A 57145-nucleotide genomic window follows, 5' to 3' on the forward strand; every position below is an offset into this window, starting at 1 on the left:
GGACAGATGAAGCCGATGCTCACCGACTTCGGCATCGCCCGTCTCGCGGACTCCCCGGGCCTGACCCGCACCCACGAGTTCGTCGGCACCCCGGCCTACGTGGCCCCCGAGTCCGCCGAAGGCCGCCCGCAGACCTCCGCCGTCGACATCTACGGCGCCGGCATCCTGCTCTACGAGCTGCTCACCGGCCGGCCGCCGTTCGCGGGCGGCACGGCGCTCGAAGTGCTCCACCGCCACCTCAGCGAGGACCCGCAGCGCCCCGCGAGCGTGCCCGAGCCGCTGTGGACCGTCATCGAGCGCTGCCTGCGCAAGGAGCCGAACGAGCGGCCCAGCGCCGAGAACCTGGCCCGCGGACTGCGCGTGGTCGCCGCCGGCATCGGCGTGCACTCCACGGCCGCCGAGGTGGAGGCCGCGCTCGGCGTCGGCGCGCTGCTCGCGCCCGACCCCTCGCCGGCTCCGGTCCCGGAGACACCGGGGATCGTGGGGGCCGCGGACGCCACCCAGGTGCTGCCCGGGGGCGCCGGTTCGCCCATGGGCGCCTACGACCCGAACGCCATGACCAGCGTCATGCCGCCGGTCGGCGCGGCCGGAGCGGCCGGCGGGGCCGACCCGACCTCGGTGATGCCGCCCGTACAGCAGCCGGACCAGCCGCACCCGTGGCAGACGCAGATGCGGGCCGCCCGCGACCGCAACGAGCAGACGCAGGTCCAGTACCTCGACCCGAGCGACGACCCGCTGCGCCGCCGCCCGCAGCGGCAGGCGCCCCCGCCGCCGCAGCACCGGCCCCAGCAGCCTCCGCCGCAGCAGTACCAGCAGCAGCCGCAGTACCGACAGCCCCAGCCGCAGCAGCAGTACGCGCCTCCGCCGCCTCCGCAGCACTACCAGCCGCAGCAGCACCAGCCTCAGCCGTACCAGCAGCCGCAGCCCCCGCAGCAGCCCCAGTACCGGCAGCCGCAGCAGCAGCCGCCGCAGCAGCAGCCTCCGCAGGGTCCGCCGCCCCGGCAGCAGGCCCCGCGCGAGCCGCGCCGCCGCAGCGCCAACCCGGTACGGATCCCCGGCCTCGGCTGCCTCAAGGGCTGCCTGGTCATGATCCTGCTGCTGTTCGTGGGCGGATGGCTGATCTGGGAGCTGACCCCGCTCCAGGAGTGGGTCGGCACCGGCAAGGGATGGTGGGACCAGGTGTGGAGCTGGGGCACCGGCATCGCCGACTGGATCGGCGCCGTCGGGGACGCCACGGGCTCCACCCAACCCTGAATCGGACCCCCGTAGCGCCGAGTTCGTGGATTTGTCGACTTCTGGGACGTGATTTCGCCCGCAGAAGTGAAGGTCGCCGCGAATCCGGGCCCCTGCTGGCCTCCAACGCCCACCCGGCCGCGTAGCTTTGGCACGTACGCCAGCCGCTGAGGGAGCAGTCGTGGCACGGAAGATCGGCAGCCGGTACACCGCGCACCAGATCCTGGGGCGCGGCAGCGCGGGCACGGTGTGGCTGGGCGAGGGGCCTGACGGGCCCGTCGCCGTCAAACTGCTGCGCGAGGACCTCGCGTCCGACCAGGAGCTGGTCGGACGGTTCGTCCAGGAGCGCAGCGCGCTGCTCGGCCTGGAGCATCCCCACGTCGTCTCCGTCCGCGACCTCGTCGTCGACGGCAACGACCTCGCCCTCGTCATGGACCTCGTCCGCGGTACGGACCTGCGCACGCGCCTCGACCGCGAGCGCAGGCTCGCCCCCGAGGCGGCCGTGGCCATCGTCGCGGACGTCGCGGACGCGCTGGCGGCCGCGCACGCGGCCGGGGTCGTCCACCGCGACGTCAAGCCCGAGAACGTCCTGCTGGACATGCAGGGCCCGCTCGGCCCGGGCGGTTCCCACCCGGCGCTGCTGACCGACTTCGGCGTGGCCAAGCTGATCGACACCCCGCGGCGGGCCTCCGCGAGCCGGGCCTCGGCCCCGACCACGCGGATCATCGGCACCCCGGACTACCTGGCTCCGGAGATCGTCGAGGGGCTGCCCCCGCGGGCGGCGGTGGACATATACGCCCTGGCGACGGTCCTCTACGAGCTGCTGGCCGGATTCACCCCCTTCGGCGGGGGGCATCCGGGCGCGGTGCTGCGCCGGCACGTGACCGAGACGGTCGTCCCGCTCCCGGGGATCCCCGACGAGCTGTGGCAACTGATCGTGCAGTGCCTGGCCAAGGCGCCGGCGTCGCGGCTGCGCGCCTCGGAGCTGTCCGTCCGGCTGCGGGACCTGCTGCCGCTGCTGGCCGGGATGCCGCCGCTGGACGTGGACGAGCCGGACGACGCGGATCCGGATCCGGAGCCCTCGGAGGAACCGGCCTCAGCCGCCGCCGATCCGGTGCGCCGCCGGGGCGTGGTCCCCCTCGTCCCGGGGTCCTCGACGGACTCCAACCGCGACACCCACACCTCGATGCGGGTGCCGGGGCCGGACGAGCTGGCGGGCGGGGCGCTGGGCACGGCCCGGGTCCCGCGGCCGGCCGGCGGGCACCGGCCGGGCGCTGCGCGGCACCGGGCGGAGGCCGCCCGCAAGCGGCGCCTCGCCCTGTCGGCCGCGGCCGTCGCGCTGGCCGCGGCGGCCGGCCTGGGCGCGTGGCTCGCCGCCTCGGGCGAAGACCCCGCGCCGTCGCAGCAGGACAGCAAACAGTCGGGCCCCCGCACCCCGTAGCAGCGACGCCGCTGCCGGGGGCTCCGCCAGGCGGGTCCGGGCGGAGTCCGGGGACGGGGCTACGCCACCAGTTCGGGGTGCCAGCGCCGCGCGACGGCGGGGTGGGCGCGGACCCAGCCCTTCAGCTCGTTGCGGCCGTACTCGGCGTGCAGCGGGTTCGACGCGTCGTGGGCGACCCCCGGCGCCGACCGGAGGTAGTCGCCCGGAACCGTCTCCACCACCGCGTCCAGCCGCGGGTTGTAGAAGAACGGCACCGAGTACCGCTCCACCGCCCCCGGCGGGCTCACCACCCGGTGGTCCGTCGCCGTCAGGTAGCCCTCCGTCGCGATCTCCAGCAGCTCGCCCAGGTTGACGACGAAGGCTCCCGGGAGCGGCGGGATGTCGACGTAGCCCCCGTCCCGTACGACCTGGAGGCCGCCCACCGAGTCCTGCAGGAGCAGCGTGAGGAAGCCGTAGTCCTTGTGCGCCCCCACGCCCTGGTCCGTGCCCGTCGGGGCGGACCCCGGGTAGCGGATCAGCTTCGTGTGCAGGTGGGGGCGGTCCGCGAAGGCCGAGTCGAAGAAGTCCGCCGGGGCGCCGATCGAGGTCAGGATCTCCCGGAGCAGGCGGTGGGCCACCGCGGCCAGCCGGGACTGCCAGTCCAGGACCACGTCGCGCAGCTGCGGCAGCGCCGCCGGCCACTGGTTCGGGCCCTCCAGCCAGAGGTACGCCGGGTCGTCCGGACCCACCGCCGGCGCCGGACGCTCCGCGCCGACGTCCAGCTGGTCCCGCCAGTCGGAGGCCCCGCCGGTCAGCTCGTGGCCTATCCGGGTGTAGCCGCGGAAGTGCGGGGAGTTCAGATTGCTCACGGCCAGCCGGTCGGCTTCCGGAAGGGCGAAGAAGGCCCTGGTCAGCTCCAGCATGCGGGCGCTCTCGGCAGCGGTGATGCCATGCCCGGTGAGGTGCAGGAACCCGGTGTCCCTGGCTGCGGCGTGCAGCTTCTTCAGGAAGTCGGCCCGCTGGGCCGGGTCGTCCGCCTGGGAGAGGTCCAGGACGGGGAGGGAGGAGTGCGCGGACGGCATGACGGCTCCGTTTCGGATGTCACGGGGTCCTGTTCCCCAGAGGTGGCGGGGGCCGCGGGTGGGGAGGATCGCCGGCAGGGATGGCGCCGGGACCGCTTTGGGCCGCGTTACAGGACCAAGTCGGATCGGGGTGGATCAGGCTTGGGGATGGTCCGGCGGCAGACAGCTCGACGTCGTGACGCGCATGTGGTCGACATGCCGGCGCTTGACGAGGCGCGTGACGAAGAGAACGGTCATACCGTGAGCGTACGCCCGTACGACAAGTCATCAGTACGGGTGATCCGGCCTGCCCGGACGGCCTCGTCCGCGGACCGGCTACGCTGGACCCGTGGCAGTCGTCGATGTTTCCGAAGAGCTGAAGTCCCTCTCCTCGACCATGGGGTCGATCGAGGCCGTCCTGGACCTCGACAAGCTGAGGGCAGATATCGCCGTGCTCGAGGAGCAGGCCGCCGCGCCGTCCCTGTGGGACGACCCGGACGCCGCTCAGAAGATCACGAGCAAGCTTTCGCACCTCCAGGCCGAGGTCCGCAAGACCGAGAGCCTGCGCGGCCGCATCGACGACCTCGCGGTCCTCTTCGAGCTCGCCCAGGAGATGGAGGACGCGGACACCCTGGCCGAGGCGGAGACCGAGCTGGTCGCCGTCCGCAAGGCGCTGGACGAGATGGAGGTCCGGACCCTGCTCTCCGGCGAGTACGCCGAGCGCGAGGCCCTGGTCAACATCCGCGCCGAGGCCGGCGGCGTCGACGCCTCCGACTTCGCCGAGCGCCTCCAGCGCATGTACCTGCGCTGGGCGGAGCGCCACGGCTACTCGACGGAGATCTACGAGACCTCGTACGCGGAAGAGGCCGGCATCAAGTCGACCACCTTCGTCGTCAAGGCCCCGTACGCCTACGGCACCCTCTCCGTCGAGCAGGGCACCCACCGCCTCGTGCGGATCTCGCCCTTCGACAACCAGGGCCGCCGTCAGACCTCCTTCGCGGGTGTCGAGGTGCTCCCGGTCGTCGAGACCAGCGACCACGTCGAGATCGACGAGGCCGAGCTGCGCGTCGACGTGTACCGCGCCTCCGGCCCCGGCGGCCAGGGCGTCAACACCACCGACTCCGCGGTGCGCATCACGCACCTGCCGACCGGCATCGTGGTCTCCTGCCAGAACGAGCGCTCGCAGATCCAGAACAAGGCCAGCGCCATGAACGTCCTCCAGGCCAAGCTGCTCGAGCGGCGTCGCCAGGAGGAGAAGGACAAGATGGACGCCCTCAAGGACGGCGGCAGCTCCTGGGGCAACCAGATGCGCTCCTACGTCCTGCACCCGTACCAGATGGTCAAGGACCTGCGGACGGAGTTCGAGGTCGGCAACCCGCAGGCGGTGCTCGACGGCGAGATCGACGGCTTCCTCGAGGCCGGCATCCGCTGGCGCAAGCAGCAGGAGCAGACCGCGTAACCCCCCCCAGCACGTGTGAAGGGCCCGGACACCTCGTGTCCGGGCCCTTCTCGCCATGATCGGTGCGTCTACGCGGTCTGCTGGGCCACCAGTACCAGCGCCGCCACCAGGATCACCATGAGGGCGATGAGTGCCACGGGATTCAGGCCGGAGAAGGGGCCCTCCTGCTGGAGGCGCTCCCGGTTCGCCCGGCACACAGGGCAGCGGCCCTGGCTGACGGGTGCCGCGCAGTTCGCGCACACGAGCCGGTCATATGTCATGCGCTCCTCCTCTCGTCCCCTCGGCCGTACTTCATTAGACACAACGCGTCGGGGAACGAGACCGTTCCCCCTACCACTGTGCCAGCTTCGCCGACATTCGGCGCGGCCCGTCCGGGCAATCGCGGTCCCGACCCGCCCCGGACCCCCCGTATCCCCCCGGACCAGGGGATAAAAGGGGCAACTCCGGATGCCGGGTCCACACCCCGCGCCCGTTCGCGTATGGTCACGCACACCTACTCCCGGCGACCGTGGTGCACCCGTGATCCGATTCGACAGCGTCTCCAAGTCCTACCCGAAGCAGAACCGTCCCGCACTCAGAGATGTCTCCCTGGACATCGCGAAGGGCGAGTTCGTCTTCCTCGTCGGCTCCTCCGGCTCCGGCAAGTCCACCTTCCTGCGGCTCATCCTGCGCGAGGAGCGGGCGAGCCACGGCCAGGTCCACGTCCTGGGCAAGGACCTCGCCAAGCTCTCCAACTGGAAGGTCCCGCAGATGCGGCGCCAGCTGGGGACCGTCTTCCAGGACTTCCGCCTGCTGCCCAACAAGACCGTGGCCGAGAACGTCGCCTTCGCGCAGGAGGTCATCGGCAAGCCGCGCGGCGAGATCCGCAAGGCCGTCCCGCAGGTCCTGGAACTCGTCGGCCTCGGCGGCAAGGAGGACCGGATGCCCGGCGAGCTCTCCGGCGGTGAACAGCAGCGCGTGGCCATCGCCCGCGCCTTCGTCAACCGCCCCGCCCTGCTCATCGCGGACGAGCCCACCGGCAACCTCGACCCGCAGACCTCCGTCGGGATCATGAAGCTGCTGGACCGGATCAACCGGACCGGCACCACCGTGATCATGGCGACCCACGACCAGCAGATCGTCGACCAGATGCGCAAGCGCGTCATCGAACTCGAACAGGGCCGACTCGTGCGCGACCAGTCGCGCGGCGTCTACGGCTACCAGCACTGAAAGGCCCTTGAGACGTCATGCGCGCCCAGTTCGTCATGTCGGAGATCGGCGTCGGCCTCCGTCGCAATCTCACCATGACCTTCGCGGTCATCATCTCCGTGGCCCTCTCGCTGGCCCTGTTCGGCGGCTCCCTGCTCATGCGCGAGCAGGTGAGCAAGATGAAGGGCTACTGGTACGACAAAGCCAACGTCTCGATCTACCTCTGCAACAAGCAGGACGCCCAGGAGGCCACCGAGGCGGCCGCCAAGCCCGACGGTTCGGGGGCTGCCGCCGCGGGCGTCGCCACCTGCCGCAAGGGCGCGGTGACCGAGGAGCAGAAGAAGCAGATCGAGACCGAGCTCAAGCAGATGTCCCTGGTGAAGTCCGTCGCCTACGAGTCGGCGGACGAGGCGTACAAGCACTACCAGGAGCGGTTCGGCAACACCGCGCTCGCCTCTTCCATCACCCCGGACCAGATGCAGGAGTCCTTCCGGGTCAAGCTGAAGAACCCGGAGAAGTACAAGGTCGTCACCTCCGCCTTCGCCGGCCGCGACGGCATCCACACCGTCGACGACCAGCGCCAGGCCATCGACGACCTCTTCCGGATCCTCAACTACCTCAACATCGCCGCGCTCGCCATCATGCTGATCATGCTGATCGTGGCGCTGCTGCTGATCGTCAACACCGTGCGCGTCTCCGCGTTCAGCCGGAGGCGGGAGACCGGGATCATGCGGCTGGTGGGTGCCTCCAGCTTCTACATCCAGGTCCCCTTCATCATGGAGGCGGCCGTCGCCGGCCTCATCGGCGCCGTCTTCGCCTGCGTGATGCTCGTCTCGGGCCAGTACTTCGTCATCGACCACGGCGTCGGCCTGCGGGACAAGATCCAGCTCATCGACTTCATGGGCTGGACCTCGGTCCTCGGCAAGCTGCCGTACGTGCTCTTCATCGGCCTCCTGATGCCCTCGGTGGCCGCCTTCCTCGCATTGCGCAAGTACCTGAAGGTGTGACAAGCGCCCCGCGAGCGGTCCGGTCAACCATCCGTACCGGCGCGGGGCTTGTCCTAGACTCGGCGCCATGCTGGGCTTGCCGAGTATTCCCGCCTTCTGTCTCCGGCCCCGCGACATGCGTCGCGGGGCCGTTTTGACGTTGGTTTTCCTCGCGGCCGTCGGAACCGCCGCGAGCACCGGCTGCTGGGACCGCGACGACGCCACCGCCGCCGCCCTCGGCGTCCGTGCGGGGGCCGTCGCGCCCGATCCGCCCAGGGCCACGGGGACCGCCGACCGCGAGGCCGTGGCCCGCGCCGCCGCCGAGGCCGTCGCCGACGGGAAGTCCGGCAAGAAGGCCGCCCAGGAGGTGGTCAGCCGCAGCGGCGACCGCTGGGGCACCGTCTACGACCAGGGCGAGTACGCCGCCTTCGCCGAGGGCCTCGACGGCCGCTGGACCGGGGTCGGGCTCTGGGCCCGCCGCGGCCCCGAGGGCCGCATCGAGGTCGACAAGGTCCAGCCCGCCGGCCCCGCCGCCCGGGCCGGCGTACGCGCCGGGGACCGGCTGCTGAGCGTAGACGGGCACGCCGTCTCCGGCCTCGCCGTCGCCGACGTGATCGCCCTGCTGCGCGGCGCGGCGGGCACCCCCGTCGTACTGAGCCTGAGCCGCGACGGCGCCGACCTCACCGAAACCGTCCGCCGTGAGCAGCTGCGCACCGAGCCGGTGACCGTACGGCAGCTCCGCGACGGGATCACCGTCATCAAGGTGGCCTCCTTCACCCGCGGCTCGGGCGAGCGGGTCAAGGCCGCCGTCCGCGCGGCCCCGCCCGGCGCCGGGGTCATGCTCGACCTGCGCGGCAATCCGGGCGGGCTGGTCGCCGAGGCGGTGGCGGCCGCCTCCGCGTTCCTGGACGGCGGGCTGGTGGCGACGTACGACGTACGGGGCGACCAGCGCGCCCTGTACGCGGACCCGGGCGGGGACACCGCCCGGCCGCTGGTGGCCCTGGTGGACGGCGGCACGATGAGCGCGGCCGAGCTGGTGACGGGCGCCCTCCAGGACCGGGGCCGGGCCGTGGCGGTGGGCAGCCGGACCTTCGGCAAGGGCTCGGTGCAGATGCCGACGGAGCTCCCGGACGGCTCGGTGGCCGAGCTGACGGTGGGCACGTACCGCACGCCGGGCGGCCGCAGCCTGGACGGCAGCGGCATCACCCCGGACGTGGCGGCGGGCGCGGGAGCCGAGGAGCGGGCCGCGCAGGTATTGGGTGGCCTCGGGGTGGGTCCGTAGTGCGAAAATGACCGGACTATGGCTAAGGAAACAGGGCGCAAGCTGATCGCCCAGAACAAGAAGGCGCGCCACGACTACGCGATCATCGACACCTACGAGTGCGGTCTCGTGCTCACGGGCACCGAGGTCAAGTCCCTGCGCCAGGGCCGTGCCTCGCTCGTGGACGGCTTCGTGTCGGTGGAGGGCGGCGAGGCCTGGCTCTACAACGTGCACGTGCCGGAGTACAGCCAGGGCACCTGGACGAACCACAGCGCCCGGCGCAAGCGCAAGCTCCTCATGCACCGCGAGGAGATCGACAAGCTGGAGCGCAAGGCGGACGAGTCGGGTCACACGATCGTGCCCCTGTCGCTGTACTTCAAGGACGGCCGCGCGAAGGTCGAGATCGCGCTGGCGAAGGGCAAGAAGGAGTACGACAAGCGGCAGACGCTGCGGGAGAAGCAGGACACCCGCGAGACGAACCGGGCGATCTCGGCGGTCCGCCGCAAGCAGCGGGGTACGGTTTAATCTCCTGGCACGCAGTGGTCCACTTCGCGTACCATGGCGTCAGCACCCCCCGCTTGCGGGGGAAGCTGTTTGTTAAAAAAACATGGGGATGATCGGTTTCGACAGCGGATGTCGATGCAGGGGAAGCGAGCCGAGGAAGCGGCAATGATCTCGCTAACCATATGTCGCAAACAATAATCGCCAACTCCAAGAGCGATAACTCCCGCTTCACCCTCGCTGCCTAATAACAGTGAGCTGAAGCCTCTGTGAGGAGCGTCAGCCCGGAAGTGGTCCCGGTCCGGATCCTGGCGTCAATTAGGGATCTAAACCTCTAGCCCCGGTCACGGGGGTTGGAGGGAAATCAAACAGTGACTGAGCCCGTCGGAGACTTGTCCGTGTGATCTCCGGGGCTGAGAAAAGCGCAGCGGACTGCGCTCGGAGAAGCCCTGCTTCTGCACCGTTGGACGCGGGTTCGATTCCCGCCATCTCCACTCATCCCATGTGGGCAAAGGCCCCGCAGCCTCTCGGCTGCGGGGCCTTTGTCATGCCGCATCAGTAGTGGTAGCGGGCCTTGAGGATCTTCACTTCCTTCTCGTCCGCCCGGTAGACGAGCCGGTGTTCGTCATCGATCCGGCGGGACCAATAACCCGACAGCTCGCCCTTCAGAGGCTCGGGCTTGCCGATTCCGCCGAACGGGTCGCGCTGGATCTCGCCGATCAGGCGGGTGATCCTGCGGGCCATCTTCCGGTCCGAGGAAAGCCAGAAGAGGAAGTCCTCCCAGCCGTCGGCATCGAAGTGGACGCTCCTCACTCCTCGCCCCCGGCCAGGTCCCTCAGCTCATCCATGGTCTTGGCGATCGTGGGCGTGCTCTCGCGGTCCCGGGCCACTGCAGCCATCAGTCGCTGGGCGTTGGCGGGCGAGCGGAGCAGGTAGACGGTCTCCTGCCAGGAGTCGTAGTCGTCTGCGGACATGAGAACGGCGTCACCGCTCTTGGAGGTGATGCGCACCGGGGCATGGTCGGTGTTGACGCGCTCGATCAGGGGGAACAGGGTCGCCCTGGCTTCGCTGGCGCTTATGGACATGGTTCGCCCCTCTCAGACCTCTGGCTGGTACGAGTTTATGGTACGGGACTGGTCCCGGAAACTCGTACGACTCGCACTGACGATGGCCACGGCGGCGAGGGCGGCTGTGGCGGGCAGCAGGTAGGCCGTCGGCGGGCCGAGGCGGTCGATCGTCAGGCCCGCCGTGGCGGAACCGGCCGCGATGCCCGTGAGGATGGCGGTGACCGCCAGGGTCATGCCCTCGTTGAGGCGGCCCGCGGGGGTCAGGGCGTGGACCCGGGACATCGCGGTGACCATCGTCGGGGCCGTGGCCATGCCGGCCAGGAGCAGGGCCCCGGCGAGTGCGGGCACCGAGCCGGTGGCCGCCGCGGCCCAGGGCAGGGCCATGAGGGCGGCCAGCGCGCACACGCAGGTCCGCAGGGTGCGGGGGCGCAGGGTGCCGTAGAGCAGGCCCGCCGCGCAGGAGCCCGCCGCCTGGAGGGCCAGGACCAGGCCGGAGGCGGCGCCCAGCCCGGCGGCGTCGAGGAAGGCGATCGAGGTGACCTCCATCGAGCCGAAGACCAGGCCCAGGCAGCCGAAGAGGGCCAGGAGCGGGCCGAGGGCGCGCAGCGGCGAGCCCTGGCGGGGCGCCGCCCCCGTCGCCGGGGGCTGCGTGGAGCGCTGGGCGGTGAAGACCAGCATCCCGGTGAGGAACAGGGCCGCGCCGGCGAGGGTCCCGGCCTCGGGGAAGACGGCCGTGCACAGGAAGGCGGCCAGTACCGGGCCGAGCAGGTAGCAGAGTTCGTCGGCGGCCTGCTCGAAGGACATCGCCGTGTGGTGCGAGGCCGGGGAGTCCCGCAGCAGGTGCGTCCAGCGGGCCCGGGACATGCCCCCGATGTTGGGGGTGGTGGCCGTGGCCGCGTAGGAGGCGAAGAGGGTCCAGGCCGGGGCCTCGGTCCGGACGCAGACGATCAGGGCGAGGGAGCCGAGGACCGCGATCAGAGTGGCGGGAACGGCGATCCGGGCCTGCCCGTGCCGGTCGACCAGCCGGGCCGTCCAGGGCGCGACCAGCGCCGTGGCGGCCATGCCGGTCGCCGTGACCGCCCCGGCGAGGGCGTACGAACCGCGCTGGCCGGCGATCATCATGACCGCGCTGATCCCGAACATGCCCATGGGCAGCCGGGCGAGCAGGTTCCCGGCGGTGAAGGCGCGGGTGCCGGGGAGGGCGAACAGGCGGCGGTACGGGCCGGCGGCGCGGCCCCGGCCCCGGGCGGGGGCAGGGGCAGGCGCAGGGCCAGGGGTGGCCGGGGCGGCGAGGACGAGCGTGGTGCCGGTGACGGTCATGAGGGGCATGACAACCACCCTCGGCCGGGACCGGGTTCGGCGTCCAACACCTGTTCGGGGCCCATTCACCGCTTTCTGTTGTTAGTCTCCGTGGGTGAATCCCCGTGATCTGGACCCCCGGCTCCTGCGCGGGTTCGTCGCCGCCGCCGAGGAGCTGCACTTCACCCGTGCCGCCGCCCGCCTCTACACGGCCCAGCAGGCCCTCAGCCGCGATATCCGGCGGCTCGAACAGGCCCTGGGGACCGGGCTGTTCGTACGGACCACCCGCACGGTCGAGCTGACCGCCGACGGGGTGCGGCTGCTGCCGCTCGCCCGGCGGGTGCTGGCCGCGCACGAGGAGCTGGCCGCCGCCTTCACCGCCCCGCGCGCGCTCCTCGTCGACCTGAACACCGACGGCCCCAGCACGGGCCGCCGGGTACTGGAACGCGCCCGCGAACTCGCCCCGGACTGCGAGCTGATGGCCCGTTTCGAGAGCGGGCTCACACACTCCGCCGCCGAGATCGCGGCCGGCCGGCTCGACGTCGCCTTCGGGTACGCCGACGGGCTGGACCCGGCGCTGCGGGCACGGCTCGCGCAGGCGCCCGTACGGTACGAGCCGCTCGCCGTGCTGCTGCCCGAGGGGCACCCGCTGGCCGCGGAGGCCGCCGTACGCCTGGACGCGCTGGCCGGCGAGACCGTGTACGCCGGAGCCGGGAACCCGCGGACCCTGGAGTGGACGGGGCTCGCGCGCGAGCTGTTCGCCGGGCGCGGGATCGAGATGGCGCCGCCCGCCCCCGTGGCCATGGGGAAGGAGGAGTTCCGCCGGGTGATGACCAAGACCGGCAATCCGGTCCTGGTGACCGTGGACTTCCTCGACATGCCCGGCTGCGTGAAGCGCCCGCTCACCGACCCCGTGCCGCTGTCCCCGCTGTCGATGGTGTGGCGGCGGGGTTTCGGTCATCCCGGACTGGACGCCCTGCACGCCGCGGCCGGCGCACTGGCCGCCGAGCGGGGATGGCTCGAACCGCCGCCCGGAAGCTGGGTCCCCGCCCGGCTCACACACGGCCCCGGTGCCGGGTGAGAGCAAGGTTTCCCGGCGGTCATCCGGCGGGGACCGGGGCCGAAACGCGCCGTTCCTACGATCGCCACCACGGACGCGACAGCTGTGGAGGCGTGTGATGACCGGTACGACCGCACCGCGCAAGGGGGGCCGCTGGATCGAGCGGTGGGACCCCGAGGACGAGACGTTCTGGCAGGAGACGGGGGAGCGGACCGCCCGCCGCAACCTGATCTACTCCGTGCTCTCCGAGCACATCGGGTTCTCCATCTGGTCGCTGTGGTCCGTGATGGTCCTCTTCATGGGACCGCAGTACGGGATCGACCCCGCCGGGAAGTTCTTCCTCATCGCGACCGCGACGGCGGTGGGCGCCCTCGTGCGGATCCCCTACACCTTCGCCGTCGCCCGCTTCGGCGGCCGGAACTGGACGATCGTCAGCGCCCTGCTGCTGCTCGCGCCGACCGTGGCCGCACTGGTGGTCATGGAGCCCGGGACCTCGTACGGCACCTTCCTGGCCGTGGCCGCCCTGACCGGCGTCGGCGGCGGGAACTTCGCCTCGTCGATGACGAACATCAACGCCTTCTTCCCACTGCGCAAGAAGGGCTGGGCGCTCGGGCTGAACGCGGGCGGCGGCAACATCGGCGTCCCCGTGGTGCAGCTCGCCGCGCTGCTGGTCATCGGCACCGCCGGGGCCGGGCACCCGCGGCTGCTGCTCGCCGCGTACATACCGCTGATCGTGATCGCCGCGGTGCTCGCGGCACTGCGGATGGACAACCTGGCCCCCGTGCGCAACGACACCGGCGCGGTGCGCGAGGCGGTCGGCGAGCCGCACACCTGGATCATGGCCTTCCTCTACATCGGCACCTTCGGGTCCTTCATCGGCTACAGCTTCGCCTTCGGGCTGGTGCTCCAGACGCAGTTCGGCCGGACCCCGCTCCAGGCGGCCTCGCTGACCTTCATCGGGCCGCTGCTCGGTTCGCTGATCAGGCCGGTGGGCGGGGCGCTGGCGGACCGGTTCGGCGGGGCGCGGATCACGCTCGCCACCTTCGTGGCGATGGGCGCCGCGACCGCGGTCGTCATCCTCGCCTCGGTACGGGAGTCGCTGCCCGTGTTCCTGGTCGGATTCGTGGCGCTGTTCGCGCTGAGCGGGCTCGGCAACGGCTCCACGTACAAGATGATCCCCGGGATCTTCCAGGCGAAGGCGCTGGCCCGCGGCATGGGCGGCGAGGACGCCGCCTCGTACGGGCGGCGGCTGTCCGGCGCCTCCATGGGGCTGATCGGCGCGGTCGGCGCACTCGGCGGACTCGGCATCAACCTCGTCTTCCGCGAGGCCTTCAAGACCTCCGGGTCGGGAACCGCCGCCTTCGTCACCTTCCTCGGCTTCTACGCGGTGTGCTGCGCCGTCACGTGGGCGGTATACCTTCGCCGGCCGGCCGCGGCCGCGGTGATCCAGACGGCCGGGGCCTCAGCGAAACCGCAGCTCACGTCGGTGTAACCGCGGCGAAATACGGGTGAACCGAGTCCGACACGCCACCTTGGCAGGCTCGGTCCACCCGTACGGCCCCCATGCGTCACAAGGCAGGTCACGATGGACGACACCAAGACCGGCCCGCTTGCGGGCTTCACCATCGGAGTCACCGCGGCGCGGCGGGCCGACGAGCTGATCGCCCTGCTGCGCCGGCGCGGGGCCTCCGTGCTGCACGCGCCCGCGCTGCGGATCGTTCCGCTGGCCGACGACAGCGAGCTGCTCGCCGCCACCAAGGAGCTGATCGGCTGCGCGCCGGACGCGGTGGTGGCCACCACCGCGATCGGGTTCCGCGGCTGGATCGAGGCCGCCGACGGGTGGGGGATCGGCGAGGAGCTGCTGGAGCGGCTGCGGACCACCGAACTGCTGGCGCGCGGACCGAAGGTGAAGGGCGCCATCCGGGCCGCCGGGCTAGTGGAGACCTGGTCCCCGGAGTCGGAATCGCTCGCCGAGGTACTGGAACGGCTGCTGGCGGCCGGGGTGGCCGGGCGGCGGATCGCCCTCCAGCTGCACGGGGAGCCGCTGCCGGGCTTCGTCGAGGCGCTGCGGGCCGGCGGGGCCGAGGTGGTGGTGGTCCCGGTGTACCGGTGGATGGCGCCCGAGGACCTCGCGCCGCTGGACCGGCTGCTGGACGCGGTGGTGGGCGGCGCGGTGGACGCGATGACCTTCACCTCGGCGCCGGCGGCGGCCTCGCTGCTGTCCCGGGCGGAGGAGCGCGGAGTACGGGAATCCGTGCTGGAGGCGCTGCGGGGCGGGGTGCTGTCCGCGTGCGTGGGGCCGGTGACCGCGGTGCCGCTGCAGGCGCAGGGGGTGGACACCGTGCAGCCGGAGCGGTTCCGGCTGGGCCCGCTGGTGCAGCTGCTCTGCCAGGAGCTGCCGGGCCGGGCGCGGGTGCTGCCGGTGGCCGGGCACCGTTTGGAGATCCGCGGGCACGCGGTCCTGGTCGACGCGGAGCTGCGGCCGGTGCCGCCGGCCGGGATGGCCCTGCTGCGGGCGCTCTCCAGGCGGCCGGGGTGGGTGGTGGCCCGGGCGGAGCTGCTGCGGGTGCTGCCGGGGGCGGGGCGCGACGAACACGCCGTGGAGACGGCGATGGCCCGCCTCAGGGTGGCGCTGGGGGCGCCGAAGCTGATCCAGACCGTGGTCAAGCGGGGGTACCGGCTGTCGCTGGACGCGGGCGGCGAGGCCAAGTACGGGGAGGTGCCCGCCCCGTGACGGGTGGGGAACTCCTCGGCTAGCGTGCGGCAATGATCATTGACGGGGTGGAGATGAGGGGCCTCGAGCCCGGCGACGCCGCCGGGCTGGCCGGGGCCTACGCGCGCAACCGGGCGTACATGGCGCCCTTCGAACCGGACCGGCCGGAGGACTTCTACACCGAGCAGGGGCAGCGGGCCCGCATCGAGGGCATGCTCGCGGACCGGGACGCCGGGCGGATGGTCCCGTACGTGCTGGTCGAGGCCGTGGGCGGCACGCCCGTCGGCGCGATCAACCTCGGCTCCATCGCGCTCGGCCCGCTGTGCAGCGGTGGCGTGGGCTACTGGGTGGACCAGGACTGGAACGGCAAGGGTCTGGCCACGGCCGCCCTGGAGGAGGTGTGCCGGGTCGCCCGCGACGAGGTGGGCCTCCACCGGGTGGAGGCCGGGACCCTGCTCGACAATCCGGCCTCGCAGCGGGTGCTGGCGAAGGCGGGCTTCGAGGCGTACGGGGTCGCGCCGCGCTACCTCCACATCAACGGGGCCTGGCGCGACCACCGGCTCTTCCAGCGCCTGCTGCACGACGACCCACCCGGCCGCTAGGTCCTGTCCGCCCGGACAGGGCCTAGCCGCCCGGCGGCCCCCGCACCCGCTCGGGGGGTTCCGCTGGGCGGCGGGGGGCGGCACTCTGGTGGGGCGCCCCACGACGCGAGGCGGTGACGGGCATGCGGTTCGACTCCGGCCGGGTCTGCCTGGACCTGGTGGCCACTTTCGCCCCTCAGGAGGGGATCCCGGACGGTGACGAGCTGCGGCTGTGGCTCGCCGGGGCCGGGCTGGTGCCCGACCGGACGCCGCTCGCCCGGGTCGGCCCGGACTGGGCCGAGGCCTTCCGGTCACTGCGGGCCGACGTGGAGACCCTCGTACGGGCGGAACTGGACGGCGGCGAACCGGACGAGCGGGCCCTGGCCCGGGTCAACGCGCTGGCCGCCGGGCCACCCCCGGGCCTGTGTGCCGTTCGGGACCAGGAAGGCCACCTCGTACGGGAGTTGTGCGGCGGCGTGGAGTGCGGGGCCCTGCTCGCCGCCGTGGCCCGGGACGCCGTCGAGCTGCTGACCGACCCCGGCGACCGGGCCCTGCTGCGGGCCTGCGAGGGTGACGGCTGCGCCCGGGTCTACCTGGACACCTCCCGGGGCCACCGGCGCCGCTGGTGCTCCAGCGAGCTGTGCGGCAACCGGGAGCGCGTCGCCCGGCACCGCCGCCGGGTCCTGGCCGGGGGGTCCGTGTAGGCGGTTCCGTGCAGCGGTTCCGGAACGGGCGTGCGGACAGGGTGCCGATTCGCGTACGGTTGACGGTCGCCCATGCACGTCAGAAGGGGGCCTTGGTGGCCGCGCAGAATGCCGCTGTCGACAGCACGGCGGATTCCGTCCGAGATCGGGAGATCGCGGTCGAGCAGACGCATCTCGACCGGGTGTACACACGCCTCGAGGAGAAGATCCACGAGGCCGAGTTCCTGATGAACGACGCCGCCAAGCGCGGTCAGGTGGGCACCCCCGGTGCCCTCGCCGAGCGCGACGCGCAGGTCTTCAGGGCGGGTATCCACCTGAACCGGCTCAACAACGAGTTCGAGGACTTCCTCTTCGGCCGCATCGACCTGGTGCTCGGCAAGGACGGGGAGCGCGGCGCGGACGGCGCCTACACCTCCGTTTCGCCCGCCGAGGACGCGATCCGGGAGGACCTCACCGCCGACATCGCCGAGACGCTGCACATCGGCCGCATCGGAGTCCTGGACTCCGACTACGCGCCGCTGGTCATCGACTGGCGGGCCCCGGCGGCCGCGCCGTTCTACCGCTCCACGCCCAAGGAGCCCGGCCGCGTCGTGCGCCGCCGCGTCATCCGTTCCAAGGGCCGCAAGGTGCTGGGCGTCGAGGACGACCTGATGCGCCCCGAGGTCACCGCGTTCCTGGACGGGCAGGAGCTGCCCGCCATCGGCGACGGCGCCCTGATGGCCGCGCTCGGGCGGGCCCGTACGCACTCCATGCGGGACATCGTCTCCTCCATCCAGGCCGAGCAGGACCTCGTCATCCGGGCCCCCGCCGCCTCCGTCGCCGAGGTCGCGGGCGGGCCCGGCACCGGCAAGACCGCCGTCGCCCTGCACCGCGCCGCCTACCTGCTCTACCAGGACCGGCGCCGCTACTCCGGCGGCATCCTGATCGTCTCCCCGACCCCGCTGCTCGTCGCGTACACCGAGGGCGTGCTGCCCTCGCTCGGCGAGGAGGGCCAGGTCGCCATCCGGGCGCTGGGCTCGCTGGTCGACGGCGCCGAGGCGACCACGTACGACGACCCGGCCGTGGCCCGGATCAAGGGCTCCTCGCGGATGCTGAAGGTGCTGCGCAAGGCCGTACGGGGCGCCCTGGAGCTCGGCAACGCCCCCGACCGGCTGCGGGTCGTGGCCTTCGGGCGCCGCCAGGAGCTGGAGGCCGACGAGCTCAACCGGATCCGGCAGAACATCCTCGGCGCCACCACCCCCGTCAACATGCTGCGCCCGCGCGCCCGCAAGCTGCTGCTCGACGCGCTGTACGCGAAGTCCGGCGGCGCCGGCCGGCACAGCGACCCGGAGCTGGCCGCCGAGCTGCGCTCCGCCTTCGACGAGGACATCTCCACCGAGGACGACTTCATCGGCTTCCTGAACGCCTGGTGGCCCGAGCTGACCCCGCGCACGGTGCTCGCCGCCATGGCCGACGAGCGCAAGCTCGGCCGCTGGTCGCGCCGGGACCTCAACCCGCGCGAGACCCGCCAGCTGGCGCGCTCCCTGCGCCGGCTGGGCCCGGACGGCAAGGGCCCCCTGTCGGTGCACGACGTGGCGCTGCTGGACGAGCTCCTCCAGCTGGTCGGCGCGCCCGCGCGCCCCAAGCGCAGGCGGGAGATGGACCCGCTGGACCAGCTCAGCGGGCTGGAGGAGCTGATGCCGACCCGCGAGGAGACCCAGTGGGAGCGGGCCGAGCGGCTCGCGGCGGAACGCACCGAGTACGCGCACGTCATCGTGGACGAGGCCCAGGACCTGACGCCGATGCAGTGGCGGATGGTGGGCCGGAGGGGCCGGACGGGCACGTGGACGGTGGTCGGCGACCCGGCGCAGTCCTCGTGGACCGACCCGGACGAGGCGGCCGCGGCCCGCGACGAGGCCCTCGGGTCCCGGCCGCGCCGGCGCTTCACGCTGACGGTGAACTACCGCAACCCGGCGGAGGTCGCCGAGGTCGCCTCCCGGGTGCTGCGCCTGGCGATGCCCGGCATGGAGCCGCCGTCGGCGGTGCGCTCCACGGGCCTGGAGCCCCGTTTCACGGCCGCGAAGGGCGATCTGGGCACGGCGGTGCGGGAGGAGACCCGCAGGCTGCTGGAGCAGGTGGACGGCACGGTGGGCGTGGTCGTGGCCATGGACCGGCGCGCGGAGGCCGCGGGCTGGCTCGCCGACCTCGGCGAGCGGGCGGTGGCGCTGGGCAGCCTGGAGGCCAAGGGCCTGGAGTACGACGCCACGGTGGTCGTCTCCCCGGCGGAGATCGCGGACGAGTCCCCGGCGGGCCTGCGGGTGCTGTACGTGGCGCTGACGCGCGCGACGCAGCAGCTCACGGTGGTCTCGGCGGGGCGGGACAAGCCGGACGCGTCCGGGGTGCCGGAACTGCTGCTTCCGTAAGGTCTCCCGGCCGTACGGCCGTATGGTCCGCGGCCAGGAGCGTGGTGAGCGGAACCGGCTGCCGGGAGGGGGACCGCATTCGGCGATCCTTTGTTAGCCTGGTGAAGGCACCGACTCGATCCAAGCCCCCGGGCCCAACCTTCGTCGCTTAGAGCGACCACTTGCCGCGAGGCGAGCATGGCGGGTCGGTGTCTTATACGTATGCATCACCAGGTCCGCGCCCTCCACTCAGTGGGGGGCGCGGACCTGTTTTGTATGGACCCACCATTCCGCGGACCCCCGATATCTCGTATGGTGGAAGTGTTCTTCCGAAATTTGTAGCTGGTTACCTTGTACCGGCGGGTAGGTGGGACGATCGGACAACAGGTCCTGCCACGCCAGCGGTGTGCCGGGCCCTGTGTGTACAGCGAACCAGGGACAGAAGAGGAACACGGCCATGGCAACGGCGCCCAGCGTCTCGTATTCGATGACGGTCCGCCTGGAAGTGCCCGCGAGCGGAACCGCGGTCTCCCAGCTCACCACCGCCGTGGAGTCCTCCGGCGGCTCGGTCACCGGCCTCGACGTGACCGCCTCCGGCCACGAGAAGCTCCGGATCGACGTCACCATCGCCGCGACCTCCACCGCGCACGCGGACGAGATCGTCGAGAAGCTGCGGGGGATCGAGGGCGTCAGCCTCGGCAAGGTCTCCGACCGCACCTTCCTCATGCACCTCGGCGGCAAGATCGAGATGGCGTCCAAGCACCCCATCCGCAACCGTGACGACCTCTCGATGATCTACACCCCGGGCGTGGCCCGCGTGTGCATGGCGATCGCCGAGAACCCCGAGGACGCGCGCCGCCTCACCATCAAGCGCAACTCCGTCGCAGTCGTGACGGACGGCTCGGCCGTGCTGGGCCTGGGCAACATCGGCCCGATGGCCGCGCTGCCCGTCATGGAGGGCAAGGCGGCCCTCTTCAAGCGGTTCGCCGGCATCGACGCCTGGCCGATCTGCCTCGACACCCAGGACAGCGACGAGATCGTCGCCATCGTCAAGGCGATCGCCCCCGGCTTCGCGGGCATCAACCTGGAGGACATCTCCGCGCCGCGCTGCTTCGAGATCGAGGCCCGGCTGCGCGAGGCCCTGGACATCCCCGTCTTCCACGACGACCAGCACGGCACGGCGATCGTCGTGCTCGCCGCGCTCACCAACGCACTGCGCGTCGTGGGCAAGGCAGTTGGCGACGTCAAGGTGGTCATGTCGGGCGCCGGCGCGGCCGGCACCGCCATCCTCAAGCTGCTCCTCGCGGCGGGCGTCAAGAACGCCGTCAGCGCCGACATCCACGGTGTCGTGCACGCGGACCGCCCCGACCTCGTCGACGCGGCCCCCGACTCCCCGCTGCGCTGGATCGCCGACAACACCAACCCCGAGGGCTACACGGGCACCCTGAAGGAGGCCGTGGTCGGCGCCGACGTGTTCATCGGCGTCTCGGCCCCGAACGTGCTCTCCGGCGAGGACGTCGCCGCGATGGCGGAAGGCGCGATCGTGTTCGCGCTCGCGAACCCGGACCCCGAGGTGGACCCGGCCGTCGCGCGTCAGACCGCCGCCGTCGTCGCCACCGGCCGCTCCGACTTCCCGAACCAGATCAACAACGTGCTGGTCTTCCCGGGTGTCTTCCGCGGTCTGCTGGACGCCCAGTCCCGGACGGTGAACACCGACATGATGCTGGCCGCGGCGACCGCCCTGGCCGACGTCGTCGGCGAGGACGAGCTGAACGCGAACTACATCATCCCGTCCGTGTTCAACGACAAGGTCGCCGGCGCCGTCGCCGGAGCCGTCCGCAAGGCCGCCACCACGGCCTGAGGGGTTCGAGGCGCGTGAGGGCCGTCTGTGACGGCCCTCACGGGCGCCTGATCCCGGCGCGTCGCGAGATGCGGGCCGTGCGGGCCGCCTCTAGGGTTGCGGGGATGCCCGCGAGGTCCGCGGTCCGCAGCAGCGTGCGGGCGAGGGCGTGGACGGAGCGTCACCGAGGGGTGACTGTGGCGCTTTTCGTGTGACCCCGGCGGGTGCCGGATTGGCTTTCCCGCCGCTGGTGGGGGCAGGATGCGTAACCGGGCGAGAGGGTCTGACGTTCAGACCCGGGTCCGGGGACTGTCCGAGGGCCCTGGCAGCATCGGCTTCGATCTCACGCCTCTAAGGCAAGTTGAACACGGGAGTACAACATGAACCGCAGTGAGCTGGTGGCCGCTCTGTCCGAGCGCGCCGAGGTGACCCGCAAGGACGCCGACGCCGTTCTGGCCGCGCTCGCCGAGACCGTTGGCGAGATTGTCGCCAAGGGCGACGAGAAGGTCACCATCCCCGGCTTCCTGACCTTCGAGCGCACCCACCGTGCCGCTCGCACCGCGCGCAACCCGCAGACCGGCGACCCCATCCAGATCCCGGCCGGCTACAGCGTGAAGGTCTCCGCGGGCTCCAAGCTCAAGGAAGCCGCCAAGGGCAAGTAGTCCTGCCCCGGCGCCGAAGGCCGCACGGGCCTTTGGAACGGCAGCAGTACGGCGAAGGGCGGCCACCCCGGCGGGGTGGCCGCCCTTCGGCCGTGCCGGGCCCGGCGGTTGCCGCCGAACCCAAGGAGCATGCGTCGAGCCCCAGGAGCCTGCTGCGGCCCACGGGCCCTGCTGAGCCCCACGGCCTGTTGAGGGCCCCAAGGCACCAAGGGGCCCTCTGAGGCCACGAGAAAGCCCCCCTGAGGCCCTTGCGGGCCCTCAGGGGGGCTTTCTGACGGTCCGACGGCCTGACGGGCCGGTACCGCTGCGCCGGCGAACGGCTCAGACGAGGTCGCCGCCCGGCAGCTCGACCTTCGCGCCGAGCTCCACGAGCTTCTCCATGAAGTTCTCGTAGCCGCGGTTGATCAGGTCGATGCCGTGGACCCGCGAGGTGCCCTCGGCCGCCAGCGCCGCGATCAGGTACGAGAATCCGCCGCGCAGGTCGGGGATGACCAGGTCGGCGCCCTGCAGCTTGGTGGGGCCGGAGACGACCGCCGAGTGCAGGAAGTTGCGCTGGCCGAAGCGGCAGGCCGAGCCGCCCAGGCACTCGCGGTACAGCTGGATGTGAGCACCCATCTGGTTGAGCGCCGAGGTGAAGCCGAGCCGGGACTCGTAGACCGTCTCGTGGACGATCGAGAGGCCCGAGGCCTGCGTCAGGGCGACCACGAGAGGCTGCTGCCAGTCGGTCTGGAAGCCGGGGTGGACGTCCGTCTCCAGCGCGATGGCGTTGAGCGGGCCGCCGGGGTGCCAGAAGCGGATGCCGTCGTCGTCGATCTCGAAGGCGCCGCCGACCCGGCGGAAGGTGTTCAGGAAGGTCATCATCGAACGCTGCTGCGCGCCGCGCACGTAGATGTTTCCGCCGGTCGCCAGGGCCGCGGACGCCCAGGAGGCGGCCTCCAGGCGGTCCGGGAGCGCCTTGTGGTTGTAGCCGCCGAGGCGGTCCACACCCGTGATCCGGATGGTCCGGTCGGTGTCGACGGAGATGATCGCGCCCATCTTCTGCAGCACGCAGATGAGGTCCTCGATCTCCGGCTCCACGGCGGCGTTGCTGAGCTCGGTGACGCCCTCGGCCAGCACGGCCGTCAGGAGCACCTGCTCGGTCGAGCCGACCGACGGGTAGGGGAGGCGGATCTTGCAGCCGCGCAGGCGCTGGGGGGCCTCCAGGTACTGACCGCCCTCGCGCTTCTCGATGGTCGCGCCGAACTGGCGGAGCACGTCGAAGTGGAAGTCGATCGGCCGGCCGCCGATGTCGCAGCCGCCCAGACCCGGGATGAAGGCGTGGCCGAGGCGGTGCAGCAGGGGGCCGCAGAACAGGATCGGGATGCGCGACGAGCCCGCGTGGGCGTCGATGTCGGCGACGTTCGCGCTCTCGACGTGGGTCGGGTCGAGCACCAGCTCGCCCGGCTCCTCGCCGGGACGGACCGTCACCCCGTGCAGCTGGAGCAGCCCGCGCACGACCCGGACGTCACGGATGTCGGGAACGTTGCGCAGCCGGCTGGGTTCGCTGCCGAGCAGAGCGGCGACCATGGCCTTGGGCACGAGGTTCTTCGCACCGCGGACACGGATCTCGCCCTCAAGCGGGGTGCCGCCGTGGACAAGCAGTACATCGTCACTGACTGTGCCGGTCATGAATCTCGCGTTCCGGAGTGGGGTGGGCAGGGGGCCAGGGAAAAGAGTAAGGGTCCCGACCCCTTTGTTTGTATGGCTGACGCGGCCCTGGAACTGTCATGAATTCGGTACAACACCCTCCGTACCCACCACATGGCGGAGTGTTGCGTTCCGCTCGCGCCGTCCGCGCGCCCTCCCTCCTGCTGCCGTGCGCCCTGAGCTGCGGGCGATCCGATCTCGCCGCCGGGTCCCCGCAACGGGCGATTGTGCGGGATCATGGCGGCATGACCGAGGTGTCCTCCCTCACAGGGCGGCTGCTCGTGGCCACCCCCGCCCTCGCGGACCCGAATTTCGACCGCGCGGTGGTGCTGCTGCTCGACCACGACGAGCAGGGCTCCCTCGGCGTGGTCCTGAACCGGCCGACCCCGGTGGGCGTCGGCGACATCCTGCTGCCCTGGGCGCCCCTGGCCGGCGACCCGGGAGTGGTCTTCCAGGGCGGTCCCGTCGCACTGGACTCGGCCCTGGGGGTGGCGGTCATCCCGGGCGAGGAGGGCCCGCTCGGCTGGCGCCGGGTGCACGGGGCGATCGGGCTGGTCGACCTCGAGGCGCCGCCGGAACTGCTGGCCGCGGCGCTGGGCTCGCTGCGGATCTTCGCCGGTTACTCGGGCTGGGGCCCGGGCCAGCTGGAGGACGAGGTGGGCGACGGCGCCTGGTACGTCGTGGATTCCGAGCCCGGTGACGTGTCGTTTCCGGACCCCGAGCGGCTGTGGCGGGCGGTCCTGCGCCGCCAGCGCAGCGACCTCGCGATGGTGGCCACCTATCCGGACGACCCGTCGCTCAACTGACCACCGCCGCGTTCAGTACCCTGGTTTTTATGAGCACTCTTGAGCCCGAGCGCGGGACTGGTACGGGGACCCTCGTAGAGCCGACGCCACAGGTGTCCCACGGCGACGGCGACCACGAGCGCTTCGCCCACTACGTCCAGAAGGACAAGATCATGGCGAGCGCGCTCGACGGGACCCCCGTCGTCGCGCTCTGCGGCAAGGTGTGGGTGCCGGGCCGGGACCCGAAGAAGTACCCGGTCTGTCCCATGTGCAAGGAGATCTACGAGTCCATGGGCCCCGGCGGGGACAAGGACAAGGGCGGCAAGGACAAGTAGTCCGGCCTTTCCGCCGCAGGACCAAGGCCCCCGGGGTGCGCATCGGCGTACCCCGGGGGCCTTCGGCGTACTAGGGTCAGCGCGACGAGCACTCTGCGGAACGGGCGTTGCGCAGGGCGCAACAGGCTGCTGCGAAGGGCTGACGCATGGACCTGATCCCCGCACCCCGGGTCGCCGATTTCCATGAGGGCGGGCTCCGCTTCGAGTTCGGGCCCGAGCCGGTGCTCGCCGCCGGGCCGGGCTGCGAGGGCGCCGCGCGCCGGCTGCGCCGCGAACTCGGCGACGCCACCGGCTGGAGCCTGCCGGCCGCGGGGCCGGGCGCGGAGCCGGCCGCGGCCGCCGAGATACGGCTCAGGATCGACCCGGAGGCCGGGGAGGGGCAGGGGGCGGCGCCCGAGTCGTACGGGATCACCGTCGACGCGGCGGGCGTCGAGCTGACCGGCGCGAGCGAGGCCGGGCTGTTCTGGGGCGTCCAGACGCTGCGTCAGCTGCTGGGGCCCGACGTGTACCGCAAGGCCCCGCTGCCCGGCCGCACCTGGAGCGTGCCGTACGTACGGATCGCGGACGCTCCCCGGTTCGGGTGGCGCGGGCTGATGCTCGACGTGGCCCGGCACTTCATGCCCAAGGACGGGGTGCTCCGGTACATCGACCTGCTGGCCGCGCACAAGCTCAACGTGCTGCACCTGCACTTGACGGACGATCAGGGCTGGCGGGTCGAGATCAAGCGCTACCCGAGGCTGACCGAGGTCGGCGCGTGGCGGGCGCGCAGCCGGTGGGGCCACCGGGCCTCGCCGCTGTGGAACGAGACCCCGCACGGCGGTTACTACACGCAGGACGACATCCGGGAGATCGTCGCGTACGCCGCCGAGCGGCACGTCCGGGTGGTCCCGGAGATCGACGTACCGGGCCACTCGCAGGCCGCGATCGCCGCGTACCCGGAACTGGGCAACGCGGACGTGGTCGACACCTCGGCGCTGGAGGTGTGGGACGACTGGGGCGTCAACGAGAACGTGCTCGCGCCGACCGAGGCCGTCCTGCGGTTCTACGAGGGGGTCTTCGAGGAACTCCTTGAGCTGTTCCCCGCCGAGGTCTCGCCCTTCGTCCACGTGGGCGGGGACGAGTGCCCCAAGGCGCAGTGGAAGGCCTCCGCCGCCGCGCAGGAGCGGATCCGCGAGCTGGGGGTGGACGGGGAGGACGGGCTGCAGTCCTGGTTCATCCGGCACTTCGACACCTGGCTCGCCGAACGCGGGCGGCGGCTGATCGGGTGGGACGAGATCCTGGAGGGCGGCCTCGCGCCCGGGGCGGCCGTCTCCTCGTGGCGGGGGTACAGGGGCGGGATCGCCGCCGCCGAGGCGGGGCACGACGTGGTGATGTGCCCCGAGCAGCACGTCTACCTGGACTACCGGCAGGCGGGCGGAGCCGAGGAGCCGATGCCCATCGCGTACGTCCGCACACTGGAGGACGTGTACCGGTTTGAGCCGGTTCCGCCGAAGTTGTCGCCCGAGGCGGCCGCCCATGTGCTCGGCGCGCAGGCCAACGTGTGGACCGAGGTGATGGAGGACCAGGGCCGCGTCGACTACCAGGTGTTCCCGCGGCTGGCGGCGTTCGCCGAGGTGGTGTGGTCCTGGCAGCCCGCTCCGGAGGAGCGCGACTTCGCCCGGTTCGAGACGCGGATGGCGGCGCACTACGCGCGGCTGGACGCGCTCGGGGTCGGTTACCGGCCACCGGGCGGGCCGCTGCCGTGGCAGCGGCGCCCGGGGGTGCTCGGGCGGCCGAAGGAAGGAACGCCCCCGAACGTGTGACAACCAGAACCGGAACTCTGGCTGGATTTCTGGTGATACGGGGAAAAACGGGCGATCGGCCTGAGGTGTGCGGGTCCGGGCGGCGGCGGGGCAGGGAGCGTCCGGGGCGGGCTGCGGGCGAGGGGGCGCCCGGCCTACCCTCGCGCCGGGCGTCCGGGAAGATGTGCCAGAGTTGCCACCTCCCGGAGGTGAGCACGTACCGTACGGCGGAACAGGCGTGAGCGCCGGGACCGGGACATCGGGAAGGGGCAGCTGGGTTGACCACGCACGCACCGCAGGCGGCGCAGTCCGTGACGCTGCCGACCTCGCTCGACGAGGCCGTGGCGGCACTCACCGCCATGCCCGCCGCCGTGCCCGTCGCGGGCGGCACCGACCTCATGGCCGCCGTCAACGCCGGGCTGCTGCGGCCCGCCGCGCTGGTGGGCCTGGGGCGGATCAACGAGATCCGCGGCTGGCAGTACCAGGACGGCCACGCGCTGCTCGGAGCGGGCCTCACCCACGCGCGGATGGGACGGCCGGATTTCGCCGCTCTGATCCCCGCGCTGGCGGCCGCCGCGCGCGCCGCCGGGCCCCCGCAGATCCGCAACGCCGGCACCCTCGGCGGCAACATCGCCACCGCCGCGCCCACGGGCGACGCACTGCCCGTGCTGGCCGCGCTGGAGGCCGTACTCGTCATCGTCGGCCCGGCCGGATCGCGCGAGATCCCCGTGTCGCACCTGCTGGCCGGCCGCGAGATGCTGCGGCCCGGCGAGCTGATCGGCTTCGTCCGGGTGCCGCTGCTGCACGCGCCGCAGGTGTTCCTCAAGGCCACGGGGCGTACCGGACCGGGGCGCGCGGTGGCGTCCGTGGGGCTGGTGCTGGATCCCGCGCGCCGGGGCGTGCGCTGCGCGATCGGGGCGGTCGCCCCGATGCCGCTGCGCCCGCTGGAGGCCGAGCAGTGGGTGGCCTCTCTGATCGACTGGGACGGGGAGCGGAGTCTGGCTCCCGAGGCACTGGAGGCCTTCGGCGAGTACGTCGCGGCCGCCTGCGTGCCCGACCAGGGGGAACCGGTGGCCCCCGGTGTACTGCATCTGCGGCGGACGGTGGCCGTGCTGGCGCGCAGGGCCCTGGGGAGGGCGCTGACCTCATGAGCGGGAACGAGAACGAGAACGTGACCCAGGGGAACGGTACGGCGAGCTGGGGCTGGGAGCCGGTGCCGCAGGGCGCCGAGTACGACTCCGACGCGACGGCCTTCGTGAAGCTGCCGCAGGACATGCTGGACGCGCTGGGGACCGGCGAGCCCCTCGCCGCGCCCGGGCACGGGTACGTGCCGCCGCCGATGATCGTGCCGCTCGGCTCGGCCAGCACGGATCCGGCGGCCACGGGTACGTGGACGATCCCGGTGCAGTGGCCGGAGGCGGGGGCATCGGCTCCGGCCGCGGCCCAGGCTCCGGCTCCGGTCGGCGGGCCGATTCCGGCCTCGATCCCGATTCCGGCATCGGTGGCCGCGGCGTTCGCCGAGGTGGAGCCGGAGGCTCAGACGGAGCCGGAGCCGGACCGGGATCCGGGGGCGACGGCGGAGTGGCGGTTCCCCGACGAGGCCTCGTCGACCGGGCAGTGGGCCGCCGACTGGAGCCAGGCCCCGGCGACGCTGCCGGGCGGCGCCGCGGCGCCGTGGGCCAACCACCCGGACTACGCGGCGCAGGCGCAGCAGCCGGAGCCGGAGCCGGGAATGCTGCCGGGCACGGACGACGCCGTGGCTTCCGCGGCGGCCGCCGAGCGGCTGCTCGGCGGGCCCGGGGTCGGCCCCTCCGCGGCGCGGGCCGCGCGTGCTGGGCGGCCCGGGCGTGGGCACCCCGCTCCCGGAGGCGGGCGAGCCGGTGCACCCGGCCCCGCACGACATCGAGGCCGCGCACGGTCCGGCGGCGATGCCGGTCGAGGAGGAGCGGCCGCACCCGGTGGCTTCCGGCGGCCTGGATCTGTTCGGCGGAACGAGGCTCGAGGCGGCTGCCGAGCCTGAGGCGGAGCCGGAGCCGGAGCCGGAGCCCGAGCCGGAGCCGGAGCCCGAGGCGGCGGAGCCCGAGGCTGTGGCCGAGACGGGGCCCTTCGCGGGGCCGTCCGAGGGGCCGTTCGCGGAGCCCGGGGGTACGGACGGGCACGGCTTTGCCGGGGCCGGGCCGGCACCCGCCGTGATCCCGGCCGGGTCCACGCCGATCGGGGACACCGCCGACATCGCTGTGGCACCCCCGGCCGAGGACACCGCCGGAGGTTTCCCGGCCGAGGTGCCGACGTACGAAGAAGACGAGGCGGCAGCCGAGGCCGTCGCCCGTGTCACCCATCACGAGCACCCGCAGGCCTCCTACGTCCTGCGCGTCAACGGCGCCGACCGTCCCGTCACCGGGGCCTGGATCGGCGAGTCCCTGCTCTACGTGCTGCGCGAGCGCCTCGGCCTCGCCGGCGCCAAGGACGGCTGCTCCCAGGGCGAATGCGGCGCCTGCGCCGTGCAGGTCGACGGCCGGCTCGTCGCCTCCTGCCTGGTGCCCGCCGCGACGGCCGCGGGGAGCGAGGTCCGTACCGTCGAGGGTCTCGCGACGGGCGGGGAACTCTCGGACGTGCAGCAAGCGTTGTGCAGGTCGGGTGCGGTGCAGTGCGGATTCTGCGTACCCGGTATGGCCATGACCATCCACGACCTGCTGGAGGGCAATCACGCCCCCAGCGAGCTGGAGACCCGTCAGGCCCTGTGCGGCAACCTCTGCCGCTGCTCCGGCTACGCGGGGGTCATCGACGCCGTGCGCGAGGTCGTGGCCGAGCGCGAGGCGACGGCGGCCGAGGGAGCCCACGCTCCGGTGACGCAGGAGCCCCGCATTCCGCACCAGGCAGCGCCCGGCGAGGGCGGCATCCACCACGGAGGCACGGCGTGAGCGGGCAGGACGCGGCGACTGCGACGACAACGGTGAACACCACGGTGACCGCCCTGGCGGCGGACGCCGAGGCAGCGGCCGCCGAGCAGCGGGCACCGAGCGGAATCGGAGCGTCCGTCCCGGCCGCCGACACCCGCGCCAAGAGCGAGGGCACCTTCCCCTACGCCGCCGACCTGTGGGCCGAGGGCCTCCTGTGGGCCGCCGTGCTGCGCTCCCCGCACGCCCACGCCCGGATCCTCTCCATCGACACCTCGGCCGCCGCCGAGATGCCCGGCGTACGCGCCGTCGTCACCCACGCCGACGTCCCCGGCGCCACCACGCACGGCCGCCGCATCGCCGACCGGCCGGTCTTCGCGCACGACGTCGTCCGCCACCACGGCGAGCCCATCGCCGCCGTCGCCGCCGACCACCCGGACACCGCCCGGCTCGCCGCCGCCGCGATCGCCGTCGAGTACGAGCTGCTCGACCCGGTCACCGACCCCGAGCAGTCCTTCGGCGCCCCCGCACTGCACCCCGACGGCAACCTGATCCGGCACATCCCGCTCCGCTACGGCGACCCGGAGGCCACCGGCGAGGTCGTCGTCGAGGGCCTGTACCGGATCGGCCGCCAGGACCCCGCGCCCATCGGCGCCGAGGCCGGGCTGGCCGTGCCGCGGCCCGACGGCGGCGTGGAGCTGTACACCGCCTCCACCGACCCGCACACCGACCGCGACCTGGCGGCCGCCTGCTTCGGCCTGGAACCGGACCGCGTGCGGGTCGTCGTCACCGGCGTGCCGGGCGCGACGGCGGACCGCGAGGACGCCGCCTTCCAGCTGCCGCTGGGCCTGCTGGCCCTGCGCACGGGCTGCCCGGTCAAGCTGGCCGCCACCCGCGAGGAGTCCTTCCTCGGCCACACCCACCGCCACCCGACCCTGCTGCGCTACCGCCACCACGCGGACGCGGAGGGCCGCCTGGTCAAGGTCGAGGCCCAGATCCTGATGGACGCTGGCGCGTACGCCGACGCGTCCTCGGAGTCCCTGGCGGCGGCGGTGGCCTTCGCCTGCGGCCCGTACGTCGTCCCGCACGCCTTCGTGGAGGGCTGGGCGGTACGCACCAACAACCCGCCGTCGGGCCACGTCCGGGGCGAGGGCGCGATGCAGGTGTGCGCGGCGTACGAGGGGCAGATGGACAAGCTCGCGGCCGCCCTGGGCATCGACGGCGCCGAACTGCGCCTGCGCAACGCGCTGGCGACGGGCGACCTCCTCCCGACGGGCCAGACGGTGACCTGCCCGGCGCCGGTGGCGGAACTGGTCCGTGCGGTACGGGACTTCGAGCTGCCCGCCCTCCCGAAGGACACCCCGGAGGACGAGTGGCTGCTGCCGGGCGGCCCCGAGGGCGCGGGCGAGCCGGGCGCGGTGCGGCGCGGGGTCGGGTACGGCGTCGGCATGGTGCACATGCTGGGCGCGGAGGGCGCCGACGAGGTGTCGACGGCCACCGTGAAGGTGGTCAACGGCGTGGCGACGGTCATCTGCGCGGCGGTCGACACCGGCCAGGGCTTCGCCACGCTGGCCCGCCAGATCGTCCAGGAGGTGCTGGGCGTCGACGAGGTGACGACGGCTCCGGTCGACACCGACCAGCCGCCGGCCGGCCCGTCGGCGCACGGCCGCCACACGTGGGTGTCGGGCGGCGCGGTGGAGCGCGCGGCCAAGATGGTGCGCACCCAGCTCCTCCAGCCGATGGCCCACAAGCTGGGCATGTCCACGGAGCTGCTGCAGATCACGGATGGCCGGATCACGTCGTACGACGGCGCCTTCTCGATGACGGTCGCCGAGGCCATAGAAGGCAAGGAACTCTGGGCGACGGCCCAGTGCCGCCCCCACCCGACGGAACCCCTGGACGCGGACGGCCAGGGCGACGCCTTCGTGGGCCTCGCCTTCTGCGCGATCCGCGCGGTGGTGGACGTGGACATCGAGCTGGGCTCGGTACGGGTCGTGGAGCTCGCGGTGGCCCAGGACGTGGGCCGCGTCCTCAACCCCCGCCAGCTGGAAGCCCGTATCGAGGCGGGCGTCACCCAGGGCGTGGGCGCGGCCCTGACGGAGAACCTCCGCACGGTCTCCGGCCTGGTCCGCCACCCCGACCTGACGGGCTACGCCCTGCCGACGTCGCTGGACGCCCCGACCGTCCGCATCGTCAAACTGGTCGAGGAACGGGACGTGGTGGCCCCCTTCGGCGCGAAGGCGGCGAGCGCGATCCCGGTGGTGACGGCACCCGCGGCGGTAGCCTCGGCGGTCCGATCGGCCACGGGCCGCCCGGTGAACAGGCTCCCGATCCGGCCATCGGCGGCGGTCGCAGCGCCCAACTCGTGACCGTGTGACCCGCATTGCACCTGCAACCCGGGAGTTGGGGCTGTCGGTGCTGGTCGCTACAGTGATCGGTGAGATTGCGTACGCGCGCGTGCGAACGGGGACGGGGAGTCGGGGAGGCCATCGTGGCACAGGACAACGGAGGTCTGTTCGGACCAGGCCTTACGGCGGGTCTGGCGGATTCGATCCGGGCGCAGGCGGCGGCGCAGTCGAGGGCCGCGGCGCTGAAGATCGAGCATGACACGCTGAAGGAATACAGGGGCATGGTCGATGCCCTGCTCGAAGAGCTGAGCGGATCGGACGCGGACCACAAGAAGCTGGCCCACGGCACCCTGCGCGAGGGCTCGCTGGGCAAGGGATTCCCCGAGGCCGACGCCCTCTACAAGTCGTACACGACGGTCATCACGGAGCTGGAGAAGCTCTCGAAGGGGTTGGCGGATCAGATCGAGGGCCTGGGCATCGCGATCCTGACGGCGGGCAAGGGCTACGTGGACGTGGACGAGGAGACGAAGCGTCGTATGGCCGCCATCGCCAAGGAGGCGAAGGAACGCTACGTTCCGGACCGGGACCCGTATGGCGGCAACGGGACGGGCGGTACGATCTGATGGCGACGGATTTCGAGGGTTACACGCACCAGCAGCTGAAGGCGATGATCGCCTCGCTGGACCCGGAGACGGCGAAGACGAGGGCCGCGCAGCTCAAGAAGGCCTCCGACGACATCGCGAAGATCGCGGAGAAGCTCAAAAACCACCGTGTCACCGGCTGGGAGGGTGAAGCAGCCGTCGCCTTCCAGGACTGGGTGGGCCGGGCGGGCAACGCGACGCTCCGGCTGAGCAAGTACAGCGCCGAGGGCTCCAAGTGGCTGACCGACGCCGTCCAGAAGATGGTCGAGGCATCGAAGATGCCTGCCTACGACACAGACGCCGCCGCAAACTTGGAAGCGGCCCGCAAGTTCCACAACGACCCGGACTCGCAGCAGATCCGCCAAGAGGCGAACTCGAAGCTGAACGCGGACCACTCCGAGGCCGTGAAGCTGATGAAGGCCCTTGCTGAGTCGTACGAGCAGTCCTCGACGCAGATGAACAAGGCGGAGATCCCGACGTTCCCGCCGCCGCCGGGGGTGTTCGTTCCGTCTGACTACCTCCCGTATGAGGATGTTGCGCGGGACGGCGGCACCAGCGGCACTGGTACGCCCGACCGCAGAGGCTTCACGGACGCGTCCTATTCGCCGCCGAGCAGCGACAGCTCGAACGAACCGGGTTTGGTCCCCGGACGCCAGCCGCAGTCGGACAACACCTTCCCGACGACGACGCCCGTGCCGGTGCCCCCGGACCGGGACGTGGACGTGGACCTCGACACCGTCACCACGCTCCCGAATCCGCCCCTGTCTCCGGTGACGACTCCGCCCGCCGGCCCGCTGCCCACAGGCCCCGGCGGTCCCCCGCCCGTTAGCCTCGTCCCGCCTGTGACTCTGCCGCCGGTCGGCGGCATGAAGACGATCCCCGGCATCGGCCCCGGCGGCTTCCCGCCCGGAGGCCCGATCCCGGGTACGAACGGTCCCCTCGGCAAAATCGGCCTGCCCCCGCGTGACCCCGGCATCATGGGCGGCCGCCCGGTGAACCCCACCGGCCCCAGCTCGGGCATTCCGCGCGGCACGGTCATCGGCACTGAAGCTGGGCATGCCGGCCGTGGCATGAACGGACCGATGGGCGGCGGCATGGGCGGTGCCCACGGTGGCGTGGGTGGCCCGGCCGGGGGCCGTCGGCTGGCCTCGGAGCCGGGAGGTATCGTCGGCGGGCGTCAGCCTGCGACGGGCGGTCGCTCGACGCCGTTCACCCAGGGCGGCTCGGGTCTCGTGCGGAACAACACCGGTGGTGTCGGTGCGGGTCCCATGGGCCACGCTGGCGCGGGTGCGCGCACTCTGGGCGGCCGACGCGATGACCATGGGGGTGAACGCCCCGACTACCTGGCCGAGGACGAAGAGACCTGGCAGGGCAACCGTCGTGTTGTTCCGCCGGTGATCGACTGAGCAGAACGGACATTGCACGGGATGCGCATGCGTAAGGCGACCTCGGCCCTGGTGGGTCTGCTGCTGGCCGGGGTCGCCGCGACTCCGGCCCACGCGGATACCGTGCGGTCGAAGCAGTGGCATCTCGACGCCATGAAAGCCGACGAAATTTGGAAGATCAGTACCGGCAAAGGCATCACCGTCGCCGTGATCGACAGTGGTATCGGTAAAGTGCCGGAGCTCGAGGGCCAAGTGCTTGCCGGTAAGGACTTCGTGACCGGGAGCGCTGGGGACGAGCGTACTGACCTCACAAATCACGGTACGGGTATGGCTGCAACCATCGCGGGAACGGGGAAGGGGCCTGGCGGGGACGGCGCGTTTGGGCTCGCACCCGGTGCCAAGATTCTCCCCATCCGTGTGCCTGACATGCTGGAGGCGGCGACGACCCCGTCTTGGTCTGCTGCTATTCGGTACGCGGCAGACTCCGATGCCAAGATCATCAACATTTCTCAGGGCAGGCCGGGCAGGCCAGAGGATGACCAAGAGCGTGCTGCTGCGGTTAAGTACGCCCTTTCCAAGGGTAAGTTGATCTTCGCTGCCGTCGGAAACTCGGGCGATTCGACCAACGAGATCGCATACCCCGGTGCGACTCCTGGTGTCGTCGGTGTGGGTGCAGTTGACGCGCAGGGTGAGGCCCTCAAGATTTCGCAGCACGGGCCGCAGGTCGACTTGTCTGCACCAGGCAATGCCATCATCGCCGCTTGTACAGGTAAGACGGGGATCTGCACGGGTACCGGTACGAGCGCGGCTAGCGCCCTCGCCTCCGCCTCCGCTGCCCTGCTCTGGTCCGCGCACCCCGACTGGACCAACAACCAGGTGCTCCGGGTCCTCCTGAACACCGCGGGCAAGCCGACCGACGGCTCCCAGCGCAACGACTTCGTCGGTTACGGCGTCGTCCGCCCCCGCATCGCGCTCCCCACCCCCGGCGACCCCGGCCCGGCGAACGTGTGGCCGCTGCCCGACCTGGGGGCGGAGGAGGCGGCCAAGTCCCCCTCGGCCTCGGCGGACGGCAAGGCACCCAACTCGGCATCGCCCAAGCCGGCGCCCCAGGCCGCCGAAGACAAGAACGACGGCAACCTCCTTCCCTGGATCGCACTCGGGCTGGGAGCCTGCCTGCTGATCGGCGGGGCCGTCACGGCCGTCGTCGTACGCCGTAACCGCTAGCTGCTTACCGCTGACCGCACCTGACAAGGGAGTTCACGCGATGTCGTTCGACGAGGAGTGGTCGGCGGCACGCGCCACGGCCGCCGCCAACGTCTCCATGCGGCTCAACCAGGTCCCCGTCGATCCGGGCGGCGGCGGTGGCGGCGGCGACCTCGATCTGAATCAGGACCACATCGGCGCCATCGGCTCCGAGGCGTACAAGCTCCACACCCGCCTGCAGACGGACGGCAAGCACGCCGCGACCGCCACCGCCGAAGCCGCGGGCGCGCTCACGAAGGAGAACTTCGCGAGCGGGGCGGCGCTGCTCAAGGCGAACACCCTCTGGGAGAGCCAGGTGAAGACCCTCGTGTCCGCCTGCGCCATCATCTCCAACGGGCTGAACTACTCGCTCTCCTCCCACGCCAAGGACGAGCAGCAACTCCAAGCCGATTTCACGGCTTCAGCCATCAACTCTTACCTCAAGTAGGCGCCCGCATGCTGACGTACGAGAACGTGATGCACGCACCCCTGGACAAGCTCCAGACGGCCGTCACCGACTGGAAGGCGATGGTCGACAAGCTGGACGAGCTGGCCGAGGTGGCGCGCAACGGCATGAAGGTGAAGGCCGACAAAGCCGAGTGGAACGGGGTCACCGCCAGCGTGGGGCGGGAGTTCGTCGCCAAGACGGCCAAGGAGTTCGAGGACGCGGCCAAGGAAGCCAAGGGCGTCCACCAGATCCTCAGCGACGCCCACACCACCATCAAGACGGCTCGGGACGCGCTGAAGAAGGCCGTCGACGAGGAGGCGCCTGCCGCCGGGTTCCGAGTGGACGCGGCCGGCAAGGTCTCGGCCATCCCGATGGACCCGAAGACCGAGTACGCGGCCCGGCACGACCCGGACTACCCCGAGTTCAGGCGGAAGCAGGAAGAGAACCGCAAAGCCTGGCAGGTGAGGGTGGACCGGCTCGTCGAGGACTGCGCGGACGCCGACGACTCCTTGGCCCGCGCATTGCGCGCCAACGTCTCGGACGACCACAACTTCACCGCGCCGAAGTACACCACCCTGGACGGCGAACAGGCCGACCGCGCGGCCGAGCTGATGAAGAAGCTCAGCAAGGAACAGGGCGGGGTGGCCCGCAACCCCGAGGCGCTGCGCGAGCTGGAGGACCTGCTCGACGACAACCGCAACGATGCCGACTTCTCGACGGACTTCTACCGCAAGCTCGGCCCCGAGGGCACGCTTGAGGCGTACGCGAAGCTGTCCATCGACGCGTCGAGCCTGGGCGAGGCGGGCAAGGACCGCCTGGCGATGGTCGGCAACATCCAGAACGACATGGGCGCGATGCTGGGGCTTGCCACGCAGAAGAGCTCGCCGAACTACCTGGACGCGGCGTGGACGACCGACCTGATGAAGGCCGGCCGCAAGGAGATGCAGGTCACCGGCGATCTGACCAGCAAGATCTACGGTTACCAGGCGCTGGGCGCGCTGCTCCACGAGGGCAAGTACGACAAGGACTTCCTGACCTCGGTCGGCCGGGACATGGTCGCCTTCGACCGCGAGAACCCGAAGGCCTGGGAGCACGGGGCCCCGTACGACCCGAAGACAGTGCTCAGCCAGGACAAGGACGGCAGTCGGGGCTTCTACCCGCTGACGGGCTTGATGGACGCGATGTCCCACAACCCTGACGCGGCGACGGCCTTCTTCAACGAGCCAGTCCGCCAGGACAGCAACGGCGACGGAATCGTCACCACGGCCGACAAGGTCGTGGACGGCCAGCACGGCAAGGCCCGGGGCATGGTCGACTACATGCTCGACAAGGAGTCGTGGGCCGACGGCTTCGACCGGACCCCGGACCACCCCTACGGTGGAGCGGGCCCGGCCCAGGAGGCTCTCGGTGGCGCCTTGGAGGCGGCGGTGAGCGGCCGCGCGGCGGGCGACGAGGACGCGAAGCCGGTGCCGCACACCAAGGAAATGACGGCGGTCATGGAACGCGTCGTCGAGAAGATCGGCGACAAGCCGGAACTGGTAGCCGCGAAGCCGGGCGAGCCGGACGGTCCGCTGAAGGGGCTCTCAGGCCACTTCGGCCAGATGGCGGCCGAATACATGCCGGACCTGCAGGCCTCGGCGGAGAACGGCAGTCGGATGATCAAGGCCAACGGTGTGATGGCCGAGTTCCACAAGGCCGACATGGCTGCTTTCATCGGGGCGGTGGGGCAGGACCCGGACGCGTACGGCGCCATCACCAACTCCCAGCGGGCGTTCACGACCACCCTCATCAACGACGTCGTCGCGCACCGGACCGAGTACGAGGACCTGGACGCGGCGATCAAGAGCGTCGTGCACCCCGGCGGCCAGATCGCCGGCATCCTGTCCGAGGCTCGGGCCGAAGGCACGTTCGCCGAGAACGGACACAAGGCGGAGGAATACGTCAAGGGCGTCGAGGACAACGCCAAGTGGATCAACCGCGGAATCAGCGCGGCCGGTGGTAAATACCTGGAGATGGTGCCGCTCGCCGGGGACGTCGTGGAGTGGCTCCAGGAGGACATCACGGAGGGTGTCGTGGAGCGCGCCAAGAAGGACCAAGCGGAGAAGACGGGCGAGGCCGATCACAAGGCGGTGCTCGACTACACGAATGCGCAGACTGAGGCAGGCGAGTCGGCGGCGCAATCGGTTCGGAAGGCGGTGGAGGGAACGGGCATGAGCCAGCGGACCATCGATGCCCTCGCGGGCGTGGCGTCGACAGAGACGGCCAACGCGCATGCGGTCGGTCGAGGCCAGGTCGTCACGTCCAACGGCGGCTCCTGATGCGCGCGGCTCATGCCTCCATAGCGATCCTCGTCGCCGCGGGCGCGCTGGCCGGCTGTGCGGAGGCGGGGAAGGCCCCTGCCCCCCGGTTGCCGGAGCGCACCTGCTTCGGCATTTTCACGCCCACCGATCTTGCGCCTCTGATGGGGCCCGGCAAGACGGTGAACGAAACCTCGCCGGCCGACGTCAAGCTGTCGGCGGACCGCCGCTCGGCAACCTGCAACGTGGACGTCGACGGCCAGCCGCGGCTCCTCGTATCGGCCACGCGCCAACCACTGGGCCAGCACTTCACCTGGCCGCCCACCGATCCGAACCAGCCCGCAGCGGATGCACTGCCCTTGGGAGACAAGGGCATCGTGTGGAACACGGGTGCCCGCGTCGCGCTCACCTGCAATGGCCCCACTGATTCCTTCGAGCTGCTGCTGACCCTCGGGGGTTCGGTGGAGCACATGAAGCCCGGCACGTCGCGCCCTGTGTTCACCACGCTCATGGCGAAGTACCTGGAAGCCGCCAAGCAGCAGACAGGCTGCGGGGCCTAGCGGGGAGCACGCCCGCTGGGCAGCCACGGAGCGGACCCGGAACAGCCGGGCCCGCGCCGGGCCGGTTGCCCGGCACGGCAATGGCCGCTCAGGATTCTCCTGAGCGGCCTGCCGCGAAGCCGTGACCGGAATCGAACCGGCGTAACTCGCTTTGCAGGCGAGTCCCTCAACCACTCGGGCACACGGCTGTGGGGTGGTGATGTGCACGACCGTACGGGGGGTCCGGGGGTGGGGGAAGGGTTGGGCGGCGGGTGCAATGTGACTGCCATGCCGCGTTCATGGTTCTAGGTCCTAGGTCCGATGGACTAGGCGGGATCCGTCGAATTGACAGGGTCCAAACCAGGGCACGCCCCTTACCCTGGGGCGATGAGTGCCCTTGAACCCCGTGTGCCCCAGATAGCCGCGCCGCTCCCGCCCCCCTCGCAGGGCGGGATCCTCGGGCCCGCGTACCGGACGCTCAGCATCGGGATCATCTCCGTCGTCTTTCTGATCGCCTTCGAGGCCACCGCCGTGGGGACGGCCATGCCCGTCGCCGCGCGGGAGCTGGAGGGGATCGGGCTCTACGCCTTCGCCTTCTCCGCCTACTTCACGACCAGCCTGTTCGGCATGGTCCTGTCAGGGCAGTGGGCCGACCGGCAGGGGCCGTTGCGGCCGCTGACCGTGGGGATCGCCTCGTTCGCCACGGGGCTCGTGGTCTCCGGGACCGCCGGGGTCATGGGGCTGTTCGTACTCGGCCGGGCCGTGCAGGGGTTCGGCGGCGGGCTGGTGATCGTCGCCCTGTACGTGGTGGTCAGCAGGGCGTACGAGGAGCGGCTGCGGCCCGCGATCATGGCGGCCTTCGCCGCGAGCTGGGTGGTCCCGTCCATCGTCGGCCCGCTGGCCTCCGGGACCGTGACCGAACACCTCGGCTGGCGCTGGGTGTTCCTCGGGATTCCGGTCCTCGTCGTCGTTCCCCTCGTCGTCGCCCTGCCCGAGATACGCAGGAGCGCTTCCGGGCCGGTGGACGCGGCGCCCGTCGCCTTCGACCGGCGGCGGATCCGGCTGGCGTTCGGCATCTCGGTCGGCGCCGGGCTGCTCCAGTACGCCGCCCAGGACCTGCGGTGGCTGTCGCTGCTGCCGGCGGTGGCCGGCGTGGCCCTGCTCGTGCCCGCCGTGCTGGGGCTGCTGCCGCGCGGGACCTACCTGGCGCGGCGCGGGCTGCCGTCGGTGGTGCTGCTGCGCGGGGTCGCGGCGGGGTCGTTCATCGCGGCGGAGACCTTCGTACCGCTGATGCTGGTCACCCAGCGCGGGCTGAGCCCCACGCTGGCCGGGTTCTCGCTGGCGCTGGGCGGGCTGACGTGGGCGGGCGGCTCGTGGGTCCAGTCGAAGGGGCGGATGGCTCCGTACCGGGAACGGCTGATGGTGGGCGGGATGGTGATGGTGGCCCTCGCCATCGCCGCGGCGCCCGCCGTGCTGATCGAGTCCGTGCCGGTGTGGACCCTGGCGCTGGCCTGGGCGGTGGGGTGCCTGGGGATGGGGCTGGTGATCGGCTCCACCAGTGTGCTGCTGCTGAAGCTGTCGGCGCCGGAGGAGGCCGGGGCGAACTCCGCCGCGCTGCAGATTTCCGATGCGCTGGCCAATGTGGTGTTGCTGGCCTGCGGGGGCGCCGCGTTCGCCGCGCTGGGGGGTGGTGCGGTGGGGGCCGGCCATGCCGTTGCTGCCTCGGGGGCCACGGCTTCGCATCCTGGGGCGTTCGTCGTCGTGTTTCTGCCGATGGCCTGTGTCGCGTTGGTCGGGGCGTGGGTCGCGACCCGGCTGCACGCTCCCGAAGGCGGGGTGTGAGTGCGCGGGTGCGGCGCCGTTGCCGGGGCTCCGCCCCGGACCCCGCGCCTCAAACGCCGGCGGGGCTGAAGGACCGGGGCGCTGCCCCCGAACCCCCGCGCCTCAAACGCCGGCGGGGCTGAAAAGGACCCCGCTGGGCTCCCCGTAGGGACGAGCTGATCATCGGGCTTTCCGGCGCCGAGCGGCAGCGGGTCGGGGGAGCCGCCGGGCGGTTTGCCGGGCAGCATGCCGGGCTGTTGAAGCGGCTCGGCGAATGACCCGGCACCTCACCCTCGTCGAAGTGCTCGACCTGGCCCGGCTCGCCTGCCTCGCCCAGGACCAGCCCGTCGAGCTGCGGGCCCCCGGGCTGCTCGAGTCGGCCGTGCACCGGCCTCGTGCTCGGATGTTCGGGACGCCCGTGTACGAAGATCCGTACGAGCAGGCCGCCGCGCTGCTCCACGGCCTCGCCACCAACCACCCGCTGGTCGACGGGAACAAGCGCACGGCCTGGCTCGCCGCCGCCACCTTTCTCGCCGTGAACGGCGTCGATACCGGCGGCGTCGACCAGGATCTCGCGTACGGGCTGGTCATCGACGTGGCGTCCGGAGACGAGGGGGACATCGGCCGGATCGCCGGGCGGTTGCGGGCGCTGCACGAAGCAATGTGACGCTCGCCGCACCGCGCGAGGTCACGGGCCTGTCCCTCCGCGAGGGGCGGGCCCGTCCCGGTAAGGTGGCCCGGTTGTCCTACGTACGACTGCCGAGAGCGACGAACCGGAGACCGTGACTACTACCGCCTCCCACCACCTCTCACCCGCCTTCCCCGGCCGTGCCCCTTGGGGTACCGCCAGTGCGCTGCGTGCCTGGCAGCAGGGGGCGCTGGACCGCTACATCCAGACCCAGCCGCGGGACTTCCTCGCGGTCGCCACGCCCGGCGCCGGCAAGACCACCTTCGCGCTGACCCTCGCCTCCTGGCTGCTGCACCACCACGTGGTCCAGCAGGTGACGGTGGTCGCGCCGACCGAGCACCTGAAGAAGCAGTGGGCGGAGGCGGCGGCGCGGATAGGCATCCGGCTGGATCCCGAGTACTCCGCCGGGCCGCTCAGCAAGGACTACCACGGCGTCGCCGTCACCTACGCGGGTGTCGGCGTACGGCCCATGCTGCACCGCAACCGCTGCGAGCAGCGCAAGACCCTGGTGATCCTCGACGAGATCCACCACGCCGGCGACTCGAAGTCCTGGGGCGAGGCCTGTCAGGAGGCCTTCGACCCGGCGACCCGGCGCCTGGCCTTGACCGGTACGCCCTTCCGGTCCGACACCAATCCCATCCCCTTCGTGACGTACGAGGAGGGGAACGACGGGATCCGGCGGTCGTCCGCCGATTACACCTACGGATACGGGAACGCCCTGGGGGACGGTGTCGTCCGGCCCGTCATCTTCCTTTCCTACAGCGGCAACATGCGCTGGCGGACGAAGGCGGGCGACGAGATCGCCGCCCGGCTCGGCGAGCCCATGACCAAGGACGCCATCTCGCAGGCCTGGCGCACGGCGCTGGACCCGCGCGGCGACTGGATGCCGAACGTGCTGCGCGCCGCCGACCAGCGGCTGACGGAGGTCAGGAAGGGCATCCCGGACGCGGGTGGCCTGGTCATCGCCGCCGACCAGGACTCCGCGCGCGCGTACGCCAAGCTGCTGAGGGAGATCACGGGCAGCAAGGCGACCGTCGTGCTGTCCGACGACACCGGCGCGTCGAAGCGGATCGACGAGTTCAGCGCGGACGGCAGCCGCTGGATGGTCGCGGTCCGGATGGTGTCCGAGGGCGTCGACGTGCCCCGGCTCGCGGTCGGGGTGTACGCCACGACCATTTCGACCCCGCTGTTCTTCGCCCAGGCCGTCGGGCGCTTCGTGCGATCGCGCAGACGTGGCGAGACCGCGTCCGTGTTCCTTCCGACCATTCCCTACCTCCTCGGCTTCGCGAACGAGATGGAGGTCGAGCGCGACCACGTGCTCGACAAGCCGAAGAAGCAGGGCGAGGAGGACCCGTACGCCGAGTCCGAGAAGGAGATGGACGAGGCGAACCGGCAGGAGGACGAGGACACCGGCGAGGACGAGCAGATGTCCTTCGAGGCGCTCGAGTCCGACGCCGTCTTCGACCGGGTGCTGTACGACGGCGCCGAGTTCGGCATGCAGGCGCACCCGGGCAGCGAGGAGGAGCAGGACTACCTCGGCATCCCCGGGCTGCTCGAGCCGGACCAGGTGCAGATGCTGCTGCAGAAGCGCCAGTCGCGGCAGATCGCGCACAGCCGGCGCAAGCCGGACGCGGAGGCCGACCTGCTGGAGCTGCCGGCCGACCGGCGGCCCGTGGTCTCGCACAAGGAACTGCTGGAGCTGCGCAAGTCGCTGAACACGATGGTGGGCGCGTACGTCCACCAGAGCGGCAAGCCGCACGGGGTGATCCACACGGAGCTGCGCAGGGTGTGCGGCGGGCCGCCGAGCGCCGAGGCGACGGCGGGGCAGCTGCGCGAGCGGATCAAGAAGGTTCAGGAGTGGGCCACCCGGATGCGGTGATCGCGGCGAGTCCTGCCCGCAGCGTGTGAATCGGGGTCCGTGCGCAGGTGCGCGCGGGCCCCGTTCGCGTTCCCGGCCGCTTGGGCTTCACGTGTACCGCTTCCCCCCGGAGCCGGTCGGCGTCGCTTTGAACAGGATCAGAGTAATGGCGGGGTAAAGAGCTCTTGGAGGGAACGAGGTCACGAATTGACACCGAGGTCGATCAAGAACCGGCACAAAGCGGTAGCACGCGCCCGGATTCTGGACGAGCCCTTCCGCTGAGCGGACCTGCTCGCTACTGTCCCCGCATCGAACGCACCGTGGCAGCGCCGCCGCGGGAGCGCAGCCGGTGCCATGGCCGCTACCGGCGGCCTCTCCGTGCGCCGCCGCGGGACCGGCGGCGTTCCACCCCGAGAGTCACCGCCGCCCACCGAAAGAGGGAGAGGCGTCGTGACCGCGGAAACCTCCCAGACTCTCGACAGAGGGCTCAGAGTCCTCAAACTGCTCGCCGACACCGACCACGGTCTGACCGTCACCGAGCTTTCCAACCGCCTCGGTGTGAACCGCACCGTGGTCTACCGGCTCCTCGCCACCCTGGAGCAGCACGCCCTGGTCCGCCGTGACCTCGGCGGCCGGGCCCGGGTCGGGCTCGGGGTGCTGCGGCTGGGCCGACAGGTGCATCCGCTCGTACGCGAGGCGGCCCTGCCCGCGCTGCGGTCCCTCGCCGAGGACATAGGTGCCACCGCGCACCTGACCCTCGTCGACGGCACCGAGGCGCTGGCCGTCGCCGTCGTGGAGCCGACCTGGACGGACTACCACGTGGCCTACCGGGCCGGCTTCCGCCACCCGCTGGACCGCGGGGCCGCCGGGCGGGCCATTCTGGCCGCCCGTCAGGGGGCCCTGATCGAACCCGGGTACACGCTCACCCACGGGGAGCTGGAGGCGGGCGCCAGTGGCGCTGCAGCGCCGCTCGTCGGGATCACCGGGCTGGAGGGCAGCGTCGGTGTGGTGATGCTGGCCGATGCGGTGCCGGAGCGGGTGGGGCCGCGGGTCGTCGACGCGGCGCGCGAGGTCGCGGACGCCCTTCGCTGACGGCCCTTCGCTGACCGCGCGGCGGGGTTCGGGGCCGGGGCGCGGCGCCGTTGCCGGGGCTCCGCCCCGGACCCCGCGCCTCAAACGCCGGCGGGGCTGGGTTTGGGCCGGGCTGGGATCGGTGGGCGGGCAGATAGATTGGCCGGGTGCTCTCTCGTCTCATGCGTCTGCCGCGTCCCACCGCCCTGGCCGTCTGTGCCGTGCCCGTGGTCGGGCTGTTCGCCGTCGCCGTCTTCGCGCCGCTGCCCTTCGTGGTCGCCCAGCCGGGGCTCACGGCCGACGTGCTCGGCGAGCGGGACGGCAAGCCCGTCATCACGGTCGCCGGCGCCCCGACCCGGCCGACCGCGGGCCAGCTCCGCATGACCACCATCCAGGCCACCGGTCCCTCCACGACGGTGAACCTGCCCGATCTCCTCGACAACTGGTTCGACAGCTCCCGGGCCGTCATGCCCAAGGAGGCCGTCTACTCCTCGGGCGGAACCGACAAGGAGATCGAGCAGCACAATCTGGAAGAAATGGCCAAATCCCAGTCGGCCGCCGCGGACGCCGCCCTCGGCTATCTCCACAAGGACCCCAAGGACGTGAAGGTCGAGCTGAACCTCGCCGACGTCGGTGGTCCCAGCGCGGGGCTCCTCTTCTCCCTCGGCATCGTCGACAAGCTCGACGGCGACGGCAGCGGTGGCGACCTCACCGGCGGACGCACCATCGCCGGTACGGGCACCATCGCCGCGAACGGTGAGGTCGGCGCGGTCGGCGGGGTGGCCCTGAAGACCCAGGCCGCGCGGCGCGACGGGGCGACGGTGTTCCTCGTACCGAAGGCCGAGTGCTCGGACGCGCAGTCCGAACTCCCCGAGGGGCTCCGGCTGGTCCCCGTCACCTCTCTGACGGATGCCGTGAACGCTCTGCGGGCACTGAACCGGGGAGAGGACGCCCCGTCCTGCTGACGGCGGCTGTCGTGCCGTTCAGCCCGCGCCAGGCCGGGAAGACCAGCGGGGCCAGCGTCGTCAGCAGGTAGGTGCCGCCGAACAGCAGCAGCGCCCGCGTCACCCCGAACCCGTCGACCAGCAGACCGGCGGCCAGCCCGCCCATCGGCATGGCCAGCTCGCAGCCCGCCGTGCTCACCCCCGAGACCCGGCTGCGCAGCTCCTCCGGCACGTTCTCGTACACGACGGTGGTCAGGATCGGGTTGAGCACGCCGGCGCCGAGTCCGGACAGGGCCATGGTCACCGCGAGCGGCAGCGGGGTGTCCGTGAAGGCGGCCGTCACGTAGCGGGGCGCCCCGCACAGCAGGAACGCGGCCGCGAACACCGCCCTGCGGGGGAACCGCTCGCCCCAGACCCCGTAGAGCAAGGCGCCCAGCAGCGCGAAGCCGCCGAAGAGGGAGATCATCAGGCCGAGGGTGGTGGCGCCGCCAAGGGCCGCGTCGCCGTGTACGGGCAGCAGGACGGAGGACCAGCCCTGGTCCAGGCCGTTGGTCATCATCACCATCACGGTGATGCCCATCAGCAGCCGGGAGCGGGTCAGGAAGGCCCAGCCCTCGGCCAGTTCGGCCCAGTACCCGGCGAACGACACCTTCCCGGCGGCCCGTTGCGGTTCAGCGGCCGGCACCCCGCGCAGGAACGCGGCGACCAGCAGGGCGGACGCCGCGAAGGTGACCGCGTCCAGCAGCAGTACGGTCTCGGCCCCGAAGGCCGCGATCAGTACGCCGGCCAGCGCGGCCCCGATCATCCGGGCCCCGCGCGAGACTGCGTCGTAGAGGCTGGCCGCCCGGGCCACGGTGGTGCCCGCGTGCTCGGCGAGGCTCGGCAGGAGCACGTACCGGGCGGTCAGGCCCGGGGTGTGCACGAGCCCGCCGACGGCCATCAGCGCGCACAGCATCCAGAACTCGAGCAGGCCCGCGTAGTGCAGCAGCGGGATCGCGCCGACCGAGACCGCGCAGATCAGGTCGGAGGCCGCGGAGACCCGCCGGCGGCCGATCCGGTCGATGACCGGGCCGCCGACGAGCGCGGCGACGACGACGGGCAGGGTGGCGCAGAAGGCGACGATCCCGGCCCGCCCGGCGCTGCCCGTGGTCTGGAGCACGAACCACGGCACGCCGATCAGGGTGAGCGAACTCCCGGCTATGGAAATGGTGTTGGCGGCCAGGACCGCCGTGAACGGGCCTCTGCTCATGCCGCGTGCTGCTGGCGGAGGCGGGCGTGGATGTGGGCCGGCTGCATCAGGCGCATCCCGGCGGCGACCAGCGCCTCGCCGAGGCGGTCGCGCAGGGCGGGGGTGGTGTCGGCCGAAGAGGCGAGGTGCCAGGCGGCGGCCTCGGCGGCCAGTTCGGCGGTGCGGGCTGCGTGGATCCGGGCATGGGTGAAGGCGTGCATGGCAGGACTCCTTCTGCGAAAGGCTGCGAAAGGACGCGAGAGGCCGCGAGAGGGTGCTATTCCGCGGTGCGGCGCGGGATGACGTGCGTGTGGAAACGGACCGTTTCCATGTCGTCCGACGGCGGCAGCTCGCGGTAACTGTTGATCAGGTCGTGGATCTTGTGAATCAGCTCGTGGCTCTGCCCGGCGGTGAGTTTCAGCGTGAAGTCGCTGAGGTCCGAGGCGCCGCGCCATTCGGTGGACCACTCGTGCGCCGTGCCGAGCCAGGTGTCCAGCTCCTGCGTGTGGATCCGCGCGATCTCGGTCAGGAAGACGTCCGCCGCGCCGCGCGTCGCCGCGTCGTCGCTGTGGATCAGCCCCTCGTCGAAGGCGGTGCCGTCGTGAGAGGCCTTCCACCAGCGCTCACGGCCCTTGCCGTGCTCGGGCGCGTCCTCGACGAAGCCGTGCGCGGCGAGCTGGCGCAGGTGGTAGCTGGTGGCGCCGCTGGACTCGCCGAGCCTCTCGGCCAGTTGGGAGGCCGTGGCCGGGCCGTCCTGGCGCAGGGCGGCCAGCAGGCGCATGCGCAGGGGATGCGCCAGGCCGCGCAGGGCGTGGGCGTCGAGGGTGCGGACGTTCGGCTGGGCGTCGGGCTTCTCGGGCATGCCTCAACTGTAGAGTTGCAAAGACTTCTCTGCAAGGATTTCTTTGCAACGGATTCTTTGGAACTCGTTCACCCCTCCCTGGCGCCCCATCGCCCCATCGCCCTATCGGCTGTCGTCCTCGGCCGCCTGTTCCACCAGCGGGATGATCCGCAGGGGCACGGGATTCTCCATGACGATCGCCGTCGAAGCCCGCACGATGCCCTCGAATCCGACGACACGGTCGATCACCCGCTGGAGATCGGCGTTGGACCGGGCCACGAGCCGGCACAGCATGTCCCCGTGCCCCGTGGTGGTGTGCAGCTCCAGTACCTCCGGCACCCCGTCCAAGTGGGCCCGTACGTCGGCCCCTTGACCCTGTTTGATCTCCAGGGTGGCGAAGGCGGTCACCGGGTACCCGAGGGCCGCCGGATCGACCTGCGGGCCGAAGCCGCGGATGACTCCGTTCGACTGGAGGCGGTCGAGACGGGCCTGCACGGTTCCGCGCGCCACCCCCAGACGGCGCGAGGCCTCCAGGACCCCGATCCGGGGCTCGCGGGCGAGCAGGACGATGAGCCGGCCGTCGAGGTCGTCGATTCCCATGAGTGCGCTCCGGGGTCCTCAGAGGTGGTCATAGTGCACAGATGTTTCAGCCAGTCTCCGGCTCAGCTGGGCAGTCTGTACAGCCAAATAGGAAACTATTGCGCAGCTTGTGGATCGGCGGGACTCTGCCGTCATGACTGAGACCCTCGACACCACCCCCCACACCGCGCGTGAGGCAGACCCCTTCCCGGTGAAGGGCATGGACGCGGTCGTCTTCGCCGTCGGCAACGCCAAGCAGGCCGCGCACTACTACTCCACCGCCTTCGGCATGAAGCTCGTCGCCTACTCCGGACCGGAGAACGGCGTCCGCGAGACGGCCAGCTACGTCCTCACCAACGGCGCCGCGCGCTTCGTCCTGACCTCGGTCATCAAGGCGACGACCGACCACGGCCGTTTCCTCGCCGAGCACGTCGCCGACCACGGCGACGGCGTGATCGACCTCGCCATCGAGGTCCCGGACGTGCGGGCGGCGTACGCCTACGCCGTCGAGCACGGCGCCCGCGGCCTGGACGAGCCGTACGAGGTCAAGGACGAGCACGGCACGGTCACGCTGGCCGCGATCGCCACCTACGGCCAGACCCGCCACACGCTGGTGCAGCGCGGCGACTACACCGGCCCCTACCTGCCGGGCTTCGTCGCCGTCGGCCCGATGGTCGAGCCCCCGGCCAAGCGCACCTTCCAGGCCATCGACCACTGCGTGGGCAACGTCGAGCTCGGCCGCATGAACGAGTGGGTCGCCTTCTACAACAAGGTCATGGGCTTCACGAACATGAAGGAGTTCGTGGGCGACGACATCGCGACCGAGTACTCGGCGCTGATGTCCAAGGTGGTCGCGGACGGCACCCTGAAGGTGAAGTTCCCGATCAACGAGCCGGCGATCGCGAAGAAGAAGTCGCAGATCGACGAGTACCTGGAGTTCTACGGCGGCGCGGGCGTCCAGCACATCGCGCTGGCCACGAACGACATCGTCGCGACCGTGCGGTCGATGCGGGCGGCGGGCGTCACCTTCCTGGACACCCCGGACTCGTACTACGACACCCTCGGCGACTGGGCGGGCGAGACCCGGGTGCCCGTGGAGACCCTGCGCGAGCTGAAGATCCTCGTCGACCGCGACGAGGACGGCTACCTGCTGCAGATCTTCACCAAGCCGGTGCAGGACCGGCCGACGGTCTTCTTCGAGATGATCGAGCGGCACGGGTCGATGGGCTTCGGCAAGGGCAACTTCAAGGCCCTGTTCGAGGCGATCGAGCGCGAGCAGGAGAAGCGCGGCAACCTGTAGGACGCGGAGCTCCGGCCCCCCGGCTCCCGCCGGGGGGCCGGCCCGTACCGCCGCCGAGGGGCTCCGTCAGCGGGACGACGGGGACGGCTTCGGCTTCGGCGCGGCCGCCGGCTTCGGCTTGGCCGCCTTCGGGAGTTCCGGCATCACCCACGGAGTGGCCGGCTGCATGTTCTCCGGGCCGCCCGACGGCGGCTGACCGATCGTCGCCAGGGCCGCCTTCGCCAGCGGCGCCCGCAGCGGCGAGAAGTGCGGGTTCGTGCGCATCGCCTCCTGGAGGTGGCGCCGCGTCGCCGCCTCGTCCCCCAGCCCGCGCTCGATCATCGCCCGGTGGTACGCGAAGTCGGCGCTGCGCAACCCCAGCTCGGTCGCCTTCGTGGCGTACTCCAGCGCCGCCGAGTCCTCACCCGTCTTGTGCAGCGCCCAGCCCAGTGCGTCCGCGACCTGCACGCTCTTGTTCCGCGACCACTCCTCCGACAGCCGCCGCACAGCCGCCGCCGGATCACCGTGGTCCGCCTCGTACAGGCCCAGCACCACGTCGTCGTCGACGCCGTTCGTGTCGTCCCGCACCGCCAGCGCGCCCAGCATGTCGTACGGCACGCGCGCCTCCTGCCCGCGGCCCAGCGCGTCCAGCAACTCCGCCAGCTCCAGCGCCAGCCGCGGCGCCGGAGTGCGCCCCAGCGCCATCCGGTAGTCCCGGACCGCCTCCCCGCCGCGGCCCAGCGCGGCCAGCGCCCTGGCCCGGCCGCCCAGCGCCTCCGACTGCGCCGGATCCGTCCGTAGCGCGCCCTCGTACAGCCGCAGCGCCTCCGCCGGGTCACCGCGCTCCCAGGACAGCTCCCCGAGCCGGAACAGCGCGTACGCCTTCTCCGCCGGGGCCTTCGCCGCGCCCGCCGCGTGCTCCATCGCGACCACCGCGTCCTCGCGCCAGCCGCGGTCCCGGTACACCTGCGAGGCCCTGACGTACGCCGCCAGGCCCGGCCGCAGCTCCAGCAGCCGCTCCATCGCCTTCTGCGCGGCCTTGTAGTCGCCCAGGCCCGTGTACGCGTCCACCAGCACCGGGTACGCCGTCCACCGCTGCGCGGACTGCGCCCGTACCAGCTCGCCCCACTTCTTCCCGGTCCCGAAGTCCCGCCGGGCATTGGCCAGCGTGCCCATGCCCGTCATCGCGTCGAAGTTGCCCTTCTCGGCGGGGCGGACCTCCAGCGACCTCTTCAGGGCCTTCTCCGCCTTCGGGAACCAGGCCGGGTCCGCCGAGCGCCGCGCCTGTTCCAGGTAGGCGGCGCCCAGGACCGCCCACGAGGCGTCGTCGTCCGGATGCCCGGCGACCCACTTCTCCCGGTCCGCGACCAGCGCCGTCACGTCCACCGCCGCCGCGGGCGCGCCCATCCCGACCGCCGCCGCGGCCCGTTCGCTCGGTCCCGGCGGGCGGGCGTCGTCGCCGGTCCGGGCCGGCCGGATCAGCAGGGCCCCCGCGATCAGGACCACCGCGACCGCGGCCGCCACGAGCGTCTTGCGGCCGGTGAAGGTCACGGGCGGCGCCGGGGTGAACGATTCCTCGTCGATACGGTCGATACGGTCCATGGGCTCACTGTGCGTCAATATGAAGAGCTCTCCGAGGTGTCCGAAGCCGGTCGCGGCCGTGTTCACACCGATGGCCCCCGGTGTCACGCTGGCCCCATGGATGACGACCTCTTCGCACGTCTGCGCACGAGCCTGCTTGCGGGGCTCCCGGCCGAGGCACTGCTCACCGACCCCCAGGTGACCGCCTCCTACGCCACCGACATGGCCAGCTTCTGCGCCGCGGGCACCCCCGCGGCCGTCGTCCTGCCCCGGACCGTCGAGCAGGTCCAGCACGTGATGCGCACCGCCACCGCCCTACGGATCCCCGTGGTCCCGCAGGGCGCCCGTACGGGCCTGTCGGGCGGCGCCAACGCCTCCGACGGCTGCATCGTGCTGTCCCTCGTCAAGATGGACCGGATCCTGGAGATCTCCGCCGTCGACCGGATCGCCGTCGTCGAACCGGGAGTGGTCAACGCCGTGCTCTCGCGCGCCGTCGCCGAACAGGGCCTGTACTACCCGCCCGACCCCTCCAGCTGGGAGCAGTGCACCATCGGCGGCAACATCGGCACCGCCTCCGGCGGGCTGTGCTGCGTCAAGTACGGGGTCACCGCCGAGTACGTGCTGGGCCTCGACGTGGTCCTGGCCGACGGGCGGCTGATGAGCACGGGCCGGCGTACCGCCAAGGGCGTCGCCGGATACGACCTCACCCGGCTCTTCGTGGGCTCCGAGGGCAGCCTCGGCATCGTCGTCCGGGCCGTCCTCGCGCTGCGGCCGGCGCCGCCCAGGCAGCTCGCGATGGCCGCGGAGTTCCCCTCCGTCGCGGCCGCCTGCGAAGCCGTCTGCGCCGTCATGGAGGCGGGCCTGACCCCCTCGCTGCTGGAGCTGATGGACCGTACGACCGTCCGGGCCGTCAACGAGCTCGGGAAGATGGGCCTCCCGGAGGACACCGAGGCCCTGCTGCTCGCCGCCTTCGACACCCCGCACGCCCCCGGGGACCTCGCGGCCGTGGGGGAGCTGTGCACGGCCGCCGGGGCCACCGCCGTCGTGCCCGCCGAGGACGAGGCGGAGTCGGAACTGCTGCTCCAGGCCCGCCGGATGTCCTTCCCCGCGCTGGAGGCGCTGAGGCCCGCGACGATGATCGACGACGTGTGCGTACCGCGCTCGCGGCTCGCCGAGATGCTGGACGGGACGGCCGCCATCGCCCGCGCCCAGAACCTGCTCATCGGGGTCTGCGCGCACGCGGGCGACGGCAACACCCATCCGATCGTCTGCTTCGACCCCGCCGACGAGGCCGAGACGCGGCGGGCCCGTGAGTCCTTCGGCGAGATCATGGCGCTGGGGCTGTCGCTCGGCGGGACCATCACCGGCGAGCACGGGGTGGGCGTGCTGAAGAAGGAGTGGCTGGCCCGCGAACTCGGCCCGGTGGGGCTGGAGATGCAGCGGGCCGTCAAGGCCGCGTTCGACCCGCTGGGCCTGCTGAATCCGGGCAAGCTCTTCTGATCCCTCTGATCCCTCGGCCGGCATCACAGCTCCCCGTCGGCCGACTCGTCCGACGGCCAGGGGTCGCGCAGCCACAGCTCGTCGGCCGGGGTCGGGGCGAGCAGCGCGGCCAGCGCGGCGTCCAGGCCCAGCCGCTCGGCCTCGGTGCCGGGCGGGACGATGCGCAGGGTGCGTTCCAGCCAGGCCGACACGGAGGCGGCGGGGGCCTCCAGCAGGGCGTCGCCGTCGGGCGAGCTGAGCGCCATGCAGAGCACCGCCTTGTTGTCGATCTTGGTGGGCCAGATCCGGACGTCGCCGTGGCCGCACGGGCGGAACACCCCCTCGACCAGCAGTTCGCGGGCGAAGGTCCAGTTGACGGGGGCGTTGGAGCCGGTGTGGAAGGTGATGTGGACGGCGTACGGGTCGTCCGTGAGGTAGAGGAGCCGCGCGGGTACGGCGATGCTGCGCTCGGGGGACAGGACCAGCTTGAGTTCCAGCTCGCGCTCGATGACGGGGTGGTGCATGACGGCCTCACTTCGGTTCGGTGCGCGGGGCCGGATCGCGCCCCACACCCGGAGAGAGCCGCAGTGTGCCCGGGTATGACGCGACTTCGGGCGGGGAATCGAAGGTTGGCCGATTTCTGTCGGGTGACCGAAAACAGCCGCATGGCCCGAGGTTCGCCCGAAGGTTTGCAATCTCCCGTTACCGGACCTGTCGGGGGGCGGTTCTTGGCTATGGTCCTGCCTTGCACATGCCTCAAGCCACGATCGGAGTTGGGGACATTGACGGCCTCCCCTGGTGACGGCGAGCACGCGGCCCGCGAGGGCTACTACCCCGATCCGTCCATCCCCGGGTACGTCCGGTACTGGAACGGTGCCGCCTGGGTTCCGGGTACGAGCCGCCCTGCCCCGGCCCCGGTCCCGGTCCCGGTCTCCGTGGAGGAGACGGGGCCGGTGTTCCTGGACCAGACCTCGGCGACGGCGGCGGTGGCGGATGACGCTGCCGAGCGGGCCGTGGAGCGGGCCGTCGAGCGGGCTGCGGAGCAGGTGGTGTGGCAGGCCGACCCCGTGCACCAGGCCGGCTTCGGCGGGCCGCGCGACCACCGGGTGTCGTGGGGCAGCCCGCCCGAGCCGGAACCCGAGCCGGAGCCGGAGCCGGCACGCGAGCCCGAGCCGGAGCCGGAGTCGGCACGCGAGCCCGAGCGGGCACGCGAGCCCGAGCGGGAAGCCCCGCGTCCGGCTCGGGCCCCGGCCGCCGGGATCTCCCTCGCCCGTACGCCGTCGGCCGCGGCCGGGATCCTGTCGGCCCGCTCCCCGGCGGCAGCGGCGGCTCCGGCGGCGGCTCCGGCTCCGGCCCCCGCATGGCCCGATGCGCCCGGCGGGTCCGGCGGCTCCGGCCGGTCCGGTCTGACGTCCTGCTGGCCCGAGTCGGCGCCCGCCGCCGCGGAGCCCCCGCCCGCCGCGGTCCGCCCCGAGCCCTGGCCGCCCCGGTCCGCGGGCGCGCGCCCGTCGATCCCGGCCACCAGAGCGGCGGCCCCGGCCACCAAGCAGGCCGCCCCGGCGGAGCCCCGGGCCGAGGCCCCGACGCCCCGTCGAGAGGGCGCCGGCACACCGCGGGCCGTGTTCGAGCGGATGGCCGAGCGCGCCGTGCGCCCCGCCGGCCTGGTCCGCCGGGCCGTGGCCCGCGCCGTGGACTCCCTCGTCCTCGCGGCGGTCGCGGCCGCGGCCGCCTGGCCCCAGATCCCCGCCGCCACCGCCCACGTCCAGGCCAAGGTGGACGCCGCCCGCACGAGCGGCGGCAGCACCACCGTCTGGCTGCTCGACGGGACCATCGCGGGCCAACTCGGCCTGGTCCTCGGCGCGGTCCTGCTCTTCGGCGTCTTCTACGAGGCCCTGCCCACCGCCCGTTGGGGCCGCACCCCGGGCAAGAAGCTGCTCGGCGTGCGGGTGCTGGCCGCCGCCACCCTGCGCCCGCCCACCGTCGGCGCGGCCCTGCGCCGCTGGCTGGTGTTCGCCTTCCTCGGCCTCCCCGGCAGCCTCTGGTGCCTCGTGGACCGCCCGCGCCGCCGGGGCTGGCACGACAAGGCCGCGAAGACGTACGTGGCCCGCTAGGCCCTGTCCGGGGGCGCCCTGGTGGCGTCTTGGGGGTGTCCTGGGGGCGCCGGACCGGCTCGTCCCCCGGATGGACGCCGTCCCGTTGCGGGGTTGACGGAGCCGGGTTCGACTCGGGCCATGAGTACCGACCAGCCGCCGCCGGGCGAACCGCCGGAGGAAGACCCGTTCCGCAAGAAGCCCCAGGAACCGACGCCTCCGTCGGGTGGCTCGCCGTACGGCTCGCCGCCCCCCGGCCCCCCGCCCCCCGGTGGCGCGGGCGGCGGCGGATATCCGCCCCCGCCTCCGCCCCCGTACGGCGGTGGCGGGGACCCGTACGGCGGGAGCGGCGGCTACGGCATGCCCGATCCGCTCGCGGGGATGCCCCCGCTCGCCGACTTCGGCAAGCGGCTCGCCGCCCGCGTCATCGACGTGATCATCGTCGCCGTGCCGCTGTTCCTCATTCAGCTGGCCTTCGGCACCAAGCGGTACACCGTCGAGACGAACCAGGGCGAGGACGTCAGCGAGGTCTTCACGCGGTCCTACAGCGGCAGCGGCCTGATCATGACGCTGATCTCGATCGTCGCGTACGTCGGCTATGACTGGTGGTTCACCAAGAAGAACGGCCAGACGGTCGGCAAGAAGGCGCTGGGCCTGCGCGTCGCGATGCTCAACGACGGCAGCGTCCCGCAGTCCAACGCGTCCCTCGCCCGCGCCGCCGTGCTCTGGCTGCCGACGCTGATCTGCTGCTTCTGCCTGTGGCCGATCGCGCTGATCGTCTCGATCCTGGTGGACAAGCCGTACAAGCAGGGCCTCCACGACAAGGTGGCCAAGACGGTGGTGGTGCAGTCCGCCACGTAGTCCCTCAGTGGTGAACGGGATGTTCGGCAGCGGCCGTCCGGGGTTCGGGTACCCGGGCGGCCGTCGGCGTGTCCTCGTACGGGAGGTGCGCGGGGACGGGTGCGGGCGCGGGGGCCGGAGTGGCCGCGGCCGAGCCGGGGCGGGCCGCGTGGCGGCCCCGGCGCCTCGGGAGCGGCACGGTGACGGCGACGAGCAGACCGAGCGCGAGGGCGGCCGCGGAGATGACCGCGATCCCGAACCCCGAACTCGTCTGCGAAAGCAGCAGCATGGCGATCGTCGACACGACGACGGTGGCGGACCCGTAGGCGAGCTGTGCGGCAGTCGGACGCGGCATGGCGATATCCGTCCTCAGGGAGGGGAGGGGGAGTCGGCTCAACTCGGTCGCGCGTCAAGTGACTCTACGACGGGGGATGCCCGAGCGGAACCGCCAGTAAGCGTGACCTAACCCACGGTGCCGGAGCACAGGGGGCGCACGGGGTCATTCCGCACGCCCGCGGCGGACCCGAAATGCCCTGCGGAGGCGCGAGATGGCGCCCGTGACGCGCCCTTCGCCCCATATGGCAGCGGAACGTCCGAATAGCGGAACTGGCTGACCGCATAGTGCAGTTGTAAGGAACAAGTCAAGGTCTGTCTTTTCTTTCGACTCTCCGGTCAAATGTCGTCACTTGAGACGCGCGCCGCGCGGAACCCCCCGCTCCTATGGAGACGTTCCGACCAACGCTGCGGCCGCGGGAGGGGAACGACATCAAGTGACCAGCAATTCCGCCAGACGGCGTGCGCTCCGCGCGACCGCCGTCGCCGTGACCATGGCCGCCACCGCGGCATCGGGCGCCTTCTTCTTCTCGGCCCAGGCCGACAACAAGGGCCCCGGAGCCCCGGCGGCCGACCGCCAGGACCCGACCGCTCCTTCGAAGGTCGTCGAGCACGACCTCAAGGGCCCGTTCAGTGAGCAGCAGGCGCAGCAGCGCAAGGCCGCCCTGGACCAGGTGCTGACGGGCAAGAAGGACGTCGAGCAGCGCGGTGCTTCCAAGGTCGTCAAGCTCGACGACAAGAAGTACGTCGAGCTCGGCCGCGAGAAGACCGACAAGATCTTCACGATCCTCGTCGAGTTCGGCGACCAGGTCGACGACACGACCATGTTCGACCCGGACGGCCCGGGCCCGAAGCCGCCGGTCCAGAAGTACGGCGGCACCCCCGGCCCGATGCACAACACGATCGCCGAGCCGGACCGCGCCAAGGACAACAGCACCGCCTGGCGCAAGGACTTCAGCCGCGACTACTTCCAGGAGCTGTACTTCGGTACGGGTCAGGGCAAGGACTCGCTGAAGACCTACTACGAGAAGACCTCCTCGGGCCGCTACTCGGTCGAGGGCGAGGTCGCCGACTGGGTCAAGGTCCCCTACAACGAGGGCCGTTACGGCTCCAACTACTGCGGCCAGACCAACTGCTCCAACGTGTGGGACACCGTCAAGGACGGCGTCACGGCGTGGACGGAGGCCCAGAAGAAGGCGGGCAAGACCGACGCGCAGATCAAGGCGCAGCTGGCCCAGTACGACCAGTGGGACCGCTACGACTTCGACGGCGACGGCAACTTCAACGAGCCCGACGGCTACATCGACCACTTCCAGATCGTCCACGCGGGCGAGGACGAGTCGGCCGGCGGCGGCGTGCAGGGCACGACCGCGCTGTGGGCGCACCGCTGGTACGCCTACGGCACCGCGGCGGGCAAGGCCGGCCCGGAGAACAACAAGGCCGGCGGCACCCAGATCGGTGACACCGGCATCTGGGTCGGCGACTACACGATGCAGCCGGAGAACGGCGGCCTCGGCGTCTTCGCGCACGAGTACGGCCACGACCTCGGCCTGCCGGACCTCTACGACACCTCCGGTGGCGGCGAGAACTCGGTCGGCTTCTGGTCCCTGATGTCGGCCGGCTCCTGGCTCGGCACCGGCAAGGACTCCATAGGCGACCTCCCGGGCGACATGACGGCCTGGGACAAGCTGCAGCTGGGCTGGCTGAACTACGACACGGCCAAGGCCGCGACGAAGTCCACCCACAAGCTGGGCGTGGCGGAGTACAACACCAAGGACAAGCAGGCGCTGGTCGTCGAGCTGCCGAAGAAGCAGGTCAAGACCGACGTCGTCGCTCCCGCCGAGGGCTCCTCGCAGTGGTGGAGCAACATGGGTGACGACCTCAAGAACACCCTCACCCGCTCCGTGGACCTGACGGGCAAGACGTCCGCCGCCCTGTCCCTCAAGGGCTGGTGGGACATCGAGGCCGAGTACGACTTCCTCTACACCGAGGTGTCCACCGACGGCGGCGCCAACTGGACCGTCCTCGCCGGCACCGCCGACGGCGTGGCCCTCCCGGTCGACGCGGGCGGCAGCCCGTCGCTGACCGGTGTCTCGGGTGCCTGGAAGAACCTGAACTTCCCGCTCGACGCCTACGCGGGCAAGAAGGTCGACCTCCGCTTCCGCTACCAGACGGACGGCGGCGCGGGCGGCAAGGGCTTCACCGCCGACGCCGTCAACATCACCGCGGACGGCGCCACGCTGTTCACCGACGGCGCCGAGAACGGCGACAACGGCTGGACCGGCAAGGGCTTCTCGCGCATCGGCGGCGGCTTCACCAAGGAGTACGCGCAGTACTACCTGGCCGAGAACCGCCGTTACGTCTCGTACGACTCCACCCTCAAGGTGGGCCCGTACAACTTCGGCTTCGGCAACACCAAGCCGGACTGGGTCGAGCACTACCCGTACCAGGACGGTCTGCTGATCTGGCAGTGGGACACCAGCCAGAAGGACAACAACACCAGCGTCCACCCGGGCCAGGGTCTGATCCTGCCGATCGACGCCAACGCCAAGCCCATGAAGTGGGCGGACGGCACCCTGCTGCGGAACAAGATCCAGCCGTACGACGCTGCCTTCAGCGCCTACTCGACGGACGCGTTCACGCTGCACAAGAACGGCGAGTCGCTGTTCCTGAAGCCGAAGCCCGCCAACCTGGTCTTCGACGACCACAAGGG

50 protein-coding genes, 1 tRNA gene, 1 other RNA gene and 1 pseudogene (2 of these 53 cut by a window edge) are annotated in these 57145 nt (G+C 71.9%); 39 read left to right on the forward strand and 14 right to left on the reverse strand.

The genetic code is table 11. The features are described 5' to 3' along the window. Together OHA89_RS22995 and OHA89_RS23000 are read left to right on the forward strand one after the other, a co-directional pair. Window positions 1-1254: the 3' portion of a serine/threonine-protein kinase gene (locus OHA89_RS22995; RefSeq protein ID WP_406366972.1), read on the forward strand. It extends 462 nt beyond the left edge of the window; only the last 1254 of its 1716 coding nucleotides appear in the window; the start codon falls outside the window, past its left edge; its stop codon occupies window positions 1252-1254. Window positions 1255-1414: 160 nt separating this feature from the next. Continuing rightward, window positions 1415-2674, forward strand: coding sequence for a serine/threonine-protein kinase (locus OHA89_RS23000; protein WP_266609551.1), 1260 nt, complete (start codon window positions 1415-1417; stop codon window positions 2672-2674). A 59-nt stretch (window positions 2675-2733) separates the two neighbouring features. Here the strand turns inward: OHA89_RS23000 and OHA89_RS23005 are convergent, their stop codons facing one another. Further along, on the reverse strand, window positions 2734-3735 hold the full coding sequence (locus OHA89_RS23005; RefSeq protein WP_266609552.1) for an isopenicillin N synthase family oxygenase: 1002 nt from the start codon (window positions 3733-3735) through the stop codon (window positions 2734-2736). 328 nt (window positions 3736-4063) lie between these two features. On the opposite strand from OHA89_RS23005, the gene prfB reads away from it, so the two are divergent. Then, on the forward strand, window positions 4064-5173 hold the full coding sequence (gene prfB, locus OHA89_RS23010) for a peptide chain release factor 2 (protein ID WP_215147336.1): 1110 nt from the start codon (window positions 4064-4066) through the stop codon (window positions 5171-5173). Between the two features lie 68 nt (window positions 5174-5241). Here the strand turns inward: prfB and OHA89_RS23015 are convergent, their stop codons facing one another. Next, entirely contained in the window at window positions 5242-5433 is a 192-nt protein-coding gene (locus tag OHA89_RS23015; protein ID WP_215018373.1) for a hypothetical protein, read from the reverse strand. Window positions 5434-5692: 259 nt separating this feature from the next. On the opposite strand from OHA89_RS23015, the gene ftsE reads away from it, so the two are divergent. From ftsE to ssrA, 5 genes are all read left to right on the forward strand, one after another. Further along, a complete protein-coding gene (gene ftsE, locus OHA89_RS23020; RefSeq protein WP_069923855.1) occupies window positions 5693-6382 on the forward strand; it encodes a cell division ATP-binding protein FtsE in 690 nt (229 codons plus the stop codon). Window positions 6383-6399: 17 nt separating this feature from the next. Continuing rightward, entirely contained in the window at window positions 6400-7368 is a 969-nt protein-coding gene (gene ftsX, locus OHA89_RS23025; protein WP_215147338.1) for a permease-like cell division protein FtsX, read from the forward strand. Window positions 7369-7435: 67 nt separating this feature from the next. Further along, window positions 7436-8629, forward strand: a complete 1194-nt coding sequence (locus tag OHA89_RS23030) for a S41 family peptidase (RefSeq protein ID WP_266609553.1) — start codon at window positions 7436-7438, stop codon at window positions 8627-8629. Window positions 8630-8647: 18 nt separating this feature from the next. Next, the gene (gene smpB, locus OHA89_RS23035; protein WP_215147342.1) at window positions 8648-9133 is read left to right on the forward strand and encodes an SsrA-binding protein SmpB; all 486 of its coding nucleotides are present in this window, start codon (window positions 8648-8650) and stop codon (window positions 9131-9133) included. An 84-nt stretch (window positions 9134-9217) separates the two neighbouring features. Then, window positions 9218-9606: a transfer-messenger RNA gene (gene ssrA / locus OHA89_RS23040) on the forward strand. Between the two features lie 58 nt (window positions 9607-9664). Here ssrA and OHA89_RS23045 read toward each other — a convergent pair. The 3 genes from OHA89_RS23045 to OHA89_RS23055 are packed head-to-tail and all read right to left on the reverse strand — an operon-like array spanning window position 9665 to window position 11496. Next, window positions 9665-9922, reverse strand: a complete 258-nt coding sequence (locus tag OHA89_RS23045; protein ID WP_215147344.1) for a Txe/YoeB family addiction module toxin — start codon at window positions 9920-9922, stop codon at window positions 9665-9667. Next, the gene (locus OHA89_RS23050; protein WP_215147346.1) at window positions 9919-10194 is read right to left on the reverse strand and encodes a type II toxin-antitoxin system Phd/YefM family antitoxin; all 276 of its coding nucleotides are present in this window, start codon (window positions 10192-10194) and stop codon (window positions 9919-9921) included. Before OHA89_RS23050 ends, OHA89_RS23045 begins: the two co-directional genes overlap by 4 nt. Window positions 10195-10206: 12 nt before the next feature. Then, a complete protein-coding gene (locus OHA89_RS23055) occupies window positions 10207-11496 on the reverse strand; it encodes an MFS transporter (protein ID WP_266612379.1) in 1290 nt (429 codons plus the stop codon). A 94-nt stretch (window positions 11497-11590) separates the two neighbouring features. Between OHA89_RS23055 and OHA89_RS23060 the strand changes: the two genes are divergently transcribed. The 8 genes from OHA89_RS23060 to OHA89_RS23095 all read left to right on the forward strand — a co-directional run bounded on the left by OHA89_RS23060 (window position 11591) and on the right by OHA89_RS23095 (window position 21416). After that, the gene (locus OHA89_RS23060; protein ID WP_406366974.1) at window positions 11591-12556 is read left to right on the forward strand and encodes a LysR family transcriptional regulator; all 966 of its coding nucleotides are present in this window, start codon (window positions 11591-11593) and stop codon (window positions 12554-12556) included. A gap of 97 nt (window positions 12557-12653) precedes the next feature. Further along, the gene (locus tag OHA89_RS23065) at window positions 12654-14027 is read left to right on the forward strand and encodes a NarK/NasA family nitrate transporter (RefSeq protein WP_257556123.1); all 1374 of its coding nucleotides are present in this window, start codon (window positions 12654-12656) and stop codon (window positions 14025-14027) included. A gap of 93 nt (window positions 14028-14120) precedes the next feature. Continuing rightward, a complete protein-coding gene (locus OHA89_RS23070) occupies window positions 14121-15269 on the forward strand; it encodes a uroporphyrinogen-III synthase (protein ID WP_266609554.1) in 1149 nt (382 codons plus the stop codon). Between the two features lie 32 nt (window positions 15270-15301). Beyond that, window positions 15302-15850 (forward strand): GNAT family N-acetyltransferase, encoded by a 549-nt coding sequence (locus tag OHA89_RS23075; protein ID WP_215147353.1) that lies wholly within the window; start codon window positions 15302-15304, stop codon window positions 15848-15850. Window positions 15851-15972: 122 nt separating this feature from the next. Continuing rightward, entirely contained in the window at window positions 15973-16533 is a 561-nt protein-coding gene (locus OHA89_RS23080) for an ABATE domain-containing protein (RefSeq protein ID WP_257556125.1), read from the forward strand. Window positions 16534-16628: 95 nt separating this feature from the next. Beyond that, window positions 16629-18935, forward strand: coding sequence for a UvrD-helicase domain-containing protein (locus OHA89_RS23085; protein WP_215147357.1), 2307 nt, complete (start codon window positions 16629-16631; stop codon window positions 18933-18935). A 436-nt stretch (window positions 18936-19371) separates the two neighbouring features. Then, window positions 19372-20775 (forward strand): NAD-dependent malic enzyme, encoded by a 1404-nt coding sequence (locus OHA89_RS23090; RefSeq protein WP_266609555.1) that lies wholly within the window; start codon window positions 19372-19374, stop codon window positions 20773-20775. Window positions 20776-21134: 359 nt separating this feature from the next. Then, window positions 21135-21416 (forward strand): HU family DNA-binding protein, encoded by a 282-nt coding sequence (locus OHA89_RS23095; protein WP_007264399.1) that lies wholly within the window; start codon window positions 21135-21137, stop codon window positions 21414-21416. Window positions 21417-21737: 321 nt separating this feature from the next. On the opposite strand, the gene murA is transcribed toward OHA89_RS23095, so the two are convergent. Beyond that, window positions 21738-23084, reverse strand: coding sequence for a UDP-N-acetylglucosamine 1-carboxyvinyltransferase (gene murA / locus OHA89_RS23100; protein WP_215147360.1), 1347 nt, complete (start codon window positions 23082-23084; stop codon window positions 21738-21740). 263 nt (window positions 23085-23347) lie between these two features. Here murA and OHA89_RS23105 point away from each other — a divergent pair, with 263 nt between their 5' ends. From OHA89_RS23105 to OHA89_RS23165, 13 genes and pseudogenes are all read left to right on the forward strand, one after another. After that, a complete protein-coding gene (locus tag OHA89_RS23105) occupies window positions 23348-23908 on the forward strand; it encodes a YqgE/AlgH family protein (RefSeq protein WP_215147362.1) in 561 nt (186 codons plus the stop codon). Between the two features lie 29 nt (window positions 23909-23937). Then, the gene (locus OHA89_RS23110; RefSeq protein ID WP_030010729.1) at window positions 23938-24222 is read left to right on the forward strand and encodes a DUF3039 domain-containing protein; all 285 of its coding nucleotides are present in this window, start codon (window positions 23938-23940) and stop codon (window positions 24220-24222) included. A gap of 146 nt (window positions 24223-24368) precedes the next feature. After that, entirely contained in the window at window positions 24369-26024 is a 1656-nt protein-coding gene (locus tag OHA89_RS23115) for a beta-N-acetylhexosaminidase (protein ID WP_406366978.1), read from the forward strand. A gap of 257 nt (window positions 26025-26281) precedes the next feature. Next, complete coding sequence (locus tag OHA89_RS23120; protein ID WP_215147366.1) at window positions 26282-27154, forward strand: xanthine dehydrogenase family protein subunit M; 873 nt, start codon at window positions 26282-26284, stop codon at window positions 27152-27154. Next, window positions 27151-28023, forward strand: coding sequence for a hypothetical protein (locus OHA89_RS23125; protein ID WP_406366980.1), 873 nt, complete (start codon window positions 27151-27153; stop codon window positions 28021-28023). Before OHA89_RS23120 ends, OHA89_RS23125 begins: the two co-directional genes overlap by 4 nt. A 319-nt stretch (window positions 28024-28342) precedes the next feature. Then, window positions 28343-28924: pseudogene (locus OHA89_RS23130) on the forward strand ((2Fe-2S)-binding protein); the annotation flags it as partial. A 44-nt stretch (window positions 28925-28968) separates the two neighbouring features. Next, window positions 28969-31269: a xanthine dehydrogenase family protein molybdopterin-binding subunit gene (locus OHA89_RS23135; protein WP_257559433.1), complete on the forward strand. Its 2301-nt coding sequence runs from the start codon at window positions 28969-28971 to the stop codon at window positions 31267-31269. Between the two features lie 122 nt (window positions 31270-31391). After that, entirely contained in the window at window positions 31392-31871 is a 480-nt protein-coding gene (locus tag OHA89_RS23140) for a hypothetical protein (protein ID WP_406366982.1), read from the forward strand. Beyond that, window positions 31871-33295 (forward strand): WXG100 family type VII secretion target, encoded by a 1425-nt coding sequence (locus OHA89_RS23145; RefSeq protein WP_406366983.1) that lies wholly within the window; start codon window positions 31871-31873, stop codon window positions 33293-33295. The genes OHA89_RS23140 and OHA89_RS23145 overlap by 1 nt, the downstream gene beginning before the upstream one ends. Before the next feature lie 21 nt (window positions 33296-33316). Next, window positions 33317-34498: a type VII secretion-associated serine protease mycosin gene (mycP, locus tag OHA89_RS23150; RefSeq protein WP_406366985.1), complete on the forward strand. Its 1182-nt coding sequence runs from the start codon at window positions 33317-33319 to the stop codon at window positions 34496-34498. Window positions 34499-34538: 40 nt separating this feature from the next. Then, on the forward strand, window positions 34539-34964 hold the full coding sequence (locus OHA89_RS23155; protein WP_406366987.1) for a hypothetical protein: 426 nt from the start codon (window positions 34539-34541) through the stop codon (window positions 34962-34964). A gap of 8 nt (window positions 34965-34972) precedes the next feature. Then, the gene (locus tag OHA89_RS23160) at window positions 34973-37282 is read left to right on the forward strand and encodes a hypothetical protein (protein WP_406366989.1); all 2310 of its coding nucleotides are present in this window, start codon (window positions 34973-34975) and stop codon (window positions 37280-37282) included. Next, a complete protein-coding gene (locus OHA89_RS23165; protein WP_266609563.1) occupies window positions 37282-37821 on the forward strand; it encodes a hypothetical protein in 540 nt (179 codons plus the stop codon). The genes OHA89_RS23160 and OHA89_RS23165 overlap by 1 nt, the downstream gene beginning before the upstream one ends. A 116-nt stretch (window positions 37822-37937) precedes the next feature. Here the strand turns inward: OHA89_RS23165 and OHA89_RS23170 are convergent. Beyond that, window positions 37938-38009, reverse strand: a tRNA-Cys gene (locus OHA89_RS23170). A gap of 178 nt (window positions 38010-38187) precedes the next feature. Here OHA89_RS23170 and OHA89_RS23175 point away from each other — a divergent pair. The 5 genes from OHA89_RS23175 to OHA89_RS23195 all read left to right on the forward strand — a co-directional run bounded on the left by OHA89_RS23175 (window position 38188) and on the right by OHA89_RS23195 (window position 44203). Then, window positions 38188-39642, forward strand: coding sequence for an MFS transporter (locus OHA89_RS23175; protein ID WP_266609564.1), 1455 nt, complete (start codon window positions 38188-38190; stop codon window positions 39640-39642). A 253-nt stretch (window positions 39643-39895) separates the two neighbouring features. Further along, window positions 39896-40288 (forward strand): type II toxin-antitoxin system death-on-curing family toxin, encoded by a 393-nt coding sequence (locus OHA89_RS23180; RefSeq protein ID WP_406366992.1) that lies wholly within the window; start codon window positions 39896-39898, stop codon window positions 40286-40288. Window positions 40289-40403: 115 nt separating this feature from the next. Continuing rightward, window positions 40404-42188: a DEAD/DEAH box helicase gene (locus tag OHA89_RS23185; RefSeq protein ID WP_215144476.1), complete on the forward strand. Its 1785-nt coding sequence runs from the start codon at window positions 40404-40406 to the stop codon at window positions 42186-42188. 429 nt (window positions 42189-42617) lie between these two features. Continuing rightward, a complete protein-coding gene (locus OHA89_RS23190; RefSeq protein ID WP_069920456.1) occupies window positions 42618-43259 on the forward strand; it encodes an IclR family transcriptional regulator in 642 nt (213 codons plus the stop codon). Between the two features lie 161 nt (window positions 43260-43420). After that, the gene (locus OHA89_RS23195; protein ID WP_266612381.1) at window positions 43421-44203 is read left to right on the forward strand and encodes a PDZ domain-containing protein; all 783 of its coding nucleotides are present in this window, start codon (window positions 43421-43423) and stop codon (window positions 44201-44203) included. Here the strand turns inward: OHA89_RS23195 and OHA89_RS23200 are convergent. The 4 genes from OHA89_RS23200 to OHA89_RS23215 all read right to left on the reverse strand — a co-directional run bounded on the left by OHA89_RS23200 (window position 44133) and on the right by OHA89_RS23215 (window position 46851). Next, a complete protein-coding gene (locus OHA89_RS23200) occupies window positions 44133-45431 on the reverse strand; it encodes an MFS transporter (RefSeq protein ID WP_406366995.1) in 1299 nt (432 codons plus the stop codon). The two genes, OHA89_RS23195 and OHA89_RS23200, sit on opposite strands and share 71 nt — an antisense overlap. Further along, window positions 45428-45631 (reverse strand): hypothetical protein, encoded by a 204-nt coding sequence (locus OHA89_RS23205; RefSeq protein ID WP_257556141.1) that lies wholly within the window; start codon window positions 45629-45631, stop codon window positions 45428-45430. Before OHA89_RS23205 ends, OHA89_RS23200 begins: the two co-directional genes overlap by 4 nt. Window positions 45632-45687: 56 nt before the next feature. Continuing rightward, window positions 45688-46272 (reverse strand): transcriptional regulator, encoded by a 585-nt coding sequence (locus OHA89_RS23210; RefSeq protein WP_266609567.1) that lies wholly within the window; start codon window positions 46270-46272, stop codon window positions 45688-45690. Window positions 46273-46374: 102 nt separating this feature from the next. Continuing rightward, entirely contained in the window at window positions 46375-46851 is a 477-nt protein-coding gene (locus tag OHA89_RS23215; protein WP_215018310.1) for an Lrp/AsnC family transcriptional regulator, read from the reverse strand. Window positions 46852-46984: 133 nt separating this feature from the next. On the opposite strand from OHA89_RS23215, the gene hppD reads away from it, so the two are divergent. Continuing rightward, the gene (gene hppD, locus OHA89_RS23220; RefSeq protein WP_215144469.1) at window positions 46985-48130 is read left to right on the forward strand and encodes a 4-hydroxyphenylpyruvate dioxygenase; all 1146 of its coding nucleotides are present in this window, start codon (window positions 46985-46987) and stop codon (window positions 48128-48130) included. A 66-nt stretch (window positions 48131-48196) separates the two neighbouring features. On the opposite strand, the gene OHA89_RS23225 is transcribed toward hppD, so the two are convergent. After that, the gene (locus OHA89_RS23225; protein ID WP_406366998.1) at window positions 48197-49711 is read right to left on the reverse strand and encodes a tetratricopeptide repeat protein; all 1515 of its coding nucleotides are present in this window, start codon (window positions 49709-49711) and stop codon (window positions 48197-48199) included. Between the two features lie 96 nt (window positions 49712-49807). Here OHA89_RS23225 and OHA89_RS23230 point away from each other — a divergent pair, with 96 nt between their 5' ends. Then, window positions 49808-51190 carry an FAD-binding oxidoreductase gene (locus OHA89_RS23230; RefSeq protein WP_406367000.1) on the forward strand — a complete coding sequence of 461 codons (1383 nt, stop codon included), beginning with the start codon at window positions 49808-49810 and terminating at the stop codon, window positions 51188-51190. A gap of 23 nt (window positions 51191-51213) precedes the next feature. Here the strand turns inward: OHA89_RS23230 and OHA89_RS23235 are convergent, their stop codons facing one another. Further along, on the reverse strand, window positions 51214-51693 hold the full coding sequence (locus OHA89_RS23235; protein WP_215144466.1) for an SsgA family sporulation/cell division regulator: 480 nt from the start codon (window positions 51691-51693) through the stop codon (window positions 51214-51216). Window positions 51694-51942: 249 nt separating this feature from the next. Between OHA89_RS23235 and OHA89_RS23240 the strand changes: the two genes are divergently transcribed. Then, the gene (locus OHA89_RS23240; protein ID WP_406367002.1) at window positions 51943-53280 is read left to right on the forward strand and encodes an RDD family protein; all 1338 of its coding nucleotides are present in this window, start codon (window positions 51943-51945) and stop codon (window positions 53278-53280) included. A 120-nt stretch (window positions 53281-53400) separates the two neighbouring features. Beyond that, a complete protein-coding gene (locus OHA89_RS23245) occupies window positions 53401-54120 on the forward strand; it encodes an RDD family protein (RefSeq protein ID WP_406367004.1) in 720 nt (239 codons plus the stop codon). Window positions 54121-54124: 4 nt separating this feature from the next. Here OHA89_RS23245 and OHA89_RS23250 read toward each other — a convergent pair whose 3' ends face one another. After that, entirely contained in the window at window positions 54125-54454 is a 330-nt protein-coding gene (locus tag OHA89_RS23250; protein WP_406367005.1) for a hypothetical protein, read from the reverse strand. Between the two features lie 472 nt (window positions 54455-54926). On the opposite strand from OHA89_RS23250, the gene OHA89_RS23255 reads away from it, so the two are divergent. Then, window positions 54927-57145, forward strand: the 5' portion of a protein-coding gene (locus tag OHA89_RS23255) for an immune inhibitor A domain-containing protein (RefSeq protein ID WP_406368567.1). 130 nt of this gene lie beyond the right edge of the window; the window shows 2219 of its 2349 coding nt (coding positions 1-2219); its start codon is at window positions 54927-54929; its stop codon lies off the right edge, out of view.

The organism is Streptomyces sp. NBC_01546 (assembly GCF_045208355.1).
In the GTDB taxonomy this organism is placed as follows: Bacteria; Actinomycetota; Actinomycetes; order Streptomycetales; family Streptomycetaceae; genus Streptomyces.

Excerpts from the sequence above, each read along its gene's own strand:
- OHA89_RS23005 (WP_266609552.1), bottom strand. The coding sequence starts at position 3,735 with ATGCCGTCCGCGCACTCCTCCCTCCCCGTCCTGGACCTCTCCCAGGCG.
- OHA89_RS23015 (WP_215018373.1), bottom strand. The coding sequence starts at position 5,433 with ATGACATATGACCGGCTCGTGTGCGCGAACTGCGCGGCACCCGTCAGC.
- ftsX (WP_215147338.1), top strand. The coding sequence starts at position 6,400 with ATGCGCGCCCAGTTCGTCATGTCGGAGATCGGCGTCGGCCTCCGTCGC.
- OHA89_RS23030 (WP_266609553.1), top strand. The coding sequence starts at position 7,436 with ATGCTGGGCTTGCCGAGTATTCCCGCCTTCTGTCTCCGGCCCCGCGAC.
- smpB (WP_215147342.1), top strand. The coding sequence starts at position 8,648 with ATGGCTAAGGAAACAGGGCGCAAGCTGATCGCCCAGAACAAGAAGGCG.
- OHA89_RS23050 (WP_215147346.1), bottom strand. The coding sequence starts at position 10,194 with ATGTCCATAAGCGCCAGCGAAGCCAGGGCGACCCTGTTCCCCCTGATC.
- OHA89_RS23055 (WP_266612379.1), bottom strand. The coding sequence starts at position 11,496 with ATGACCGTCACCGGCACCACGCTCGTCCTCGCCGCCCCGGCCACCCCT.
- OHA89_RS23065 (WP_257556123.1), top strand. The coding sequence starts at position 12,654 with ATGACCGGTACGACCGCACCGCGCAAGGGGGGCCGCTGGATCGAGCGG.
- OHA89_RS23070 (WP_266609554.1), top strand. The coding sequence starts at position 14,121 with ATGGACGACACCAAGACCGGCCCGCTTGCGGGCTTCACCATCGGAGTC.
- OHA89_RS23075 (WP_215147353.1), top strand. The coding sequence starts at position 15,302 with ATGATCATTGACGGGGTGGAGATGAGGGGCCTCGAGCCCGGCGACGCC.
- OHA89_RS23080 (WP_257556125.1), top strand. The coding sequence starts at position 15,973 with ATGCGGTTCGACTCCGGCCGGGTCTGCCTGGACCTGGTGGCCACTTTC.
- OHA89_RS23090 (WP_266609555.1), top strand. The coding sequence starts at position 19,372 with ATGGCAACGGCGCCCAGCGTCTCGTATTCGATGACGGTCCGCCTGGAA.
- OHA89_RS23095 (WP_007264399.1), top strand. The coding sequence starts at position 21,135 with ATGAACCGCAGTGAGCTGGTGGCCGCTCTGTCCGAGCGCGCCGAGGTG.
- murA (WP_215147360.1), bottom strand. The coding sequence starts at position 23,084 with ATGACCGGCACAGTCAGTGACGATGTACTGCTTGTCCACGGCGGCACC.
- OHA89_RS23105 (WP_215147362.1), top strand. The coding sequence starts at position 23,348 with ATGACCGAGGTGTCCTCCCTCACAGGGCGGCTGCTCGTGGCCACCCCC.
- OHA89_RS23110 (WP_030010729.1), top strand. The coding sequence starts at position 23,938 with ATGAGCACTCTTGAGCCCGAGCGCGGGACTGGTACGGGGACCCTCGTA.
- OHA89_RS23115 (WP_406366978.1), top strand. The coding sequence starts at position 24,369 with ATGGACCTGATCCCCGCACCCCGGGTCGCCGATTTCCATGAGGGCGGG.
- OHA89_RS23125 (WP_406366980.1), top strand. The coding sequence starts at position 27,151 with ATGAGCGGGAACGAGAACGAGAACGTGACCCAGGGGAACGGTACGGCG.
- OHA89_RS23145 (WP_406366983.1), top strand. The coding sequence starts at position 31,871 with ATGGCGACGGATTTCGAGGGTTACACGCACCAGCAGCTGAAGGCGATG.
- mycP (WP_406366985.1), top strand. The coding sequence starts at position 33,317 with ATGCGCATGCGTAAGGCGACCTCGGCCCTGGTGGGTCTGCTGCTGGCC.
- OHA89_RS23155 (WP_406366987.1), top strand. The coding sequence starts at position 34,539 with ATGTCGTTCGACGAGGAGTGGTCGGCGGCACGCGCCACGGCCGCCGCC.
- OHA89_RS23160 (WP_406366989.1), top strand. The coding sequence starts at position 34,973 with ATGCTGACGTACGAGAACGTGATGCACGCACCCCTGGACAAGCTCCAG.
- OHA89_RS23165 (WP_266609563.1), top strand. The coding sequence starts at position 37,282 with ATGCGCGCGGCTCATGCCTCCATAGCGATCCTCGTCGCCGCGGGCGCG.
- OHA89_RS23175 (WP_266609564.1), top strand. The coding sequence starts at position 38,188 with ATGAGTGCCCTTGAACCCCGTGTGCCCCAGATAGCCGCGCCGCTCCCG.
- OHA89_RS23180 (WP_406366992.1), top strand. The coding sequence starts at position 39,896 with ATGACCCGGCACCTCACCCTCGTCGAAGTGCTCGACCTGGCCCGGCTC.
- OHA89_RS23195 (WP_266612381.1), top strand. The coding sequence starts at position 43,421 with ATGCGTCTGCCGCGTCCCACCGCCCTGGCCGTCTGTGCCGTGCCCGTG.
- OHA89_RS23200 (WP_406366995.1), bottom strand. The coding sequence starts at position 45,431 with ATGAGCAGAGGCCCGTTCACGGCGGTCCTGGCCGCCAACACCATTTCC.
- OHA89_RS23205 (WP_257556141.1), bottom strand. The coding sequence starts at position 45,631 with ATGCACGCCTTCACCCATGCCCGGATCCACGCAGCCCGCACCGCCGAA.
- OHA89_RS23210 (WP_266609567.1), bottom strand. The coding sequence starts at position 46,272 with ATGCCCGAGAAGCCCGACGCCCAGCCGAACGTCCGCACCCTCGACGCC.
- OHA89_RS23215 (WP_215018310.1), bottom strand. The coding sequence starts at position 46,851 with ATGGGAATCGACGACCTCGACGGCCGGCTCATCGTCCTGCTCGCCCGC.
- hppD (WP_215144469.1), top strand. The coding sequence starts at position 46,985 with ATGACTGAGACCCTCGACACCACCCCCCACACCGCGCGTGAGGCAGAC.
- OHA89_RS23225 (WP_406366998.1), bottom strand. The coding sequence starts at position 49,711 with ATGGACCGTATCGACCGTATCGACGAGGAATCGTTCACCCCGGCGCCG.
- OHA89_RS23230 (WP_406367000.1), top strand. The coding sequence starts at position 49,808 with ATGGATGACGACCTCTTCGCACGTCTGCGCACGAGCCTGCTTGCGGGG.
- OHA89_RS23235 (WP_215144466.1), bottom strand. The coding sequence starts at position 51,693 with ATGCACCACCCCGTCATCGAGCGCGAGCTGGAACTCAAGCTGGTCCTG.
- OHA89_RS23245 (WP_406367004.1), top strand. The coding sequence starts at position 53,401 with ATGAGTACCGACCAGCCGCCGCCGGGCGAACCGCCGGAGGAAGACCCG.
- OHA89_RS23250 (WP_406367005.1), bottom strand. The coding sequence starts at position 54,454 with ATGCCGCGTCCGACTGCCGCACAGCTCGCCTACGGGTCCGCCACCGTC.